General features: G+C 71.6%; 44 protein-coding genes and 2 pseudogenes. 19 read left to right on the forward strand and 27 right to left on the reverse strand.

Going from position 1 to position 45998, the window contains the following annotated elements; all coding sequences use genetic code 11:
• Positions 1 to 319 precede the first annotated feature (319 nt).
• Complete coding sequence (locus DJ82_RS11905; protein WP_094526590.1) at positions 320 to 790, forward strand: Rieske 2Fe-2S domain-containing protein; 471 nt, start codon at positions 320 to 322, stop codon at positions 788 to 790.
• A gap of 38 nt (positions 791 to 828) precedes the next feature.
• Here DJ82_RS11905 and DJ82_RS11910 read toward each other — a convergent pair whose 3' ends face one another.
• Positions 829 to 1275, reverse strand: coding sequence for a DUF5788 family protein (locus DJ82_RS11910; RefSeq protein ID WP_094558770.1), 447 nt, complete (start codon positions 1273 to 1275; stop codon positions 829 to 831).
• Positions 1276 to 1465: 190 nt separating this feature from the next.
• On the opposite strand from DJ82_RS11910, the gene DJ82_RS11915 reads away from it, so the two are divergent.
• Positions 1466 to 2257: a YkgJ family cysteine cluster protein gene (locus DJ82_RS11915; protein ID WP_094581891.1), complete on the forward strand. Its 792-nt coding sequence runs from the start codon at positions 1466 to 1468 to the stop codon at positions 2255 to 2257.
• Between the two features lie 28 nt (positions 2258 to 2285).
• Here the strand turns inward: DJ82_RS11915 and DJ82_RS11920 are convergent, their stop codons facing one another.
• From DJ82_RS11920 to DJ82_RS11930, 3 genes are all read right to left on the reverse strand, one after another.
• Complete coding sequence (locus DJ82_RS11920) at positions 2286 to 3191, reverse strand: dihydrodipicolinate synthase family protein (RefSeq protein ID WP_094581892.1); 906 nt, start codon at positions 3189 to 3191, stop codon at positions 2286 to 2288.
• A gap of 134 nt (positions 3192 to 3325) precedes the next feature.
• Positions 3326 to 4420: a polymer-forming cytoskeletal protein gene (locus tag DJ82_RS11925; RefSeq protein ID WP_094581893.1), complete on the reverse strand. Its 1095-nt coding sequence runs from the start codon at positions 4418 to 4420 to the stop codon at positions 3326 to 3328.
• 48 nt (positions 4421 to 4468) lie between these two features.
• Positions 4469 to 6043, reverse strand: a complete 1575-nt coding sequence (locus tag DJ82_RS11930; protein WP_094581894.1) for a cytochrome P450 — start codon at positions 6041 to 6043, stop codon at positions 4469 to 4471.
• Between the two features lie 93 nt (positions 6044 to 6136).
• Between DJ82_RS11930 and DJ82_RS11935 the strand changes: the two genes are divergently transcribed.
• From DJ82_RS11935 to DJ82_RS11945, 3 genes are all read left to right on the forward strand, one after another.
• Positions 6137 to 6787: a helix-turn-helix domain-containing protein gene (locus DJ82_RS11935; RefSeq protein WP_094558765.1), complete on the forward strand. Its 651-nt coding sequence runs from the start codon at positions 6137 to 6139 to the stop codon at positions 6785 to 6787.
• 99 nt (positions 6788 to 6886) lie between these two features.
• Positions 6887 to 7303, forward strand: a complete 417-nt coding sequence (locus DJ82_RS11940; RefSeq protein ID WP_094526583.1) for a TRAM domain-containing protein — start codon at positions 6887 to 6889, stop codon at positions 7301 to 7303.
• A 438-nt stretch (positions 7304 to 7741) separates the two neighbouring features.
• A complete protein-coding gene (locus DJ82_RS11945) occupies positions 7742 to 9577 on the forward strand; it encodes an AAA family ATPase (protein WP_241881508.1) in 1836 nt (611 codons plus the stop codon).
• A 1-nt stretch (position 9578) separates the two neighbouring features.
• On the opposite strand, the gene DJ82_RS11950 is transcribed toward DJ82_RS11945, so the two are convergent.
• A complete protein-coding gene (locus DJ82_RS11950) occupies positions 9579 to 9803 on the reverse strand; it encodes a hypothetical protein (protein ID WP_094526581.1) in 225 nt (74 codons plus the stop codon).
• 51 nt (positions 9804 to 9854) lie between these two features.
• A complete protein-coding gene (locus tag DJ82_RS11955) occupies positions 9855 to 10631 on the reverse strand; it encodes a bacteriorhodopsin (RefSeq protein ID WP_094526580.1) in 777 nt (258 codons plus the stop codon).
• Positions 10632 to 10878: 247 nt separating this feature from the next.
• Between DJ82_RS11955 and DJ82_RS11960 the strand changes: the two genes are divergently transcribed.
• On the forward strand, positions 10879 to 11256 hold the full coding sequence (locus DJ82_RS11960) for a hypothetical protein (RefSeq protein WP_094526579.1): 378 nt from the start codon (positions 10879 to 10881) through the stop codon (positions 11254 to 11256).
• A gap of 128 nt (positions 11257 to 11384) precedes the next feature.
• On the opposite strand, the gene DJ82_RS11965 is transcribed toward DJ82_RS11960, so the two are convergent.
• Together DJ82_RS11965 and DJ82_RS11970 are read right to left on the reverse strand one after the other, a co-directional pair.
• Positions 11385 to 12110 (reverse strand): class I SAM-dependent methyltransferase, encoded by a 726-nt coding sequence (locus tag DJ82_RS11965; RefSeq protein WP_094581895.1) that lies wholly within the window; start codon positions 12108 to 12110, stop codon positions 11385 to 11387.
• Positions 12111 to 12220: 110 nt separating this feature from the next.
• Positions 12221 to 12613, reverse strand: a complete 393-nt coding sequence (locus tag DJ82_RS11970; RefSeq protein WP_094526577.1) for a pyridoxamine 5'-phosphate oxidase family protein — start codon at positions 12611 to 12613, stop codon at positions 12221 to 12223.
• 151 nt (positions 12614 to 12764) lie between these two features.
• On the opposite strand from DJ82_RS11970, the gene DJ82_RS11975 reads away from it, so the two are divergent.
• The 4 genes from DJ82_RS11975 to DJ82_RS11990 all read left to right on the forward strand — a co-directional run bounded on the left by DJ82_RS11975 (position 12765) and on the right by DJ82_RS11990 (position 15387).
• The gene (locus DJ82_RS11975; protein WP_092921017.1) at positions 12765 to 13037 is read left to right on the forward strand and encodes a helix-turn-helix domain-containing protein; all 273 of its coding nucleotides are present in this window, start codon (positions 12765 to 12767) and stop codon (positions 13035 to 13037) included.
• Positions 13038 to 13120: 83 nt separating this feature from the next.
• A complete protein-coding gene (locus DJ82_RS11980; RefSeq protein WP_094581896.1) occupies positions 13121 to 14170 on the forward strand; it encodes a glycosyltransferase family 2 protein in 1050 nt (349 codons plus the stop codon).
• 98 nt (positions 14171 to 14268) lie between these two features.
• A complete protein-coding gene (gene hisF / locus DJ82_RS11985; protein WP_094581897.1) occupies positions 14269 to 15087 on the forward strand; it encodes an imidazole glycerol phosphate synthase subunit HisF in 819 nt (272 codons plus the stop codon).
• 117 nt (positions 15088 to 15204) lie between these two features.
• Complete coding sequence (locus tag DJ82_RS11990; protein ID WP_094523745.1) at positions 15205 to 15387, forward strand: hypothetical protein; 183 nt, start codon at positions 15205 to 15207, stop codon at positions 15385 to 15387.
• Between the two features lie 337 nt (positions 15388 to 15724).
• Here the strand turns inward: DJ82_RS11990 and DJ82_RS11995 are convergent, their stop codons facing one another.
• Positions 15725 to 17899: a glucan 1,4-alpha-glucosidase gene (locus tag DJ82_RS11995; protein ID WP_094581898.1), complete on the reverse strand. Its 2175-nt coding sequence runs from the start codon at positions 17897 to 17899 to the stop codon at positions 15725 to 15727.
• Positions 17900 to 18002: 103 nt separating this feature from the next.
• Here DJ82_RS11995 and DJ82_RS12005 point away from each other — a divergent pair.
• A pseudogene (locus tag DJ82_RS12005) lies at positions 18003 to 20395 on the forward strand (alpha-amylase family glycosyl hydrolase).
• Between the two features lie 81 nt (positions 20396 to 20476).
• A complete protein-coding gene (locus DJ82_RS12010; RefSeq protein ID WP_094581899.1) occupies positions 20477 to 21589 on the forward strand; it encodes a TrmB family transcriptional regulator sugar-binding domain-containing protein in 1113 nt (370 codons plus the stop codon).
• Positions 21590 to 21661: 72 nt separating this feature from the next.
• Here the strand turns inward: DJ82_RS12010 and DJ82_RS15740 are convergent, their stop codons facing one another.
• From DJ82_RS15740 to DJ82_RS12065, 11 genes and pseudogenes are all read right to left on the reverse strand, one after another.
• Positions 21662 to 22288 (reverse strand): hypothetical protein, encoded by a 627-nt coding sequence (locus DJ82_RS15740; protein ID WP_394338198.1) that lies wholly within the window; start codon positions 22286 to 22288, stop codon positions 21662 to 21664.
• A gap of 407 nt (positions 22289 to 22695) precedes the next feature.
• Entirely contained in the window at positions 22696 to 23499 is an 804-nt protein-coding gene (locus tag DJ82_RS12020; protein WP_094581900.1) for an FAD-binding protein, read from the reverse strand.
• A gap of 148 nt (positions 23500 to 23647) precedes the next feature.
• On the reverse strand, positions 23648 to 23824 hold the full coding sequence (locus tag DJ82_RS15030) for a hypothetical protein (protein ID WP_170938255.1): 177 nt from the start codon (positions 23822 to 23824) through the stop codon (positions 23648 to 23650).
• Positions 23825 to 25072 (reverse strand): ABC transporter substrate-binding protein, encoded by a 1248-nt coding sequence (locus DJ82_RS12025; RefSeq protein ID WP_094581901.1) that lies wholly within the window; start codon positions 25070 to 25072, stop codon positions 23825 to 23827. It lies immediately after the preceding gene.
• Positions 25073 to 25164: 92 nt separating this feature from the next.
• The gene (locus DJ82_RS12030) at positions 25165 to 26061 is read right to left on the reverse strand and encodes an ABC transporter ATP-binding protein (RefSeq protein WP_094557975.1); all 897 of its coding nucleotides are present in this window, start codon (positions 26059 to 26061) and stop codon (positions 25165 to 25167) included.
• On the reverse strand, positions 26062 to 27240 hold the full coding sequence (locus DJ82_RS12035) for an iron ABC transporter permease (protein WP_094581902.1): 1179 nt from the start codon (positions 27238 to 27240) through the stop codon (positions 26062 to 26064).
• Positions 27237 to 28240 (reverse strand): annotated as a pseudogene (locus DJ82_RS12040) (FAD-dependent oxidoreductase). Before DJ82_RS12040 ends, DJ82_RS12035 begins: the two are co-directional and overlap by 4 nt.
• Positions 28237 to 29502 carry an ABC transporter substrate-binding protein gene (locus DJ82_RS12045; RefSeq protein WP_094581903.1) on the reverse strand — a complete coding sequence of 422 codons (1266 nt, stop codon included), beginning with the start codon at positions 29500 to 29502 and terminating at the stop codon, positions 28237 to 28239. The pseudogene DJ82_RS12040 and the gene DJ82_RS12045 overlap by 4 nt, the downstream one beginning before the upstream one ends.
• 526 nt (positions 29503 to 30028) lie before the next feature.
• Entirely contained in the window at positions 30029 to 30463 is a 435-nt protein-coding gene (locus DJ82_RS15385) for a hypothetical protein (RefSeq protein WP_241881509.1), read from the reverse strand.
• Between the two features lie 206 nt (positions 30464 to 30669).
• Complete coding sequence (locus DJ82_RS12060) at positions 30670 to 31488, reverse strand: universal stress protein (protein ID WP_094557971.1); 819 nt, start codon at positions 31486 to 31488, stop codon at positions 30670 to 30672.
• A 123-nt stretch (positions 31489 to 31611) separates the two neighbouring features.
• Positions 31612 to 32526, reverse strand: a complete 915-nt coding sequence (locus DJ82_RS12065) for a serine/threonine-protein kinase RIO2 (RefSeq protein WP_094525824.1) — start codon at positions 32524 to 32526, stop codon at positions 31612 to 31614.
• 145 nt (positions 32527 to 32671) lie between these two features.
• Between DJ82_RS12065 and DJ82_RS12070 the strand changes: the two genes are divergently transcribed.
• The 5 genes from DJ82_RS12070 (at position 32672) to DJ82_RS12090 (ending at position 36832) form a co-directional block, all read left to right on the forward strand.
• Positions 32672 to 33634: a biotin/lipoate A/B protein ligase family protein gene (locus DJ82_RS12070; protein WP_094581904.1), complete on the forward strand. Its 963-nt coding sequence runs from the start codon at positions 32672 to 32674 to the stop codon at positions 33632 to 33634.
• 72 nt (positions 33635 to 33706) lie between these two features.
• Complete coding sequence (locus DJ82_RS12075) at positions 33707 to 34582, forward strand: deoxyribonuclease IV (RefSeq protein WP_094557969.1); 876 nt, start codon at positions 33707 to 33709, stop codon at positions 34580 to 34582.
• Between the two features lie 105 nt (positions 34583 to 34687).
• A complete protein-coding gene (locus DJ82_RS12080; RefSeq protein ID WP_094557968.1) occupies positions 34688 to 35158 on the forward strand; it encodes a hypothetical protein in 471 nt (156 codons plus the stop codon).
• A 66-nt stretch (positions 35159 to 35224) separates the two neighbouring features.
• The gene (locus tag DJ82_RS12085) at positions 35225 to 36040 is read left to right on the forward strand and encodes a class I SAM-dependent methyltransferase (RefSeq protein WP_094581905.1); all 816 of its coding nucleotides are present in this window, start codon (positions 35225 to 35227) and stop codon (positions 36038 to 36040) included.
• Between the two features lie 63 nt (positions 36041 to 36103).
• Positions 36104 to 36832 carry a 3-oxoacyl-ACP reductase family protein gene (locus tag DJ82_RS12090; RefSeq protein WP_094581906.1) on the forward strand — a complete coding sequence of 243 codons (729 nt, stop codon included), beginning with the start codon at positions 36104 to 36106 and terminating at the stop codon, positions 36830 to 36832.
• A gap of 4 nt (positions 36833 to 36836) precedes the next feature.
• Here DJ82_RS12090 and DJ82_RS12095 read toward each other — a convergent pair whose 3' ends face one another.
• The 5 genes from DJ82_RS12095 to DJ82_RS12115 all read right to left on the reverse strand — a co-directional run bounded on the left by DJ82_RS12095 (position 36837) and on the right by DJ82_RS12115 (position 42600).
• Positions 36837 to 37991: a pyridoxal phosphate-dependent aminotransferase gene (locus tag DJ82_RS12095; RefSeq protein WP_094526557.1), complete on the reverse strand. Its 1155-nt coding sequence runs from the start codon at positions 37989 to 37991 to the stop codon at positions 36837 to 36839.
• Between the two features lie 92 nt (positions 37992 to 38083).
• Positions 38084 to 38773 carry a hypothetical protein gene (locus DJ82_RS12100; RefSeq protein WP_094581907.1) on the reverse strand — a complete coding sequence of 230 codons (690 nt, stop codon included), beginning with the start codon at positions 38771 to 38773 and terminating at the stop codon, positions 38084 to 38086.
• Between the two features lie 71 nt (positions 38774 to 38844).
• Positions 38845 to 39369 carry a Mut7-C RNAse domain-containing protein gene (locus DJ82_RS12105; protein ID WP_094581908.1) on the reverse strand — a complete coding sequence of 175 codons (525 nt, stop codon included), beginning with the start codon at positions 39367 to 39369 and terminating at the stop codon, positions 38845 to 38847.
• Entirely contained in the window at positions 39369 to 41228 is a 1860-nt protein-coding gene (locus DJ82_RS12110) for a helix-hairpin-helix domain-containing protein (RefSeq protein ID WP_094581909.1), read from the reverse strand. The genes DJ82_RS12105 and DJ82_RS12110 overlap by 1 nt, the downstream gene beginning before the upstream one ends.
• A gap of 61 nt (positions 41229 to 41289) precedes the next feature.
• Positions 41290 to 42600: an MFS transporter gene (locus DJ82_RS12115; protein WP_094526554.1), complete on the reverse strand. Its 1311-nt coding sequence runs from the start codon at positions 42598 to 42600 to the stop codon at positions 41290 to 41292.
• Between the two features lie 136 nt (positions 42601 to 42736).
• Here DJ82_RS12115 and DJ82_RS12120 point away from each other — a divergent pair, with 136 nt between their 5' ends.
• Positions 42737 to 43180, forward strand: coding sequence for a DUF2237 family protein (locus DJ82_RS12120; RefSeq protein ID WP_094525813.1), 444 nt, complete (start codon positions 42737 to 42739; stop codon positions 43178 to 43180).
• Between the two features lie 14 nt (positions 43181 to 43194).
• On the opposite strand, the gene DJ82_RS12125 is transcribed toward DJ82_RS12120, so the two are convergent.
• Positions 43195 to 43629 carry a DoxX family protein gene (locus tag DJ82_RS12125; RefSeq protein ID WP_241881510.1) on the reverse strand — a complete coding sequence of 145 codons (435 nt, stop codon included), beginning with the start codon at positions 43627 to 43629 and terminating at the stop codon, positions 43195 to 43197.
• Positions 43626 to 44678, reverse strand: coding sequence for a sialidase family protein (locus DJ82_RS12130; protein WP_094557963.1), 1053 nt, complete (start codon positions 44676 to 44678; stop codon positions 43626 to 43628). The genes DJ82_RS12125 and DJ82_RS12130 overlap by 4 nt, the downstream gene beginning before the upstream one ends.
• A gap of 107 nt (positions 44679 to 44785) precedes the next feature.
• Here DJ82_RS12130 and DJ82_RS12135 point away from each other — a divergent pair, with 107 nt between their 5' ends.
• A complete protein-coding gene (locus tag DJ82_RS12135) occupies positions 44786 to 45793 on the forward strand; it encodes a TatD family hydrolase (RefSeq protein ID WP_094526552.1) in 1008 nt (335 codons plus the stop codon).
• Positions 45794 to 45998: the final 205 nt, after the last annotated feature.

The following is a 45998-nucleotide window of genomic DNA, read 5'->3' on the forward strand; positions in this document are numbered from 1 at the left end:
AAGGGGCAGCCGCGAGGGCGACGTAGGCGACGAAAGCACCGCAACGAGGGAGCGAGAGCGACCGAGTGAGGAGCGCAGCGAGCGTACGCCGCCCTCGCGGCTGGGGCTTTGGCTGTGTTCGTCGATGAGCTGCTGTCAACCACATACGACCGAGCGGCTGGGGCTTGGGAGGCGGTCATCGCGGCGTCACCGATTTATAAGCGAGCGGCTGGGGCTTCGGGGTGATTCTCCGCCGGTATCCGGTCGACGATATCCGAGGGTCCGGTCTGATCCCCGCCGGTATCACAGCGTTCAAACCCGCCCTATCCTTCCAACACCTATGAACGCGGACCGTCGAATCGCCGCCGTCGAGGAGGTTCCCGAGGACAGCACGCTGCTCGTGACGCTACAGCCCGTCGACCCCGAGAGTGTCGACGACGGCGAGGGCGACGTGGGCGAGTCAGAGGACGGCGCCCCCGAGGCGGAGGCGATCCTCACGCGGGCGACCGGCGAGGTGCGCGCGTTCCGCAACTACTGTCAGCACTGGACCGACGTGCGCATCGACAAGGACGACGGGGCCTTCGTGCGGAACGGCGAGGTGTTCTGTCAGAAGCACGGCGCCACCTTCGAGGCCGACGGCGGCTACTGCAACTTCGGCCCCTGCGAGGGCGCCGTGCTGGAGGGCGTCGACGTGACCGTCGACGGCGACGGCGTCTACCTCGCCGACGACGCCTACGAGTTCGTCAGGCTCGGCCACTCGCGCCGCGACGGCGACAGCGGCGACTCGCGGATCGACTTCACGGGGAACTGAGACGGGCGGATCACGTCCGTATCGGAGCACCTCCGGATTTAAAACCGCGTCCGACCGCTCGCCCCGCCAGCGTCGTCCCGACCGAGCGCCTTCTTCAGGAAGCTCATCCAGCGCTTGCGGTCGGCGGCCTTCTGGCGCTGCTCCTCCGTCTCCGGGTCGGGGGCGTCGAGCCCCTCTAACGCCTCCAGCGCGCGGTCGATCCCGATGATCGACGCCGCGAGCTCCTCGCCGCGCTCGTAGCTCACCTCGTTCTCCTCGATCGGTTCGAGCCGCGCCAACCGCTCCCGGCGGAGGTTCCGCTTCGCGCGCTCGACGCGGTCGCGCTCGCCCGGGGGGACCGAGTCGCGCCGCTTGATCTCGAAGACGAACGACCGCAGCTCGATCGGCTCCCCCTGGACCTCGATCTCCTCGGGGATGTCCGCGCCCACCGTCGCGGCCTCGCGGTTCACCCGTTCGAGGAGCCCCTTCCGTTCGTACTCCTTCACGGCCGTACGGTAGGCGGCGGTCGCACTTCGCTCCTTCGGCGCGGGCGGCGGCGGACAGCGGGCGGCGGCGGGCAGCGGACGGCGAGCGACGGCGGACAGCGGACGGCGGCGGCGAACCGCGCGTCCGGACGCCGCTCGTCGCACCGCGAGAAGGGACGACGTTAACCCGACCGCGCCGCTAGCGGTCCGCATGGAGCCGCTCGAAGCCGAGCTCTCGCGGGCCCGCGAGCTCGCCGTCGACGACCTCGCCGACGCCATCGAGGCGATCGGCTTCGAATGCACGCGCTGCGGCGGCTGCTGTACCGGCTACGCCCCCGACGAACCGGGCGGCGCGCCGGCCGGGGAGGGGGTCGGCGAAAGCGACGGGAGCGGCGAGAGCGACGCCGGGTGTCACGGCGGCGACGCCGACCCCGCAGACCGCGAGCCCCACACGGCCACCGTTTTCCCGGACGAGGTCCGCGAGGTCGCCGCCGCGGCCGAGGAGCGCTACGGCGAGTCGTACGACTGGCGCGACGTGGCCCGCCCGATGCCGTTCGGCCTCTCCGAGGGCGACGAGGGCGAACCGACTGGCGAGACGTTCGAGTGGGCGCTCGCGACCGACGACTGCGGCGACTGCACCTTCTACGAGGAGACGGACGGAACGGGCGCCTGCGCGGTCCACGACGACAGGCCGCTCATCTGTCGGACGTACCCGTTCAGCGTCGCGCTCGACGGGACGAGCCAGCCGATGGGCGAGGCGGTCGACGAGGCGGGGGTCGTCCGCGCCCACGAGTGCGAGGGGCTCGGCCGCGACATCTCCCGCGAGGACGCCGAGGCCCTCGCCGCGTCGCTCAAGGAGCGCGCGGTCCGCGAGTTAGCGGAGGCGATCGGCGTTCGCGACGGCTACGACCCGGAAGCCGCCGAGCGCGCCGACGGCGACGTCGTCGTCTTCGACTCGGAGGGACCGAAGGAGGCCGACGGGACGCCGGTCGACGGGGACTGAGCGAGCCCTCGCCGTCGCGGGCGGAGCCTCAGACGACGTCGAGCGCCGCGTCGACGTCGGCGGCGATCTCCTCGCGCGCCGGTTCGCCCGGGAGCGTGAGCGGCGGGCGCACGCGGGGGTCCGGGATGAACCCGCGGTGCGCGGCCGCGACCCTCGCGACGGGCGCGAACCCGTGGTCCCCGCACCGGTCGAACAGCGGCGCGATCGCCCGGCGGTGGAGCGCCAGCGCGCGGTCGTCGTCGCCGGCGCGGAGCGCCTCGCCGAGCGCGACGAACGCCTCCGGGATCACCTGCGAGAGCGCGTGGATCCCGCCGTCGACGCCGAGCGACGCGCTCGGGTACAGCAGGGCGTCGACGCCCTGAAAGACGGTGAACTCCTCGGGGGTTCGAGCGACGGCGACGTCGATCGCGGAGATATCCCCGCTCGTGTCCTTCAGCCCGACGACCGACTCGCGCTCGGCCACGGCGGCGAGGACGTCGGGGTCGATCGGCTCGCCGACCGTCGACGGGATGTCGTAGAGGAACAGCGGCAGGGGCGTCTCGTCGGCGACCGCGTCGAGGAACGCCCGCTGTCCCGCCGGCGCCGTCGAGTTGTGGTAGTACGGGAGCGTGACCAGCCCCGCGTCCGCGCCGGCCGCGTCGGCCGCCCGGAGCCGGTCGAGGGCGCCCGAGACGGTCGTGTCCGCCGCGCCCGCGATCACGGGGACCCGACCGTCGGCCGCCTCGACCGTCGTCTCGACGACCGTCCGGCGCTCCGCGTCGGTGAGGCTGGCGAACTCGCCGGTGGTCCCGCAGGGGACCATCCCGTCGAGCCCGGCGTCGACGAGGGCCCCGACGTGGCCCGCGAGCGCGTCGGCGTCGACGTCGCCGTCGGCGTCGAACGGGGTCACGATCGGGGGCGAGACGGCGCCGCGTCGGAACTCGATGTCGGGCATGCAGTCCGGTTCGGAAGGGTGCGAGAAAGGTCTTGGTGCCGCGACGGCGGTTGCCGGAAGCGAGCGCGACGGGGCAGGGTCGCGGTTCGCGACGCCGTAGCGTCGAGCCGGGACCTCGATCCCGAGCGCCGCGGTCAGTCCGCGCCGACGGGACCGCGGTCCGATGCGACTCCGCGGGCGCCGCGGTACCGGTCGCGCAGTCCGAGCGCGAGCGCGCCGAGTCCGAGCAGCAGCACGAGGAGGTCGACGAGGCCGCCGACCCACGGAACGAGGCCGATCGCGGCGATCCCGAGGACGCCGAGGAGGAGGGCGACCCACCGGTTCGGACGGCCGAGTCGGTTGAGGACCCACGACCCGAGGGCGTACCGACCGTACACGGAGCCGATCCAGATCGCGACGACGTACGCCGCGATCCCGACGAGCGCCAGCGGGATCCCGACGACCGTGACCGCCACGAGGACGAGGAGGATCGGCGTCCCGATCAGCGCGACCAGGCCGACGCCGCCGCTGCGGAGCGAGTCGCCGCCGACGCGGTCGGCGACGCCACGCGAGAAGCGGGGGAACGCGAGCAGGAGCACGGCGCCCAGCGCGAGGTTGACGGCGACGCCGTAGGCGGACCCGACCCACGACGGCGCGAGGTCGGAGCCGAACGCGACCCCGGTGTCGCCGCGGAGACTCGTGTCCTCGACGACGCCGCCGGCGACCGTCGCGTCCGGGCTCTCGGTGAACGTCTCGGCGTCGTACCGGAACTCGCCGCCGACGTCCGCGTTCGGGCCGAGCACGACCGAGTCGGCGGCCGCGCGAACGTCGCCGTCGACCGCGCCGTCGACCGTTATCGAGCCCGCACCGACGTCGAGCGATCCGCCGATCCGACCGGTGTCGGTCAGCTCGAACGAGCCGGCGCCAGTCTCGACGTTCCCGCCGACAGTCCCGTCGACCACGATCGTCCCGGCGGCGGCCTGGACGTTCCCGTCGACGCGGCCGGTCTCCGCGACGCGGATCGAACCGGCCGCTCCCGAGAGGTCGCCGTCGACGGTGCCGCGGACCACGACCGTCCCGGCGACGCCGTCGATCCCGTCGACCGTCTCCCCCTCGTCGACGACGATCGTTCCGGAGGCTCCCTGCACCGACTGGGCCGTCGCGAGCCCCGTCGCGAGCGGGAAGAGGAGCGCGACGACGGCGAGAGCGACGGCGATACGACGACGAAACGCGTTGGAGGACGGGTCCATGGCGGATGAATTATTTTTCAGTGACATATATCTGTCTGGTGAGTGGTGTCAAGAGTCAGTCGGTAGCCGCGACCGGCGGGGCCCGGTCCGAGTCCCGCGACGGACGTCCCGCTGTCCGTCGCCGCGCCCGGCCGATGCGCCCGGTCCGTCGAGCGCGCTGACGCGCAGTCGGACCGGATGCGTCGGCCGCGTGTTCGCGCTCGCCCGCAGCGACAGCTCCGTCGTCACGGGTTCGAGCCGCAGCCGGCGGAGCAGCGTCGCGGTCGCGAGTCGGAGTTCCTGTCTCGCGAACCGCATCCCGATACAGTGGCGCGGGCCGCCGCCGAACGGGAAGTACGCGTATTCGGGGCGGTCGCCGACCGCCGGGCCGGCGCCGTCGTCACCGCGAGCGGTCCCTGAGGCGTCGCCCTCGTCGCCGTCACTCCCGCCGCCGGCGGCCTCGTCACCGGTGGCCTCGTCGCCGTCGGTCTGCCGGAGCCACCGCTCGGGCCGGTACGTCTCTGGGTCGTCCCACCACCGCTCGTCGCGGTGAACCGCCCACGGCGAGAGCGTCAGCACGACGCCGGCCGGAACGCGGTAGCCGCCGAGGGTCACCGGCTCGGTCGGCTCGCGGAAGAAGGAGTGGACGGGCGGGTACAGCCGGAGCGCCTCGTCCACCGCCGCCGTCAGCGCCGGACACTCCCGGACGTCCGCGGGCGTCGGGTCGGCGTCGAGCGCCGAGACCTCCGCGCGGACCCGGGCTTGGAACTCGGGCCGGCGGGCGAGGCAGTAGAGCGTGTACGTCAGGCCGAGCGCGCTCGTCTCGTGGCCCGCGAACAGGAACGTCACCGCGTTGTCGACGAGCTGGTCGTCGTCGATGGCCCCGAGCTCGGCGGCCGCGACCAGCGTGCCGAGGAGGTCGTCCGCGGCGCCCGGGTTCGCGGGCGGGCCGGCGGCGCGGCGTTCGGCGACGAGGTCGCGGATCGTCGCCCGGAGCGCACGGATTCGCCGCCGGTACCGCCGGTTCGTCGGGGTCGGGATCCACTCCGGGAGGAAGGAGGCGATCCGGCCCGTGTCGAACCGCTCCGTGACGCTCTCGGCGGCCGCCCGGACGGTGTCGCGCTCGCGCTCGACGTCGCTTCCGAGCAGGCTCTCGGCGAGGACGGCGAACGCGTAGTCGGTCGCGGCGGCGTGGACGTCGACGACGTCGCCGTCGTCCCACGAGGCCGCCGTTCGGCGGGCGTGCTCGACCATCGCGTCGCCGTACGCGGCCACCCGCTCGCGGAAGAACGCCGACCGCATCGCCGTTCGCTGCTCGCGCCACGCGTCTCCCTCGGCGAGGAACAGCCCGTCGCCGAGGAGCCCGCCGAGCCGCTCGCGGGGCATCTCGCCCTTCTCGAACCGGTCGTGCTCCTCGACGAGGATCGCCGCGATCGCGTCGGGGTCGGTCACGAGGTAACTCTCCGTGCCGAACACGTCGTAGCGGACGATCCCGCCGTGCTCGGACGACCGCCGTTCGTAGAACCCGAGCGCGTCGCTCGCGAGTTCGTGGACGTTTCCGAACAGCGGAATCCCGCCGGGGTCCGGCGGTCGCGGCGCGTCGCGCGGAGCGGTGACTCCGTCTCCGTCGGTCGTCTCGCTCATACGGATCGATCGGCGCCGCGAAGCGCTGAGGGTTCGCACGGACGCGTCCGGGTATTTTTAACTGATAGGCGGTCGGTCGTCGGGACGATTCCCATGCGATACGTGCACGTGGATATCACGTTCCCGCCGTCGGTCCGGCATCCGATGCACGGGTTCCTCGACGAGGGCGACGGCTGGCGGACCGAGATGCTCACGTGGCGGCGGCTCCCGGACGAGACCTTCGTCACGCTGTTCCGCGTCGTCGCTCCCCGCGAGCCGTACCTCGACCGGCTGCGGTCGATCGACGCCATCGACCGGTTCGAGACGGCCCCGGGCGACGACGCGTTCTATCTCAAGGCGTACGAGCGACTCGGCGGGCCGCTGGAGGCGTTCCTCGGGGCGTTCGCCGGCACCGATTTCGTCTCCGTGCCGCCCGTGGTGTACCGCTCGGAGGGACGCATGTCGTTCGGGGTGATCGGCCCGCCCGACCAGCTCCGGGACGTGCTCGCGACCGTTCCGGACCCGATCGACGTCGATATCGACCGGATCGGCTCGTACGGCGGCGGTCGGCGGCTGGCCGGCGTCGAACTCACGGAGCGCCAGCGGGAGGCCCTCCGCGCCGCGCGCCGCGTCGGGTACTACGACGTGCCGCGAACGGGATCGGTGGCCGACGTCGCCGAGGCGGTCGGCTGCTCCTCGTCGACGGCGGGGGCGCACCTCCGGAAGGCGGAGGCGGCGCTGGTCGAGGCGCTCCTCGACGGCTGATCCCAGTCCATGGGGACGCTCCGCGAGCGTCGGCGCCGCGTCTACCGGATCGGCGGTACAACTATACTGGTCCGTCGCCACGTACGGGTGGAGTCTACTATGGAGATCTCAGAGAAGCTCCTCTGTCTGTTCAGCGCCGACGTGCGCGAGGCGGACGGCCAGTACGTCGTCGACGTCCCGCGCCGCGAGATCGAGACCGGGTCGCTGGAACCGGGCGAGACGTATCGGGTCGCGCTTATTTCCCGCTCGGAGGCCGAGACGGGCGACGAGACCGACGGCGGCGCCGACGTCTCCGCGTCCCGTGCCGACGACGGGCCTCAACCCCCGGTCGAACCGGGCGAGATGCGGTACGTCGAGATCGAGGACCTCGGCAAGCAGGGCGACGGCATCGCCCGGGTCGAGCGCGGCTACGTGATCATCGTTCCCGACACGGAGGTCGGCGAGCGCGTGAAGATCGAGATCACGGAGGTCAAGTCCAACTTCGCTGTCGGCGAGGTCGTCGAGGAGGCCGCGTAGCGGCGACGCGAACCGAGCGCGAACCGAGCGCGAATCGAACCCGGACCGAACCCGGACCGAGCGGGCATAATTCGAGCCGGGACGGGGTCCGGACCGTCGTGGCTTCTATCCTGAACCGTCGTGGCTTCTATGTGCGACCCGCGTTTACCTCGAAACATGGAGTCGACGAGCGCCGACGACGAGCGGACCCCTCGACGACCATGCCGCACATGAGCGTTCGACTGCCGGTCGCGGACGCCCCCGAGTCTGTCGGGGACCGCCGCGCCGGCTTCTCTGCCACCGTGTTGACTGAGCTGGGCGTCGAGCCCGGCGACCCCGTGAGCGTTCGGGGCGGTCGGACGACGGTCGCCGTCGCGGGCGCGCGTCGACGGCGACCCCGGCGGGGGCTGTCTCCCCGGGTCGATCCGCCGGAACGCGGGCGCCGAGGTCGGCGACACGGTGACGGTCGAGCCGGTCGACGCCGTCGCGGCGTCCGCGGTCACTCTCCGCCTCGACGAGCGGATGGACCTCACCCGCGCGGGGGCCGCCCTCCGGCGGCGCCTCGACGGGACGGCCGTCTCGGTCGACGACGAGGTGGAGGCGACGCTGCTGGGCGGCGCGCTGAACCTGACGTTCGTCGTCGAGGACGTGGCGCCGTCCTCGCCCGGGATCGCGAGCGAGGAGACCGAGATCGAGGTCGAGACGGGCGAGGGGACGGCGGCGGTCGTCAGCGAGCCCTCGGTGTCCGCGACCGACAGCGTCGTGCCCGCCGAGACGTTCCGGGAGCTCCGCGAGGCCGCCGCGACCCGACTCGACGGGCGGGAGTCGTTCGCGGCGGCCGGCCGGCCGACGACGCTCGGGCTCCTCCTCCGCGGGCCGCGGGGCGCCGGGAAGACGACGCTCGTCGAGGCGGTCGCGGCCGCGGTCGACGCGACCCTCGTCAGGGCCTCTGCCGCGCGGCTCCGCGGCGAGGGCGCGGGCGACCGCGAGCGTCGCCTCGACCGCGTCGTCGAGGCCGCGAGCGACGCCGACCGAGCGGTGGTGCTCTTAGACGACCTCGAGGTCCTCGGCGACGACGGCGCCGCCGCGACGCTCGGCGACCGCCTCCGCGAGACGCTCGACGAACTGCGGGCCGCGGACGGGACGGTCGCGATCGGGGTGACCACTGACGCCGAGCGCGTCCCGGAGGCGCTGCGACGCGGCGGGCGGTTCGACCGCGAGGTCGACCTCGCGCCGCTGAGCGTCGCGGACCGACGGGAGGCCTTAGAGAGCGTCGCGCGGGACGTGCCGCTCGCGATGGACGTCGACTTCGCGGAGACGGCGACCCGGATCAACGGGTTCGTCCTCGCCGACGTGACGGTGCTGGTCGACGTGGCGCTGGAGCGGGCGATCCGCCGGGACGGCCGAACCGCGGTCCGCCAGTCCGACGTCGACCACGCGATGGACGTGGTCGAGCCCAGCGGGCTTCGGGATGTCGCGGTCGAGTTTCCCTCGGTCGCGTGGGACGACGTCGGCGGGCTCGAGGCGGCCAAACGCGAGATCGTGCGGGCGGTCTACTGGCCGCTCGAGTACGCCGACCGCTTCGAGCGAGCCGGTATCGAGCCGCCGTCGGGCGTGTTGTTGTACGGCCCGCCGGGGACCGGGAAGACGCTCCTCGCGCGGGCCGCGGCCAGCCTCAGCGACGCGAACTTCATCTCGGTGAACGGGCCGGAGCTGTTGGACCGATACGTCGGGGCCAGCGAGCAGGCCGTCAGGGACCTGTTCGCCACGGCTCGGGAGAACGCGCCGGCGGTCGTCTTCTTCGACGAGGTCGACGCGATCTCCCCGAAGCGACGGAGCGACGACACCGGCGCCGGCGAGCGCGTGGTGTCCCAGCTGTTGACCGAACTGGACGGGCTGGAACCGCTGACGGACGTCGTCTTCGTCGCGGCGACGAACCGGCCGGACATGATAGACGAGGCGCTGTTGCGCCCCGGCCGGATCGAGAAGACCGTCGAGACGCCGCTTCCCGACGAGCCGGCGCGGCGGGAGATCCTCCGGATCCACGCCCGTGACACCCCGACGGCCGAGATGGTCGACTTCGACGCGCTGGCGGAGCGGACGGCGGGGTACAGCGGCGGCGACCTCGCCGCGCTGGTCCGCGAGGCCGCGATGCTCGCCATCGAGGACACGATCACCGACGACGGGAGAAACGGGGATCTCACCGTCGACGCGGATCACTTCGAACGTGCGTTGGCCGAAACGACGCCGTCGGTGGGGGACGCTCCCGATCGGGACGGCGCGTTCCAGCGGTGAGTTACGCCCGTTCCTCGTGTAAGTTGAGGACGAAGTAGGCGATCCCGAGTGCCGTGACTAACTCCACCGCGGAGATCAGCCAGAACGCCGTGGAGAACTCCAACCCCTGGTTCTGGAGCGTCGGCAACGCGAACAACGCGCCGGCGGCGACGACGAAGCAGACGACGATACCGACGACTGATCGAACGTTCAATACGGCAACCGATTCATCGATGTCGTCTGACATTAGTGATAAAAAGACTCACAGCGAGTCGGGTAGTTACCGGTCGATACGGCCTTAATCGGCGGCAGACGGCTCTCCGGCCGACGGCTCCGGCGCTTCGGTGTCGCCCATGATGGCGCGACTGCGCAGGAGGATGAGCCCGAAGCCGACCTTCGCGCTCACGTCGAGGATCATGAAGCCGAGCGTCTCGACGCCGAGACCCACGATGCCGGCCCCTTCGGTTCCGACGAGCCACAGGATCGGGTACGCGGTCCAAAGGACCAACGTCAACACGGTCAACGTGTTGAACGTGCTCTCCACCTCAGCCGAGCGCGCCTTCGCCGCGCTGCGGAGGCTCGTGGCGAGGTAGTACAGCACGAAGATCATCGCGATCGTGCTGATGAGCCAGAACGAGTACCGCGCAAGCATCGTCTGTGAGAGAGCACCGACGAGGCCGGTGACGATCATCAGCGCGTCGACGCCGATGAGCGTCCCGATCGTCACGCGGTCGACCTTCGCGAGGAGCGCGAGGTCGAGCAACAGCAGCGGCGTGGTGAACAGCCAGTCAGCGTACCGCGCGTAGTAGATGTCGAGCGTCCCCCGGCCGACGACTTCGACCTCGGTCAACCCGATACCGAAGAACATCGACAGGTACGCCGCCGACGCGATCCCCGGCACGAGGATCGTGATCGCGTAGTACTCACGCGCCTCTTTGTTCGTGACTCCCCAGCCTTTCGCGATGAAGTAGAACGTCCCGAGGAGCATAAATATCGTCCCGATACCCAGCCACAGCGTTTCGGGCCGACCATCGCCGAGGAGGTCGAACCCTGCTTGAAGTACTGTCGGATCCATACGCAACTACACGTATCACCCATAAAACAATCAACTTCGACACAGCATAGTAAGGTACGCGCTCCGGCCGGGTCTGAGCGAGAATATATATTACTATTTTGAATTAGAAAGAAACACCGATCAGGCGGGGTTTCCCGGATTCGGCGCCGCGAGCGTCGGCGGTCTCGGCGGGTTGTCCGCCGGCGCCGGCGGGACGGACCTTACTAGTGACCCAAAATGAAACCAGTCTGGCGACCGTACTACCCGTATGGCGAACGACGAGGCCGAGACGGAGACCGAAACGACGGACGAGACCGATGAAACGACGGAGCGCGAGACGGAGGCGGAGACGACGGCCATCGACGTGGAGGCGCTCGACACGTACGAGGACCGCGTGGAGGAGCTCTCGTCCGCGCTGGAGGAACGGGAAGAGACGATCGAGGAGCTCGAGTCCGTGGTCGAAGCGCAGTCCGAACAGATCGAGACGCTGGAGGATCGGTTCCTCGATCTGTCCGCCCGCGTCGCGGACGGGCGGAACCTCGGCGTCTGTCCGGAGTGTAACGGGCCGACGGAGAAGAAGGAGCGGCTGTTCCGGAGCGACACGATCGAGTGCCTGCGGTGCGGCGAAGTCATCCACACGTACTGAGCCGCGCAGTCCGGTTTCGCGCCCGCGGGCACGGGCGACTCGTTCAAGCGAGGCGGTGCCGAGAGGCGACTCAGTCGTCCCCGTCGGCAGAGAGGCGACTCAGTCGTCCCCGTCGGCAGAGACGCGACTCAGTCGTCCCCGTCAGCCGAGACGCGGGCGTCCCAGTAGGAGACGGACGCCACGTAGTCGCCCGGGATCGTGTTGCCGACGAGCTCGTCGACGACCCGGAAGGGCCTCGCGACGGGGCCGGGAAGCTCGCGGTAGAAGCCGTACGGCAGCACGAAGTCGTGCTCCTCGCCGGCGAGCGTGAGGCCCGCCGCGCGGAGCATATCGACGACCTGTCGCTCGGAGTAGAGCCGGGAGCCCATCGGGAGCAGCCAGGTGTACAGCGTCCGGAGGCTACGACGGTTGAACGTGTCGAAGAACACCTGATCGGCGCTGACGCGGCGTAGCTCGCGGGCGAACGGAACCGGGTCGTCCATCAGGTGGAAGAAGCGCATCGCGACCACCGTGTCGAAGTGGTCGTCCGGAAACGGGAGCCGCGAGGCGTCGCCGCGAACGAACTCCACGGTGTCCGACAGTCCCCCCTCGACCGCCTTCTCGCGGCCCTGTTCGAGCATCTCCCGGGAGATGTCTATCCCGACGATGTCGGCGCCCCGGTCGGCGATCATCGTCGTGAACCGACCGGTGCCGCAGGCGACCTCCAGCACGCGGTGCCCATCCTCGATCGGCCCGAGCGCCGAGAGGACGGCCTCCTTCTCGCGTCGGTCGATGAGCTCCCCGCCGCCAGAGAACCGGACGTCCTCGTACTCCTCCGCGACCTCGTCGGCCTGGTACCAGTCCTGTCCCTTCACGTTGTCAGTACTGCACGCCCGACCGACAAAACCGTACTGGATGCGGTCGGGGACGGCGTCGGCATCCGCCGGTCGCGGCGGGGTCGGCGCTCGCCGGCTCCGATCGGCCGCTATCCGCTCGTCGAGACGGCGTCGGCCGAGATCTTGAGTATCACCCGCGGCCCCGACTCCTCACCGTGGTGGGGGTACTCGTCGACGTCGAAGTACCGCCGGGCGAGCTCGTCGATGTGTTCTTTCGCTCCCTCCTCGGTCAGCTCCGCCTCGCCGCGGACCGAGACGTAGCGGTACGGGTCGTCCGGATCGAGCACGCTGACTCCGACCTTCGGGTTTCGCCTGACGTTCCGCTCCTTCCGCCGCCCGCGGGCCGTGTTCACGAGGACGTACTCGCGGTCCTCGTGGTCGACCCACACCGGCGTGACGTGCGGGAATCCGTCGGGAGTCACCGTCGCGAGGTGGGCGTACGACTCGCGCTCGAAGATGTCGACGTGAGACTCGGGAATCACGGAGACGCGTACGGCGGGAAGCGGGGAAAATACCCCGATCGATCAGGATAATCGCTCGCCTGAGACGTGATATTAACACATTATATTATCCCAATCGGATTCCCCAATATGTAGCTAACCTTTACCAATAGGCAAAGGATTCAGATATAGCATGAGTACCAGTCCAGCGGAGACCGCCGACCAAGACCGCCTGTCCGAGAGCGAGTACCGCGATCGCCTGCGCGAACTACCCCCTAGCGCCAAGCTCGTCGCGAAGGTACTGGAGGGCGACTCGCCGCTCTCGCAGGGCGGGCTTGCCGAGGAGTCGCTTCTGCCCGACCGGACCGTCCGCTACGCGCTCAACCGCTTGGAGGAGGAGGGGCTCGTCGACTCCCGCTACAGCTTCAAGGACGCGCGCAAGCAGGTCTACTACCTGACTGTCTGAGGCCGCCGCGCGACGGGCGGAGCGAGTCGACCGTCGACTTCGCACGGAGTTCTTTTTAATCCCTCGTCCCGATACCTGACCGTATGGACCTCTCGGTCGTCGTACCGACGCTCAACGGGCGGGACCGGCTGGGCGCCTGCCTCGACGCGCTGGCGACGCACGCCCCCGAGGCGGAGGTAATCGTCGCCAACGGCCCCTCCGCGGACGGGACGACCGGGATGGTGCGCGACCGCGACGACGTCGACGTGCTCGTGGAGATCTCGGACCGAACCGTCAACGTCGCGCGCAACGCGGGGATCGAGGTCGCGACCGGCGACGCGGTGGCGCTGGTCGACTTCGACAACCGGATCGGTGAGGAGTGGCCCGGCGCCGTCCGAGCCGGCCTCGCCGACGCCGCCGCGGTGACGGGACCGGTGACGCCGGCGGAGCCGTCCCGACGGCCAGAGGCCGGCGCCGACGGAGAGCGGGTTAGCGCCGACGGAGAGCGGGTTAGCGCCGACGGAGAGCGGGTTAGCGCCGACGAGGAGACCGGCGACGGAAGCGGGGACGACGCCGCGGACGAACCCCCCGTGGGGCCCGAGCGCCGGACGATCGCGGGCCGCGACGTGACCTACTTCGCGGGCGGGAACGTCGCCTTCCGGCGGGAGACGCTCCGGGACATCGACGGCTTCGACGAGTACCTCCGGACCGGCGGCGCGCGCGACGCGGCCCACCGGCTGGCCCGGATGGGCCACGAGATCGCGTGGCGCGAGGCGCTCGGCGTGACCAAGGAGCTGCCGAGTCCGACCGCGGCCGACGGGGGTCGCAGCGCCCACGAGTGGGGATGGAAGTACCGGGCGCTCGCGTACCGGCTCCTGAAAAACTACGGCGTCCGGCCGACGGTGATGGCGCGGGTCGGGTCGCACGCCGCGACGGACGCGGTCGACGCGGCCGCCGACGTGGTCCGCGGCGAGTCGACGCCCTCCCGGTGGGCCGCGAACGGACGCGACGTGCTCGTCGGCCTCGCCAGCGGGGGTTCGGACGGGCTCGTCGCCCGGGGCCGCGACCGGAGCCCGGCCCGAAACCCGAACGGCATCTCGGAGCGCGCCGACCGCGCCGTGGCGAAGTACGACCGGCGAGAGCGAGAGGAGTGACGGGCGGGTGGAGGGGCGGCGGACGGCGGACGGCAGACGGCCGATTCCGGCCGTCCCCGCGCCTTTTAACCTCCGCCGTCGTCTACGGCCGGTAACGAATGGGACTCACGAAGCGGATCATCCCCTGTATCGACGTCGACCTCGACGACGACGGGGACGCGGCGGTGTACACGGGCGTCAACTTCGAGAACTTGGAGTACACCGGCGATCCGGTCGAGTTGGCGAAGAAGTACAACGCCGCCGGCGCCGACGAGTTCGTCTTCCTCGACATCACCGCGAGCGCGGAGGGCCGCGAGACGATGCTCGACGTGGTGAACGCGGTCGCCGACGAGTGTTTCATCCCGCTCACGGTCGGCGGCGGGATCCGCACGAAGGCGGACATCAAAGAGACGCTGCGCGCGGGCGCGGACAAGGTGTCTATCACGACGGGCGCGCTCGAACGCCCCGAGCTCATCGAGGAGGGCGCCGCGGCATTCGGCAGTCAGTGTATCGTCATCTCGGTCGACGCGCGCCGCCGACGCGACGACGCCGGCGAGCACTTCTACGAGGACGACGACGGCGAGACGGTGTGGTTCGAGTGCACGAAGAAGGGCGGCCGCGAGGGCACCGGGATCGACGCCGTCTCGTGGGCGAAAGAGGCCGAGGAGCGCGGCGCCGGCGAGCTGTTCGTCAACTCCATCGACATGGACGGGACGAAGGACGGCTACGACGTCCCGCTGATGACGGCCGTCTGCGACGCCGTTTCCACCCCGGTCATCGCCTCCTCCGGCTGCGGCGGTCCAGAGGACATGTACGAGGTGTTCACCGAGGCGAACGCCGACGCGGGGCTCGCGGCCTCCATCTTCCACTTCGGCGACTACTCCATCGAGGAGACGAAGGAGTACCTCGACGAGCGCGGCGTTCCCGTCCGGTTGTAGCCGAACGGCCGTCGTTCTTACTCGGAACAGAATAATTACCATTCACAACTGTCGTGATTTCCAATAGTTGTGATCGAAATCAACAGTTATTATGCGATGCCGAGCGAATCGTGACGTATGTCCACGTCATCGACGCGTGTCCGTGCCGAGCGCCCGGAGCTCGTCTGCCGACGGACCGACGACGGCTCTGGAGACGGGGAGGTGACGTTCTTCGAACGCGACCGCGATCCCGACGAGCGGACGACCAGGTGGATCACGGTCCGAGAGGCGGACTGCGTGCCGCGCGACGAGTGGCGGTAGAGGATCCGGACCGGCGCCGGCCTCCTCGTCGGCGTCGGTGCGGCGCTCACGGCGTGCTGTCGACGCGCGTTCGGCATCGGGCGAGACCGGTCGATCTCCCCCTTTTTTACCGCGAACCTGCAGAACCTCGGAATCGCGCTGCCGATCTCGCTGCCGTTCGCCGACCCGCTGGTCACCGTCTCGATAATCGTCTACTACGTCGTCCAGCAGATCGGCGGTGCCGCGCTCGCGGACGCGACGTGAGGCCCTGACGCGGTTCGGGCCGGGTCGTCTCGCGGGCGCTCCTGGCTTGCACCGCCGACCGCCCCCGATCGGTTCGCGCCGTCGACCGCCCCGGTCAGTCGTCGGCCGCGACGGCGTCGGTCGTCAGCAGGTCGCGGTCGTCGAGCAGCGCGACGGTCGCCAGTCGGATGGCGTGCGGCCAGCCGAGCGGGGTCGCGCTGTCCGGCGTCCCGTCGTCGAAGAACTGCTCGGGGAGGTAACTGGTCGACTCGCACAGCGAGCCGCCGGGCGAGACGCGCGCGAGGAGATCGCGGGCGCGCTCGGCCATCCGGTCGGCCCGCGGGTCCTCGTGCGCTTCGAGCAGGGCCGCGAGCTCCGCGCAGGCGTTCGCGCCCCACGCCGTCGAGACGGTCCACACCTTCTCCGAGAGCTGGCCGGCCTGCCGCCACGCGTCGCCCTCGTACCGGATCAGTCCGGCGATCTCGTCGCTCTCGTGCGCGAGCCCGTCGACGACGGTCTCAACGTGCGAGACGAGCCGGTCGAGCCGCTCCTCGTCGACGGCGCCGGCCGCCCCGTCGCTGCCGTCGGCCCCCCCGAGCGCGTCGAACGACCGGTGCGCGCTCGCCAGCGACAGCGTCGAGGAGTCGAGCCGGTCGTCGATCGCCCCCTCGGGCGTCTCGCGGAGCGCGTAACAGCCGCGCTCGGGGACCCAGAGGTCGTCGAGCGCCTCGTACACGCGAATCGCCTGCCCCCTGGCGTGGCCGGCGAGGTCGTCGGGGAGGGCGGCGGGGTCGAGGTCGCCACCGGACGCCCCCGCGTCGCCGTCGGGGGTACCGGCGGCGTCCGAGTCGGCGCCGAGCGCGTCGGCGTCGAGCCCGTCGCCGTGGAGCGCCAACTCGCTGTACGCCTCCAGGAACGTCGCCGCGGTGTGGGCGAACCGCCCGGCGCTGTCCTCCCACGCGTTCTGACAGACGACGGGTCGACCGTCGTCCTCGAGCGTCTCGTCGAGGCCGGCGAGCGCGGCGACGAGGGTCGCGTCGAGGTCGGGGACGGCCACACCGCTCTCTCGCGCCTGCGCGAGGTACGCGATCACGCTGCCGGTCTGGTCGGCCTGGTAGTCGACGTCGGGGCCGTCCTCGATCCGGGCGTTCGCCCACCCGGGCGCGAGGGAGCCGTTCCGCGGCCAGACGCGGTGGGGCCACGAGCCGTCCGGGCGCTGGGTGGCGACGTACATCGCGGCCGAGCGGGCGTGCCAGTCGTCGAGCCCGAGCCCGAGCCGGTCGTCGGCGCCGAGCAGGAACGTCGAGATCTCCGCGTCGTCGCGGAACCACGTGTAGCCGTAGCCCCCGGAGGTCGCGTAGAACGGGTCGAAGTCGGGACCGGCGATCCGGAGCCCGGAGTCGGCAGAGAGCAGCGAGAGCACGCGGAGGTCGGCGACGAGCGACTCGCGGGCCGGCGCCGACGCGGGGACGGAGGGCGTCGTCTCGTCCGCGGCCGCGGCGAGGGCGTCGGCCGAGTCGAGGTCGGCGAACAGCTCGTCGATCCGGGCGCGGGCCGCCTCTCGCGTCGTCTCCGCGCGGTCGGTCAGGAGCGACGCGACGGCGGCGACGCCGCCCTCGAAGGGGGCCTCGGCGATCACCTCGCCGGAGAGCCGCTCCTCCTCGTAGCGGTCGCCGTCGCGGTCGCGGGGGAGGTCGGTCGGCGCGTCTTCGAGGAGCTCCGGGAACGTCGCCGGGAGCTGGCCGCGGAGGTCGCGGAACCCCGTGTCGCTCGCGAGGAAGTCGTGCTCGTCGGCGTGGTACACCTCGACCGCGTCGTCGTACCGGAGCTGGCCGACGCGGTCGTCGCGGCCGTCGGGAGCGAACCGGGCGTAGACGACGAGCGAGAGGGCGTCGGGGTCGACGTTCGCGTGCCCGTCCTCGCCGACGTCGACCGTCGCGCGCGTGAGGTGCGCGTCGCCGATCGTGACGTCGCGGCGGGTCACGGTGGCGGCGTCCGCCTCGTGGACGGTCTCGATCAGGGTCGCGTCACCGACGTACCGCTGTTCGGTGGGCGTCTCGTCGAGCCAGACGATCTCGTCGCCGATCGCGAGACCGATCCGCGAGCGGACCAGCCCGGTCCGTCCCGTCAGCGGGTAGCCGAAATCGCGGAGCTCCCCGTCCTCGTCGACGTGGACCAGCCGCCCCTCGCCGCCGGTGAACCGTCCGGTGACGGTCCGCCGTTCGCCGGGAAACCGGGTGGCGTGTCCGGTGTTGCGCTTGTAGACGTCGAGCGCGTCGCGGAGTTGCATTACGCGGGTAAACGCCCCCTCCGCGTATGAAGTTTTGGTGTAATTATTATTCATATGTTCGAGAAACGGAAACCCTCAAGCCGGGAGGCGCCCGGGTACCGGCATGCACGAGCCCGGGCCTCCGCGGACGACGAGCGTCGGCGAATCGGTCGAGCTGGCGCCTCGATCCCCGGATCCGGACGGTACGTACGAGTGGACGGTCCGCGACGCGCCCGCCGACAGCGCCGTCGGCGAGGGACCGATAGGGAGCGGCGGCGGATCCGGGAAGGGCGACGAATCCGGGGTGGGCGACGGGTCCGAGGAGGGAACCGGACGCGGAGAGGGTGACCGACCGGAAGACGAACCCGAGGGGACACCACCGGTCCTCGTCTCCGGGGCGACGAGCCGATCGGACGCCCCGGTCCTCCGCCTCCGGCCGGACGCGCCGGGGACCTACGTCCTGACGCTCGACGCGCCCGACGGGACGCACCGCCAGCGCGTGCGCGCCTTCCCGGACGAGCGCCGGGAGACCGAGCTCCGCGTCGCGGCCGCGGACCTCCCGGTCGACGACGACGCCGTCGACCGCGTCTCGCTGATGTGGGCGCACAACGAGCGCCTCCTCGCCCGCGACCGGCCCGAGCGCGACGGCGACGACTGGGTCCTCGAGACCCGGGTGCCGCCGGGGCGCCACCGGTTCAGCTTCGTCGCCAACGACGACCCCGGAAACGAGCACGGCGACGTCGTCGAGGTCCCGGGACCCGGACGCCCCCGGCTCTCGGCTCGACGGGCGGTCGAGGACCGTAGCGACGCCGAATCCGGGTGGTCCTGCCTGGACGGCCGACGTCGAGGCGCCGCCCGCGGCCGGCGGGGCGAAGGGGGCCGGGCGAGTCGACGCCGCGACCGCGGCGTCGGCGTCAGTTCCTCGTCGACGGACCGGACGCCGCCCCGGAGACGGTCACGCGGATCGAGTCGTTGGCGGACGGGGCTACCCTCGCCGTCCCGCTCGGAGCGGTCCCCGACGACGCCCTCGACGGCGGCGGCCTCCGCGTCCACGCGGTCCCGCGCGCGGAGCGGTACGGGGCGGCCGAGACGGTGCGCATCGAGCGCGGGAACGGCGACGAGAGACGGACGGCGGAAGGAGGCGGCGTCGACGAAGGACCGACGGCCGACGGCGTCGCCGGTGGCGGCGCGCCGGTCGCGGTCACCGACCCTCACGCCGCCCCGGAGTGGGCCGACGCGCCGACGATATACGAGGCGTTCGTCAGGTCGTTCGCGGGCGACACCCTCCCGACGACGTTCCGCGAGATCGAGCGCCGGGTGCCGTATCTGGAGAGCCTGCGCGTCGACGCGCTGTGGCTGACGCCCGTGCTCGCCTCGCCGACCGAGCACGGCTACCACGTCACCGACTACTACGAGACGGCGAGCGACCTCGGCTCGCTCGAGGCGTTCGAGTCGCTCGTGGAGACCTGCCACGACGCCGGGATCCGGGTAGTCTTCGACCTCGTGATCAACCACACCTCCCGCGACCACCCCGCGTTCCAGATGCACGCCGCCGGCGTCGACGCGTACGCCGACCACTACCGCCGGGCCGACGGCGCCTTCGACGTGACCGGGACCGACTGGGCGGAGCTCGCCCCCGGGGACATGCCGGAGTACTACTTCAACTGGCGGCGGATCCCCAACCTCAACTTCGACAGTCCGGCCGTCCGGGCGTGGCTGCTGGACGTAGTCGACGAGTGGGCCGCCGTCGTCGACGGCTTCCGCGCCGACGTGGCGTGGGGGGTCCCGCACGGGTTCTGGAAGGAGGTCGCCGACCGCGTCCCCGACGACGTCCTCCTGCTCGACGAGACGCTCCCGCACGACCCCTTCTACGGCGAGGGGGAGTTCGACCTCCACTACGACACCTCCCTCTACGGGATCCTCCGCGACGTCGGCGCGGGCGAGGCCCCCGCGAGCGCGGTCGGCGACGCGTTCGACCGCGCCGCGTGGCTCGGCTTCGACGATCCGAGCGCGCAGATGCGCTACGTCGAGAACCACGACGAGGACCGCTACCTCGCCGAGTACGGCCGAGACGCCCTGAAGGCCGCCGCCGCGACCGTCTTCACGCTCCCCGGCGCGCCGATGATCTACGCCGGGCAGGAGCGCGGCAACGAGACGTACCGCGGCCCCGTCCGCTGGCACGACGGCGACAACGACCTCACCGACTTCCACCGCGACCTGGCCGCGCTCCGCGAGCGCGAGCCGCTCCTCCGCGAGGGCGCCGTCGACTTCAGCGGCCCCGCGACGGACGTGCGCGTCGTCGACGGCGACCCGGAGCGGGTGACCGCGTACGCCCGGACGGCGGTCGGCGATAACGAGGGCGCCGACGAGGCGGACGGCGACGCCCTCCTCGTCGTCGTCAACTTCGCGACCGAGCCGGCGACGGTCGCGGTGCCGGAGGGAGTCGAGACCGACCTGTTCGCCGACCGCGCGGTCGGGAACGAGGTCGCCGTCGACGCCGTGGCCGTCCTCAGATAGGGTCCCGTCTCCCCGGTCGCGGTATCCGCGTCCGTCGCGTCGTCCGACCCTTATAAGTGGTCGCCTCGCCCTCTGTTGCGTATGGACGACCGGACGCTGAACGATCTCCTCCGCCGATTCGGGCTCTCGGACAAGGAGATCGACACGTATCTGAGTCTCTTGGAGCACGGCGAGGCGAAGGCGAGCACCATCGCGGACGCCGCCGGCGTGTCGAAGCGCTACGTCTACAGCGTGAGCGAGTCGCTCGCGGACCGCGGGTTCGTAGAGGTGAACGACCACGTCGTGCCGACGACGATCCGCGCGAACCCGCCCGACGAGGTGATAAACCGGCTCCGCTCGGACGTCGACGCGATCCGACCCGGACTGGAGGAGCGCTTCTCGCGGGTGGAGCGGCGGGCCGAGCAGTTCGAGGTGATCAAGTCCCGCGTCACGGTCATCAAGCGGATCCGGTCGCTGCTCGACGGGGCGGAGTCGGAGGTCGCGCTGTCGGTCACGGCCAAGCACCTCCCGGAGGTCCGGGAGTCGCTCGCGGAGGCGGTCGACCGGGGCGTGCTCGTGCTCCTCGTCGTCTCCGACGCCGAGGGGACGTCGGTCGGAGACGCCGGCAGCGACGCGGTCGACCTCGAGGGCGTCGCCAGCGTCGTTCGGACGTGGAGCGAGGCGATGCCCACGCTCCTCACCGTGGACTCGGCGGGCGGCGTCGTCGCCCCGCCCGAGCTGCTCCGGCGGTCCGACACCGACCGGCAGGCGATCCACTTCTCGCAGGAACAGCTCGCGCCCGTCATCGTCGGCTCCTTCCTCGGGAACTACTGGCCGGCCGCGACCGAGGCCGCGACCGCGCCGCCGGCGCCGCTCCCGGCGGAGTACGAGAACTTCCGGCACACGGTGTTACAGGCGACCCTGCGGCTCCGCGCCGGCGAGACGCCGCGCGTAACCGTCGGCGGGCGGCGGACGGAGAGCGACGAGGCCGTCGAGCTCGTGGGACGCGTCGTCGAGGCGAAACAGGGGATGGTCGAGCCGACGAACAACGAGTTCCCGGTCCAGCACTCGCTCGTCGTGGAGACCGACGACGGCACCGTCACCGTCGGCGGGAAGGGCGCGTTCGTCGAGGACGTCGAGGCCGACCTCGTGCGGATAGAGGCGGACGAGGCCGGCGAGGCGGACGCGTCCGGCGGCACCGCCGACGCCGAATAGGTCGACGCCGAATAGGTCGACGCCGAATAGGTCGACGCCGAATAGGCCGACGCCGCGCGGGCCGACGCCGACCTACTCGCGGATCGGCGCGCTCGTCAGCCCCGACGGCTCGTCGCCGGACGCGGTGTCGATCCCGAGCCGCCAGCCCCCCTCCACGGCGTCGACGCGGACCGCCCGCGGGGGCGACCGGTCGCCGTGTCGGCACAGTTCGAGAGCGACCGGAAGCGTCGGGAACCGCCCGTCCCGGGGGGTCAGCGCGTAGTCGGACACGTGGACGACCACCGACTCGGCCGGCGGCTCGTCGCCGCCCGAGTCGGCCGCGTAGCTCCCGACGACCCCCGCTCCGGCGAGGCGCTCGAACGCCCCCGCGACCGGGTCCGCGTCGGGCGCGACGGGGAGCCGCGACGCGGCGTCGGCCAGCACCGCGGCCTGTTCGGTCGGCTCGAGGCCGCGGCGGAGCTCGAACGCCATCGCTTCGAGGAGCCGGAGACAGAGGCCGTCCGGGTCCGACCGCTCCTCCGCGAACGCGAAGTAGGCGTCCATGACCGCCGACTCGACCGCGTCGTGGTCGCCCGCCGAGAGGGCCTCGAACACCGCCGCCGCCGCGTCGTGGCAGAACCCGACGAGGTCGCGGCTCGGCGCGGGATTCGGTTCGGGGTCGCGGCTCGAATCGGGGTTCGGTCCGGGGTCGCGGCCCACGGCGGGTCGGAGAGCGACCAGTCCGCCGCCTCGGTCGCCGAGAACCGCCGCACGTCGTGCGCGTCGCCGGCGGACCGACCGCTTCCGGCGTCGCCGTCGGCGCTCCCGTCGCAGACGCCGCGGTCGACGCCCTCGTCGCCCGCGTACTCCTGCCGGACGATCACGTCGTAGTACGGGACCTGCGGGTCGTACCGGCGGAGCGCGTCGCGGTACTGCTCGGTGGCGCGCGCGGCGGCGCGCGCGGCGGCCCGGCTCTCGAACCGGAGCCCGGCCGCGGGGACCGGTCTGTCGCCGTAGCGGGCGCAGACGAGCGAGTACTCGCCGGTCTCCGACGAGAGCGCCTCGATATGGTCGCTGATAGCCGCCAGCGTCGTCCCGATCACGTCGCGGTCACGCTCCGCATCCGGTCACTCCTCCAGGCTCGGGTGGGTCTCTTGCGGGTCGGGATGCGGTTCCGCGAACCGCTCGCGGGTCGCGTCCAGCGAGGCGGCCTCGCGTTCGCGGCCACCGTCGGCGCCGATCTCCTCGCAGCCCGGGGGCACCTCGCGGCCCCGGTCGGTGAAGTACCCCTCCGGCGTCACCCAGTCGTGGTAGAAGGGCGCGTCGTCGTCCTCCAACAGCGTGACCGCGACCTCGGCGCCGTGGCCGGCGCACACCGCGGCCTGATGGGGCTTCTCCGCGAGCCGCCCCGCCGCGTACAGCCCGTCGACGCCGGTCCGGCCGCGCTCGTCGACGTCGACGTACGCCTTCCCGCGCTCGATGATCCCGACGCCGTCGACGCCGTCGAGGTAGCCGACCGCGTTCTTCGTGGCCGCGACGACGTACCGCGTCCGGATCCGGTCGTCGCCGTCGGTGGCGACGGCGAACCGGGCGTCGTCGCTCGGGGCGCCGTCGCTCGGGACGGCGCCGTCACCGCCGGAATCGGCGTCGCCGGAGTCGATCGCGGCGACCCGCGTCACCCGCGCGTCGAGTCGGTCCGCGCCGGCGGCCTCGGCCTGCTCGCCGAGGAGGTCGAGCAGTCGGCGGGCGTTGACTCCGAGCGGGAACCCGGGGAAGTTCTCCAGGTGGGCGTTCCGCCGGAGGATCGACGCGCCGCCGTCGACGACGAGCGTGTCGAGCCCCTGACGCGCCGTGAACACGGCCGCCGAGAGCCCGGCGACGCCGCCGCCGACGACGACCACGTCGCGCGGGGGGGTCGACCCGTCGGTCATCGGTCGACCACCCGTCGGTTCCGTCGGGAACGGTCCGCCGCCCGTAGCTGATTCGGCTCCATACCCGTCGACACGGGCGAGGCGAGGTAGGATCTTCGGTCCCGCGGGTCTGACGCGATGCGCTGTCGAGCGGCCGGCCTCGCCCCGCTCATCGCCGAACCCGGACCGGGTTGGCGGCGGCGATGAACGGCTCGTCCCGGTCGGTCGCCGCGAACGCGAGGTCGCCGCACGCGCCGCGTTCGACCCGCCACGTCGGCAGCGCCGGGACGTCGTAGTCGGTCGGGTCGCCGTAGGTCGCCGCCACGGTCCACTCGCGGGCGCGCATCTACAGGTCCCCCTTGATCGCGTCCGCGACGCGCTTCCGGTCGAACAGCCGCTCGTTCTCGGGGATCGCCGGATACGGACCCTCCTCGTACCGCGGCCACGCGCCGAACGCGTCGGGGTAGAGCTGCTTCGCCGTCATCTCCAGCTGGAACAGATTCAGTATCGGGCCCTGATACCGGGCGCCCTGCGGGTGGATGCGGTCGTTCCGGACCGCCGCGATCTCCGAGCCGACGGCGACCTCCTCGAAGGCGGTCCGTCGCCCGGCCATGTCCGTCCCCGGCTCCATCCCGCCGAGGTAGAGGATGACGTCGGGATCGGCCTCGAGCATCGTCTCGAAGTCGACGACCGTGCCGCACTCGACGCTCCCCTCGAACGCGTCGCGCGGGCCGAGCGGGCGCGTGTGCGACGTGAGGAAGCCGGGGTTGCTCAGCGTGTACGCGTAGATGCTCTCGATGTCGGCGGCGGCGATCATGATCGCGGTCGGGCGCTCCTCCTCGGGCGGCAGCCCCTCTTCGATCGTCGACAGAAGCCCCTCGCGGACCTCCGCGAGCGCCTCGTAGCGCTCGCGCTCCCGGAACGCGTCGGCGACGATCTCGAACTGCTCCCACAGGCCGTAGTACTGGTAGCCGTCGGCCCACTCGTCCGTCGGCTCCTGGTGGCGGTCGCTGAGGGAGTTGCCGAACCACGGCGAGACGTTCTCGGCGACCTCGTCGACGTCCGCGCGGTCCCAGGCGTCCTGTCGGGTGATCCACGCCGGGTCCGCGAGGTGGACGTCGCTGTCGAGCTCGTACAGCTTCTCCTTGTCCGGCTTCCACGAGGAGTAGCGCCCGGACCAGTCGAGCGAGACGCCCGGGAGCCGCTCGACGAACTGGTTCCACAGCCCGTCGTAGTAGTCGGGCGCGTGCAGCGCGGTGACGTCGTTCCCCCGGCCGAGCGCGAACGCCATGTCCGCGTGGTGGGTGAGCCGCGTGAACACCGTCTCCGGCGGCGACTCGAACGTCACCTCGCCCATCGGCGAGATCGACGCCATGTAGCTCTCGGCGGTGTCGCCGGACCCGTCAGAATCGTCGCCGTCGGCCGAGCCGTCGTCGGCGCCGTTGCCGTCGGCCGAGCCGTCGTCGGCGCCGTCGCCCTCCCCGTCGCCACCGCCGGTGCAGCCGGCGAGCAGACCGCCGAGCGCGACGGTACCGCCGTACTTCGCGAACGCTCTGCGGGTCGGATCCCCGTGTACCGCGTCGTCTCTGGACATGTTTTTAGGCTAGCCTAAAGATGTTTAACCACTTCGGTTTTTAGGTCGGACTAAAATATATTGCCACGTCGTCGTCGGCCGGACGCGTCGGGTTACTCCGACCCCTCGTGCCTGGCGCGCAACGGGGTGACGCGGGGGCCGTTCTCGGTCTGCACCACGTCGGTGTCGACGCGGAACACGTCAGCGAGCAGCTCCTCGGTGACGACCTCTCCCGGGGCGCCGCGGGCCCGTATCTCGCCGTCCTTGAGCGCGACCATCCGGTCGGCGAGCCGCGCGGCCTGCTCGATGTCGTGGAGCACGACGACGACCGTCACGTCGCTCTCGTCGCGCAGCGTCTCGATGATCTCCATCACCTCCATCTGGTGGTGTAAGTCGAGGAACGTCGTCGGCTCGTCGAGGAGGAGCACGTCGGTGTCCTGCGCGAGGACCATCGCGATCCACGCGAGCTGCTTCTGCCCGCCGCTGAGGCTCCCGACCTCGCGGTCCCTGAGGTGGCCGCAGCCCGCCAGCTCGATGGCGCGGTCGACCGCGCGAGCGTCCGCCTCGGTCGTCCGCTCGAAGAAGCCGCGGTGCGGGTACCGACCGTGATGGACGAGGTCCTCGACGGTGATGCTGTCCGGCGACGTGCTCTCCTGTGACAGCAGCCCGAGCTTCCGGGCGAGCGCCTTCGTGTCCATCGAGTGAACGTCGCGTCCGTCCAGGAGCACGGAGCCGTCCTCGGGCGCGAGCTGGTTCGCCAACCCCTTCAGCAGGGTGCTCTTGCCCGACCCGTTCGGACCGACGAGGGCGGTGACCGCGCCCGGCTCGGCCGCGATCGACGCGCCGTCGACGACCGGTTCCGGAGCGGTCGGGTACCCCAACACGAGCCCCTCGGCGTCGAGGTCGCTCGCGTCGGTGGCGCCCGCCGCGCGCTCGCCGGTCGTTCGGTTCGGCGCGTTCGCGCCGCTCAGTTCGTCCGAATCCGTCGCGTTCGTGCGTTCGATGGACATTCAGAGTTCACCCATGTTCTGCCGTCTCCGCATCAGGTACAGGAAGTACGGCCCGCCGACGAGCCCGGTGACGATCCCCACCGGGATCTGCGCGTCCGCGCCCGTCAGGACGCTCATCCCGAGCCGCGCGCCCACGTCGGCGGCGACCATCAGGGCGGGGCCGACGAACAGGCACCCGACGATCAGCCGCTTGTAATCGCTCCCGACGAGGTTCCGCACCATGTGCGGGACGATCAGCCCGACGAAGCTGACGATGCCGGCCACCGCGATGCTGGCGGCGGCCGCGAGCACCGCGACCCCCGACAGCGCGAACCGCACCCGCTCTATCGACATCCCGAGCGACTTCGCGGTCTGCTCGCCCAACAGGAGCAGGTTCAGCTGCCGCGATCCGGCGATCGAGAGCAGTACCGCGACGACCGTCCACGGGAGCGCCAGCCGCACCTGCGCCCAGTCCGTCCCGGTCAGCGAGCCGGTCGTCCACTGGATCGCCGACTGGACGACGCCGATGTCGTCGGCGAAGAAGAACAGCGCCGTCTGGAGGCTCCCGAAGACGGTCCCGACGATCACGCCCGCGAGCACGAGCCGGACGGGGCTCGTCCCGTTCTTCCACGCGATGGCGTACACGATCAGGAACGCGACGGCGCCGCCCAGCGCCGCGATCAGCGGGAGGAACGCAGAGAGCCCTCCGAACACGACCAGCGTCAGCAGGATCATCAGCCCGGCCCCGGAGGAGACGCCGAGGATGAACGGGCTCGCGAGCTCGTTCCTGGTGACCGCCTGGAAGATCGCGCCCGAGACGCCGAGGTTCATCCCGACGATGGCCCCGACGATCACCCGCGGTAGGCGGATGTTCCAGACGATCAGCGTGCCGTGCGACAGCTCCGGCAGCTCGCCCTGAAAGCCCGTGATCGCCCGCATCAGCTCCTCGCCGACGAGGAAGTTGAGCAGCCACCGCGGGTCGAGGAGGACCGCGGGGTCGAGGACGGCCCGCCACGCCTCGCCGACCGTCATCGAGTAGGCGCCGAAGCTCACCTGCACGAGGCCCGCGACGACGACCACCGCGAGGCTCCCGACCGCGACGCTCACGAGTTTCGGGTCGAGCAGCCAGCCGAAGCGGTCGGTCCCGGCCGACCGGCTCGTCGACGCCCCGCCGCGGACCGCGGACCGCTCGCCGCTCATCGCGCCCCCTGGTCGGCCGCCGCTCCGTCTCCCCCCGCTCCGTCGGCCGCCTCCCGCCCGCCGTTCAATTCGGTCGCGTGCGCCGCGATCGCCTCGTCGTCCATCGCGTCGAGCAGGGCGTCGGCGCCGTGGGCGTCGACGACCGCGGCCGGGTCGAGGTGCGCCGCGAGCGCGCGCCGCCCGGCGGCCGCCCGCGATTCGGCCTCGTCCGCGTCGACGTACGACGACAGCGAGGCGTCGATCGCGGCCTCGCGGACGCGGGCGAACCGGTCCGAGTCCGGGTCGAGGGCGTCGCGTGCTCCGCGTCGAACCACTCGGCCCACCGCTCGCGGTCGGTCCACTCGTCGCCGACCGCGGCCTCTCGACGCAGCCAGTCGACGCCCTCGGCCGCCGCGGGCCACCAGCCGTCGTCGATCCGCGCGTCGGCGACGACCCGCTTCCCGACGCGGGCGCCCCGGCCGGCCGCCGTGACGACCTGGCGGTCGGCCGCCGACGGCGACGCGACGTAGAGCCCGTCGACCGGCGTCGTCCCGTCGCGGTCGGCGTACTCGCGGTCGAAGCCCTCGTGGGTCTCGTCGCCGTGCTCGTGGACCGCGAACATCGCCTCGTCGTCGTCGAGCCCGCGGAGGTACTCGCCGCCGTACCGCGTCGCCGCGACCACGCGGCGGGCGGTGACCGGCTCGCCCTCCTGCGGCGTGACGCGGAGGCCGGCGGCGTCATCCCCGTCTCCGGCTCGGCGTTCGACGTCTTCGACGAGGTCCGAGACGACCGAACACCCCGCCCGCTCCGCGTGCGAGCGGAGCAGCTCCGCGAAGGTCTCGACGTCGACGCCGGCGGGGAATCCGGGGTAGTTCTCCAGGTGCGCACAGCGCGCGAGGGAGGACCGACCGCGGTCGAAGACCGCGACGTCGAGCCCCTCCCGCGCCGCGAACACCGCCGCCGAGCAGCCCGCCGGACCGCCGCCGACCACGACGACGTCGCGATCGACGGCGGCGCTCATTCCGCGCCTCCGGAGACGATCGCGGCGACCTCCTCGCGGTCGAACAGCCGTTCGGCCGGCGGAATCGGCGGGTAGTCGTCGCCGTGCTCGTAGCCGGGCCACTCGCCGAACCGACCCGGGAACAGCTGTTTCGCCGTCATCTCCAGCTGGAACAGGTTCATGATCGGCCCCTGCACCGGGGTTCCGGAGGGGTAGAAGCGGTCGTTCTCGATCGCGGAGAGCCGGCCGGCGACCGAGTGGTCGGCCAGCTCCTCGCGGACCGCGCCGACGTCGTAGTAGGAGGCGATCCCGTACTGGTGGAGAATGACGTCGGGGTCGACCTCCAGCAGCCGCTCGTGGTCGTAGGCCGTCTCGTAGGTGACCTCGTCCGCGGCGAAGGCGTCGGGGACGTCGAACGGACGGACGTGCGCGTTCGCGAAGCCCGGCCCGTCGGTCCGGGAGGGGTAGTAGGTCCCGTCCATGTAGATGAGGGCGGCGACCGTCGGGCGCTCCTCGGCCGGCGGGAGGTCGCTCCGGATCGTCTCGATCAGGTCCTCGCGGACCGCGTCGAGCGCGGCGAAGCGCTCCGTCTCGCGGAAGGCGGCGGCGACGCGCTCGCCGATCTCGGGGAGCGCGTAGTACTCGTAGTCGTCGCGACACGGCTCCGGGGGGTCCGAGTGCCGGCGGCTGTAGACGTTCCCGAACCACGGCGCGACGTTGTCGCGGACCTCGGCCACGTCGGCCGCGCTCCAGCCGTCGAAGGACGCGAACAGGCACGGGTCCGCGAGGTGGAGGTCGCTGTCGAGCTCGTAGAGGAGCTCGCGGTCGACGGAGATGCCGCCGGAGCCGGAGTTGAGCTGCGTGAGCCCCTCGGCGTCGAAGGAGACGCCGTCGAGGCGCGCGTAGTAGGCGTCCAACGTGTTCCCGCCCGCGTTCGCGTCGAAACCGAGCGAGTTCACCGCGCCGCCGTGACCGAGCGCGACCGCGAGGTCGGCGTACAGCAGGCTGTACACCATGACGCCCTCCGGGACCGCGTCGAACGCGACCTCGCCGGCCGGCGCCATCTCGGCCGTGTACGAGCCGTCCTCGCCGCCGGCACCGTCGCCGTCGGCCGAACCGCTCCCGTTCGAACCGCCGCTCGCCGAGCCGTCGTCTCCCCCGGCACCGCCCGGCGCCGGATCGGTCCCGGCGCACCCGGCGAGCAGTCCCGCGCCGGCGACGCCGCCGCAGTACCTGATCGCGTCGCGTCGCGTCGCGGGGGATCGGTCCGCGTCTGGTTCCATACGATTTAGGCCACCCTAAAGGATTAAATCGGTTTCGGATCTTAGGCTCGCCTAACACTTCGCCGAAACGGGAAGCCGGCGGCCGGAACCGGTCGGAACGGCCGGTCGAGCGCGCTTTGTCGGCGAGACGCTCGGCGGCCGGTCCGGCGCCTCGTCCACAGCGCTCGTCTGGATCGGCGCCTCGTCCCGGTGTCCGCGGATGTACACGGTCGACAGGTACCGCGGGGCGCCGGTCATCGTTCGCCCCCTCGGATCTCGCCGCCGACCTCGTTCGACGGGCGTTTGTCGGGTCCGTCGGCGCCACGATCGTCCTCCGGGGCGAAGAGCGCGGCGTACATCCACGCCCGAGCGCGTCGAAACCGAGCGCCGTCAGCGGCGTCTCGTCGAGGGCGACGACGCGCCCGGTGACCTCGTCGACGACGTCGGCGGCCTCGAACAGGTGCTCCGCCTCGCGGGCGAGCGCCTCCGCGACCGCGATGACTTCGTTCCGACGCGCGGTCGTCTCGCCGACGATCGTCCGCTTCAGCTAGGGGGTGGACGAGGCGTCGGTCGTCAGCGCGAGCGCCACCGCGACCGACTCGGTGAACTCCGAGCGGACCGTCTCCAGCAGCGACTCGGCGTCGGCGTCGTCGACGTCGGCGAGGCTGTGGGGCCGAGCCGTCTCGTGGAACGCACGTCGAACCTCCCGACAGCGAGCGTCGCCCGCGTATCGCCCCTCGCGAACGACCCAGTCGACGTAGTGGTCGGCGACGGCGGGCCAATAACGCGTGGCGACGTCGTCCCGGATCAGCGAGACGGCGGCGCGCGCGTCGTGGCCCGCGCTCACGACCGCCTGGTGGACCGTCTCGTTCGTCATCCATCCGGCCGCGTAGAGGCCGTCCACCGTGGCCCGTCCGGCCTCGCGGCCTACCGTTCCGGACTCGGCGCCGGCGATGTAATACTCGCCGCGTTCGAGTTCCATATCGGCACGTGCTATCCGTGTTCGGTTCCGATCCGAGATGACAAGGCTCCCCCTCGGGAGGCTGATCTCCGCGAGCGTATGTCCGGCTACCGGGGCGTCCTCGGCGACTTTGATCTGCTCGATACCGGATTGCTCAGACCAACAGTGTACAGCATTGCGCGCGATGATCGTGACTACTGTTGACGTGGGACGGCGCTCGACCGAGGTCAGCCGGTGATAGTGACCGGCCGCTCGGTCGAGAGCATGACGTCCTGCGTGATGCTCCCAATGAGTACCTCTTGGAGCCCCGACCGCTTACGCCCGCCCATGACGATGCTGTCGGCATCGCGTTCCGCCGCCACGTCGAGAATCTTCCGGGCCACCTCGCCCCCGATGGCGACGCGCTCGACGGGGATCCCCTCGTTCTCGAGGGTATCGGCCGCCTCGACTGCCGCGTTGATCTCCTCGAACGTGTGGGGAGGGGCCCCCTTGTAGTCCTGGTGACGGAACACGACGAGAACCGTCGCTTCAACGGTCTCCGCCGCCTCGGGCAGCCCCGCAACGTACGCCGCCTGATGATGGGCGCGTCCCGCGTCGGCGTCGACCGGTACCAGAACCTGTCGGATCCCCTCGCCGGGCACGCCCGTCTCGCTCGTGATGGTAACTGGCCGCTCGGCCGAGAGCATAACGTCCTGAACCGTGCTACCGAGCAGCACACGGGAGACGCCCGACCGCTTGCGTCCGCCCATAACGATCTCGTCGGCTTCGAGCCCCTCAGCGGAACGGACGATCTGGTCCGAGATACCGCCGTCGTCCACGGTTCGGGTCACGGAAACGCCCTCGCCCTCGAGAAGGTTGGCCGCCCCGACGGCCGCGTCGATGTCCGAGAACTCCACCGTGTCGGCGTCGTTGAACTCATCGGGAGGCACCACGAACAACACCGTCGCCTCGACATCGTCGGGGGCGTTCGGAAGCCGTGACACGTACTGTGCCTGGTGGAACGCGCGTTCCTCACTTCTGTCGACCGGAACGAGTACCCTGTACATCACATTTAATCATAGTGTTTATTAGACTATAATATCCACCAGTAGTTCCCACAAGACGATAACTCCAGAATTCGGAAACAGTAGACTGGACGGGGCGAACGATTTCGTATCGCGCTATGCGATTTACTCTGCCGCGAACGCGCGGACCGATTCGAACGAGCCGTCGGCGATAGCGCCGGCGATCCCCTCGATATCGGCGTCTCGAGGGACTTCGTGGGGGTACTTCCGGCTGAAGTACCGCAGGAGGTTCGCGACATCGCGTTCGAGGAACTCGCCGGCGTTCTCGTGGTCGACGGGGACCGCCTGCGGCCAGTCGAAGATCGTGACGCCGCTCTCCGCGACCGCGACGTTGTGTTCGGACATGTCGGCGTGGACCCAGCCGAGGTCGTAGGCGGTGACCAGCTCGCGGAGGACCAGATCGAGGACCGCGGAGGCCTGTTCGGGTTCGAGTCTCGCGCGCGAGAGTTCCGCGCCGTCGAACTTGTCCATCACGATGGCGTGGCGGTTGTGGTCGACGGGGCGGGGGACGCTCACGTCGGGGTACATCGCTTCCATCGCCTCGTACTCGCGCTCGGCCGCCTTGCGCGCGGTGTACATCCAAGAGACGTGGTCGCGGTCGGCGGTGTACTCGCGCTCGCGGTTCACCTCGCGGAAGTTGGTGTATCCCTCGCGGTGGTACTTCAGGGCGAGCGGCTTGAACGACTGGGCCTCGTACACGTCTCCTTCCTTGCCGAACCCCAGGGGCGAGCCCACGCCGTCGATGGTCTCGCGTTCGGAGAACGTGCGGAGCGCCAGGGCGTCGTACCCCTCGAACGTGAGTTGGTATCCCTCGTACTGGATCGTCTTCCGCTGGATCAGTTCGCGGTCGAGACACCGGTCGATCCGGTAGTCCACCTCCTCGCGCGTCAGGTCGGCGTAGTCGGGGATCTTGTCCCGGCGGACCCACTCCGAGAATCGCATCCCCTGCTCGACGCCCGAGAGGAGATAGAAGTCCTCGGGTTCGAGCTCCGCCATGTCGCCGGCGACGTTTCGGACCATACGCCCCCTACTCCGGGGATTCCTAAAAGGGACGCGCGTTCCGCGAGGCGGTGCGATAAATCTCATTCCGCGATAGCAAATCCCGTTTCGACCGGATCGTCGTCCGAACGCAACCGCTTTCGGGACGGCGGGCGGAGAGGCGCGCATGACCGCGCCGACGGGCGGCTGGCGGCTGATCCGAGAGGAGGCCCGTCCGGGGCCGATGCAGATGGCGCTCGACGAGGTGGCGGCGGAGACGGCGGCGGCGGGCGGCCCCGCGACGGTCCGCACGTACCGATGGGAGCCGAGCTGTCTCACGCTCGGCTACCGGCAGGACCCGGAGACGGTCGACTGGGCGTTCTGCGAGCGCGAGGGGATCGACGTGACCCGCCGACAGACCGGCGGCGGCGGGATCTACCACGACGGGCGCGGGGACGTCGCGTACTCGATCGCGGTGCCGGCCGCCGACGTGCCCGGCGAACTGCTCGACTGTTACCACCTCCTCTGCGAGCCGGTCCTCGACGCGTTCGACCGCATCGAGATCGACGCGGGCTACGTCGAGGAGTCGGTGCCGGAGCTGTACCGCCCCGCCTGCTACCTCCGGGAGCTTCACCCCGCGCACGACGTGGTGGCGGGCGGTTCGGCGGAGCCGGAGGCCGACGGCGCGACGGAGGCTGGCGGCGCGGCCGGCGACGGCGACGAGGGCGCGACGGACCGCCGGAAGATAGCCGGCAACGCCCAGTACCGCAAGCGCGACGCCGTGATCCAGCACGGCTCGCTGACGTTCGCCGTCGACGCGGAGCGTCACCTCGGGGTCTTCTCCGATCCGCCGGTCACGCCCGAGGAGTTCCGCGAGCGCGTCGTCGGGATGGACGAGTTGGCCGACGCCGACCGGGCGGACGCCGCGGCGGCCGTCGAAGACGCGCTCGTCGCGTGGGTGACGGGCGGAGACGGCGACGAGGGCGGTGGCGACGAGGCGGACGGCGAGAACGGCCGGGCCGACGCGGTCGCGCTCGACCGCGACGGCTCGTGGTCGAGCGCGGAGCTCGCGCGGGCGGAGGAGCTCGTCGAGGAGAAGTACCGCGACGACGGCTGGGTCCGGACCCGACCGGGAAACGACGGCGCGTAGTCGCCGGAACGGGAGGGGAACCGGACCAACCGGTTCCGAAGGGGCTTTTTCAATCGCCCCCGTTGTAGCGGTATGAGTCTCAAGGTCGGCGCGCACGTCTCGATCTCCGGTTCGCGGGCGTCGAACGATCCCGAAACGCCGCCGTACGGGAACATCGCCAACGCGGTGTTCAGACAGAAGCAGTTCGGCGGCAACTGCGGACAGATATTCACGCACTCCCCGCAGGTGTGGCAGGACCCGGACATCAGCGACGAGGAGGCCGCGCAGTTCCGCGAGGGGACCGAACGCGACCTGGTCGGGCCGTGGGTGATCCACACCTCCTACCTCGTCAACCTCTGTACGCCGAAGGAGGGGCTCCGCGAGAAGTCGCTCGACTCCATGCAGAAGGAGGTCGACGCGGCCGCGAAGCTGAACATTCCGTACGTCAACGTTCACCTCGGCGCGCACACGGGGGCCGGCGTGGAGGGCGGCCTCGACAACGCCGCGAGCGTCATCGACGACGTCGACGTCCCCGACGGCGTCACGATCCTCATCGAGAGTGACGCGGGCGCCGGGACGAAGCTCGGCGACGAGTTCGAACACCTCGCGGGGATCATCGACCGCACCGAGACGGACATCGACGTCTGCGTCGACACGGCCCACGCGTTCGCGGCGGGCTACGACCTCTCGACGCCCGAGGCGGTCGACGAGACCGTCGCCGAGTTCGACGACGCCGTCGGGTTGGAACACCTGGAGTACATCCACCTCAACGACTCGAAGCACGCCTGCGGCACCAACAAGGACGAGCACGCCCACATCGGCGAGGGCCACATCGGCGAGGCCGGGATGGAGCGGATCGTCAACCACCCGGACCTGACGGACGTGCCGCTGGCGCTGGAGACGCCGACCGAGAACGGGAAGAGCTTCGCGTGGAACATCGAGCGCGTCCGCGAACTGCGCGCGGAGTGAGCCCGGGGCGGCCGGGCCGTCGCGGGAGCGAAGGGGAGGAAACCCCCGAATTTAGTTACAATTGTCCGACGCGCCTTTATGTGGTCGGAGCCGAGATCCACGGATATGACCACCACTGAGGCGCTCCTCATCGGTCGTCGTCGCCGCTTGGCCCTCACGATGGTCGGCGGATTCGCCGGTCTGGTGGCGCTCTCGCTGGCGGTCGCGGTCGTCGCCGAGCGTGCGGGTCTCCCGACCGCGGCGGCGCTGACCGACCGGCTCGTCCCGCTGTTGGCGTTCTACGCGCCGGCGCCGATCGCGGCCGTCGGCGGGTACGCGCGCTGCGGCGGCCCGGCGTGTCTCGCGGTGGGCGCGGTGCCCGCGGTCGTCTTCGCCGCGCTCGTGGTCGTCGGGACCGTCTTCGGCGTCCCGGGCGTGGGCCCCGGCGACTCCCCGATCGGCGGGGTGACGATGGCCTTCGCCGCGGTCGGGCTGACCGGCGCGTTCGTCGGCTACTGCGCCGGCGTCACCGCCGCGCTGCTCTCGGACCTCGTCGGGTTCGGGAGCGGCGGCGACAGCGAGGGCGACGAAGACTGAGAGTCGGAGCGCGCCCGGGCGCTCGGCTTCCCCACGTTTAATTCGTCCCGCGTCGAACGCGGTGCCGTGCGACGCTTCTCCGCGGAGTACCTCGAACACACCCGGCAGGGGATGTGGGCCGACGACCGGGCGGCCCTCGCGGACCTCGGGTTGGCGAGCCGCCGCCGCGTCGTCGACGTCGGCTGCGGCACCGGCGAACTGACGCGCGTCCTCGACGCGGAGGCGAGGCCGGACGCGACCGTGATCGGCGTCGACGCCGACACGGACCTCCTCGCGGTCGCCCGCGAGGAGACGGGACTCCCGTACGTCGCCGGCGACGCGACCCGGCTCCCGCTCCCGGACGGCGCCGTCGACCTCGCCGTCTGTCAGGCCCTCCTCATCAACCTCCCCGAGCCGGTCGCCGCGGTCCGGGACCTCGCCCGCGTCTCCTCGGACCTCGTCGCCGCGATCGAGCCGGACAACGGCGACGTGACGGTCAGTTCGACGGTCGCCGCCGAGGAGCGACTGGAGCGGGAGGCCCGCGAGGCGTACCTCGAGGGCGTCGACACCGACGTCGCCCTCGGCGACCGCGTGCGGGAGGCGTTCGCGGCGGCGGGCGTCGGGGACCTCCGGACGCATCGGTACGTCCACGAGAAGCGGACGGCGCCGCCGTACGCGGAGTCCGCGCTGTCGTCCGCCGCGCGGAAGGCCTCCGGCGCCGGGCTCGCCGACCACCGCGAGGAGCTGGTGGCCGCGACCTCCGTGGCCGCCTACGACGACCTCCGCCGGCGCTGGCGCGAGATGGGCCGCGAGGTGGTCGACGCGATCGGCGCCGGCGAGTACGAGCGCGTCGAGCGCGTCCCGTTCGACGTGACCGTGGGGCGGGTCGATACCGGGGACTGACGGACGCGGCGTTCCGCCGCCGCGTCCGGAAGGTCGAAGTCGACGGGGCGCGATCCGAGCGACATGCCGGCCGCACTCGTGACGGGTTCCTCCAGGGGTATCGGGCGATCGATCGCGCTTCGGTTCGCGGACGACGGCTACGACGTCGCGGTCAACTACCGCACCAGCGACGAGGCCGCCGCGGCCGTCGCCGACGCGGTCCGCGACCGGGGGCAAGCGGCGGTCGCCGTGGGCGCCGACGTCTCGGACCCCGACGCGGCGGCCCACCTCGTGGAGACCGCCGCCGACGCCCTCGGCGGGGTCGACCACGTCGTCAACAACGCCGGGATCGACCAGCACGTGTACACCGCGGACCTCGATCCCGACGACTTCGACCGGGTCATGGACGTCAACGTCAACTCCGCGTTCAACGTCACGAAGGCGGCGCTCCCGCACCTCCGGGAGTCGGAGGACGGCCCGTCGGTGACGAACGTCTCCTCCATCCTCGCGCACACCGGCGCGCCGGTCGAGTGCCACTACGCCGCCTCGAAGGGGGCACTCCTCTCGCTCACCCGGAGCCACGCCGGCGACTTCGCGCCCGAGATACGGGTGAACGCGATCGCCCCCGGCCAGGTGGAGACGGACATGACGGGCGACCGGACGCCCGAGGAGAAGCGCGAGGAGCTGGCCGCGATCCCCGTCGACCGGTACGGCCAGCCCGAGGACATCGCCGACGCGGCCGCCTACCTCCGGGACGCGGGATTCGTCACGGGCGAGACGCTGAACGTGAACGGCGGGGAGCTGATGCGGTAGGCGGTCAGTACTCCGCCAGTCCCGCCTCGATCCGGTCGAACCCCTCCTCCAGCCGGTCGACGGAGTTCGCGAACGAGAGGCGGAGCCGCCCGGGGGCCGTGTCGCCGAAGCCGTCGCCCGGCGCGAGCACGACGCCGTGCTCCCGCAGGAGGTACTTCGCGACGTCGATCGCGGGCGCGTCGATGCCGGGGTCGAGGAAGGCGTAGAACGCGCCCTCGGGGCGGGGGGCCGAGAGCCCGTCGATGGCGTCGACGCGGTCGACGACGAGGTCGCGACGCTCCTCGAACGCCCGGTACATCTCCTCGAACGGCTCCTGCGGGCCGGTCAAGGCGGCGATCGCGGCGTGTTGCGCGACGCTCGACGCGCAGGCCGTGGTCGACTCGCGGACCGTCGCGACCGCGTCTATCATCTCCCGGTCGCCCGCGAGCCAGCCGAGCCGCCACCCGGTCATCGCGTACCGCTTCGAGCAGGAGCCGACCGTCAGCACGTGGTCCGGGTGGCCGGTGTACGCGGCGATCCCCTGGGCGGGCCCGTCGTAGGTGAGCCCGAGGTACACCTCGTCGGCGATCACGTACGCGTCGTGGTCGGCCGCCGCCTCGACGACCGCACGGCACTCGTCGCGGTCGAAGACGCGGCCGGTCGGGTTCGAGGGCGTCGTGAGCACGACCGCCGCGGTGTCGTCGCTCATCGCGTCGATCACGCGGTCCGCGTCGAGGGCGAACCCCGTCTCCGCGGGCATGGGGACCTCGCGGAAGCGCCCGTCCGCGAGCGTCGCCTGCGTCTTGTAATTAGGCCACGTCGGGCCCGGGACGAGCAGCTCCTCGCCGGGCGAGACCGCCGCGAGGACCGCCAGGTGGAGCGCCTCCATCCCGCCGACGGTGACGACGACCTCGTCCGGGTCGTGCTCGACGCCGTACTCGGCGGCGAGCGTGTCGCTGATGGCCCGCCGACACGCGGGGAGCCCCGCGTTTGAGGTGTAGTGGGTCGCGCCGTCGCGGGCGGCGCTCGCGGCGGCGTCGATCACGTGCGCTGGCGTGTCGAAATCGGGTTCGCCGACCTCCAACCGGACGAGGTCGCCGCCGTGACGCTGTGCGAGGTCGAACATCACCCGGATCCGCGAGCGTTCCGCGCGCCGGACGCGGTCGGTGGGCGTTGGCATACCGTCCACACGGCGAACCGAGCAAAAAACCGTCGGGTGGCGGCCAAACGCGGCCCGAGCGGAGGCGGAGCGGCGCCGTCGGCGTCCGCCGCCTACACCATGTCGCCGCGCACCGACGACCCCTCCTGCTCGGCCCGGCGCCGCTTGAGCACGTCCGCCGCCTCGCGGGCCACGTCCTCGTCGGCGCCGAGCATCCCGAGCGCGGCCGGGAGCGTCGGCATCGCGAGCGAGCCCGCCCGCAGGCGGTCGAAGGCCTCCGCGTCGCGGGTGCCGTCGACCCACAGGCAGACCCCGCGCGGGTCGAGCACCTCCTCGTACGCGTCGCGGGCCAGCGCCCCCTTCAGGCGCTGGCGCACGTTGTCCTCGAAGCTCGCGTTACACACCTCTAGGTGGATCGGCTCGCTGTCGCCGGACTGCGTCCGGCTGCCAGAGGGACTACGTCCCTCGCTGTCGCCGACGAGTTCGGCCGCGAGGCACTTCTCGGGGGCGGCGTACCCGTTGTCGCTCGCGCGCACGCGGTCCGGGTGCGCCTCGGCCCACTCGGCCCGCACGGAGGTGCCGATCCCCTTCACGCCGTACTCGGCCTCGAACGCCGCCGCCGCGTCGGCGTCGCCGCCCATGATCACGTCCTTGGTGAGGTAGACGTCGAGGCGCTCGACGGGGTCGAGGCCGAGCGCGACATCGCCGAACGCCCACACCTCGCGGACGGGGACCGGCATCGTCTCGTTCTCGACTCGGTCGACGAGGGTCGCCAGCCGGTCGACCGCCTGTTCGCGGTTCATTGGCGGACCGTTGGCGGCACGCGGCCAAACCGGTTACGCTCGGGGGCGCCGGGCGTCCCGCGGGTCGCGGTTCAGAGGTCGTCGAGCCGCGCCGCGACCGACTCCCAGTGGCCGCCCTTCCAGAACCAGCGCCCGCAGTCGCGACAGCGCCACGCGGGGCGGGGGTCGGTGTCGGTGGCTGAATCGGAGTCGGCCGCGGGCGACGCGCCCACGTCGTCGGGGACGTACTCGGGCCGGTCGTCGGGGTCGACATCGATGCCCTCCGGGCCGACCCGCTCGACCGGGCCGTTACAGGCCCCACAGCGGGTCGGCTCCGCGGCGAGTGCCACCGGAAGCCCGGCCGCCGCGACCTCGCGGAGCTGGTCGAGCACGTCGCGCTCGGTCAGGAGGACCGCCCCGTGGTCGCGGTCGGCGGCGCGCGCCGCGAGTTCCCGATCGCGGGTGACGAGGAGTCGGTCCTCGTCGGCCGCGAGCGACAGGAGCCGGTCGTCGGCCTCGACCCCGCGGTCGAGCGCGTACGCCGCGTCGTACCCGCACATCCGGAGGTAGGTCGCGAGCTTGCCGCACATCGTGTCGACGAGGACGCGGGGCGCCATCAGCCGTCGAGGAACTCCCAAAGGCCGTCGACCGGGCGCGCGTTGATCACGTCGGCGGTCTCGGCCCAGCCGCGCCGGGCGGTGTGCACGCCGTACCGGGCGTTGTCCAGCTCGCGGGGCGAGTGGGCGTCGGTGTTCACGGCGATCGCGGCGCCCGCGTCGACCGCGGCGCGCACGGCGTCGCCGTCTGCGTCGAGGCGGGCGGGGTTCGCGTTCACCTCGATCGCGGTGCCGGCGTCAGCGGCGGCCGAGACGACGGCAGCCAGGTCGGGCGAGATCCCCGGGCGGCTGTTGATGATGCGGCCGGTCGGGTGGCCGAGGACGTCGACGTGGGGGTGTTCGACCGCGCGGACCAGTCGCTCCGTGGCGGCGTCGCCGTCCTGCCCGAGCGCGGAGTGCGGCGAGGCGACGACCAGGTCGAGGTCGGCGAGCGTCGCGTCGTCGGTGGTGATCGCCCCCTCCGCGTCGATGTTCGCCTCGATGCCGTGGAACACCGCGATCCGGGCGTCGTCGCCGGCGCCCGCTCCGTCGTCGGCGCTCGCGTCGTCGACCTCGCGGCCCATCACGGCGCCGTCGACCTCGCTCACCGCGTCTTCGACCGCCGCGGCCTGCTCCGCGATGTCGGCCTCGTCGAGGCCGGTGTTCCCGAAGATCCCCGGTCCGGCGGCGTGGTCGGAGACGACGTGGTAGCCGTAGCCGCGCTCCGATGCCGCTTCGATCATCTCCGCGATCGAGAAGCCGCCGTCCGACCAGTCGGTGTGGGTGTGGAGGTCGCCGCGCAGTTCAACCGTCTCGACGAGGTCCGGGAGCTCGCCCGCCGCGGCCGCCGCGACCTCGCCGTTGTCCTCCCGGAGCTCCGGCGGGACGAACGCCATGTCGAGCGCCTCGTACACCCCCGCCTCGCTCTCGCCGGCGACGCGCTCGCCGACGCGCCGGGAATCGGACTCGGCCCCGTCGTCGCTCGCGTCGTCTGCGTCGGCCCCGTCGTCGACGTCGCTCACGTCGAACAGCCCGTACTCGTTGAGCTTCAGGTCGCGGTCGATGGCGCGGTTGCGCACCGCGACGTTGTGGGCCCGAGACCCCGTGAAGTACTGGAGCGCGGCGCCGAACTCGTCCGGGTCGACGATCCGGAGGTCGACCCGGGTCCCGCTCGCGCGGACGCTCGCCTTCCCGGAGCCCGCCTCGATCGTCGCGTCCGCCTCCGACCAGCCGGTGAGCGCCTCGACGATCGGCTCGCGCGCGTCGCTGGCGACGAGGAGGTCGATGTCGCCGATGGTGTCCTTCCAGCGCCGGATCGAGCCGCACACCTCGGCGGCGTCGACGGCGTCGACGTCGGTCAGGTACGAGAGCGCCGCGTCGGCGACGGGCCGGGCGTCGCCGAGCCGGGTCCGTTTCCGCGCCTCGCGGGCGAACGGGATGTTCGCTAAGATGTTCTCCTCGGTCTTCGCGCCGAAGCCGGAGACCTCCCGGATCTCGCCCGCCTCCGCGGCCGCCTCCAGCTCGTCGAGGGTGGTCACCTCGAGCGCCTCGTAGAGGCTTCCGACCGTCTTCGGGCCGACTCCCTCCACGGCGGTGAGCCCCGCCATGTCGGCCGGGAGCTCCTCGCGCAGGGCCTCCAGCTCCTCGATCTCGCCGGTCTCGAAGTACTCGACGATCTTCGACGCGATCGCGTCGCCGACGCGGTCGATCTCGGCGACCGCCTGTTCCCCCTCGCCCGCTAGGTTCTCGATCGGGGCGGTGTGCTCGCGGACGTTCTCGGCGGCGCGGCGGTACGCGGTCGGCTTGTACTCGACGCCGGCCGCCTCGAGCAGGTCGGCGAACTCCTCCAAGAGGGCGGCGACCTCGTCGTTCCGGCTCATTGAGTCGGGGTTCGGCCGGGCGCTCCTTATACTGACCGGCGCGGCGGACCCCCCGATCCGGTCAGCCCGCGGTGCGGTCGACCGGCGGCGCGGCCGTGTACCGTCGGACGAGGGCCACCAGCGCCGCGCCGAGGAGGACCAGTCCGCCGGCGACGCCGAAGGCGACGGCGTAGCTCAGGGCGGCGAGCCACCCGCCGGCGACGCTCCCGACCCCGCCGGCGAGGGCGCCGAGCGCGGCGTAGGTGCCGAGCGCCTCCCCGCGGATCGACAGCGGGGACAGCCGGGCGACGAGCGTCCCCGCGGTCACCGCGATCACCGCCCACGTCACCCCGATCACTGCGAAGACGGCCGCGGCGACGCCGAACCCGAGCGCGGCCGCGCCCCACGCCGCGCCGACGAGCGCGACCGCGGGGAGGGCGACCGCGCGCGTCGAGAGCGACGCGAGCTGGAGGAGCGCGGCGTCGCGGTCGGCGGTCAGCTCTCCCGCGGCGCCGAAGAAGGCCGCGGCGGCGAGGCCGTTTATCAGGTACAGCGCGAACACGCCGTCGGAGCCGAAGCCGACCGCGGTGAGGAACGCCGGCAGCGGCGCGAAGAACACCGCGAACCCCGCGAACGCGAAGAAGACGGCGAGGAAGTACAGCGCGAGCGCCGGGGTGAATCGCTCGACGAACCGGCGCGGGTGGAGCCCGCGGAAGTCGGCCCGACCGACGGTGACGGGGAACGCGGCGGTCCGGACGCTGAAGCGGTCGGCCGCGCGGATGGCGCGCCTGAGGCGCGTCCCCGACGCCCGTCGGTCGCCGCCGGGGCCCGGGTCCGCGGGCAGCGTGCGGACGCCGAGGGCGAGCCCGAGCACCGCGAAGGCCGCGAACGGGACGAACAGCCACCGGATCACGGTCTCGGCGGGGAGGAGTCGCCCGCCGACGCCCGTCCAGACCGCCCCGAGCAGCAGCCCGAGCGCCCAGCCGACGCCCTGGTACTGGTTCAACAGGGCGATCCGCTCGCTCCAGGCGCTCTCCGGGACGTCGGCGACCGCGAGCAGCGTCAGGACGGGCGTCGCCGCCGCGAACGCGAACCAGATCGCGCCGTTCGCGACGATCACCGGCGTCACCCGGTCCGTGAGCGGGATGACCCCGATTCCGACCGCGACGAGCGCCAGCATCGCGAGCACGATCGGGCGGCGTTTGCCGGTCCGATCGGCGATCCGACCGGCGCCGAGCGCGGCCGGGACCCCGACGACGGCGGCGACCGCGGCGAGCACGCCGAGCACGAACGGTCCCCCGCCGAGCTCGACGACGTACAGCGGGACGACGAGCGAGGCGCCTCCGAACGCGACCGACCCGAGCCCCCAGCCGTACAGCCAGCGTTCGGCCATGCTACCGGATGAGGCGGAAGTCGCATAGTCGCACCGATCCGAGGGGGCGCTCGACGGCGCGCTCGACGCTGCGGTGTCCGGAGAGCGGCGGTCGCCCGGCGCCACCGATAAGTCGCGCGGGCACCGAACGACACGCGTGTCCACCGACGAGACCGACGGGAGCGAGGGCGACCGCAACGTGTTCGGCGGCGAGCTGGCGCCCTGCGGCCGCGAGCCGACGACGGGGTACCTCCGCGACGGCTACTGCCGCGACGTCGACGGCGACGTCGGCGAGCACACCCTCTGTGCGGTCGTGACGGCGGAGTTCCTGACGTACAGCCGGGAGCGCGGCAACGACCTGATCACGCCGCGGCCGGAGTTCGACTTCCCCGGGCTGGAGCCGGGCGACCGGTGGTGCCTCTGCGTCGGCCGGTGGGTCGAGGCGGCCGACGCGGGGGTCGCGCCCCCGGTCGTGTTGGAGGCGACCGACGAGTCCGTGCTCCGGGCCGTCGACCCCGACCGGCTCCGGGAGCACGAGTTCGACCCGGAGGCGTTCGATCCCGATGAATTCGATCCGGAATCGCCCGGCGCGGACGAGTAACGCCGAAGCGGCGGCTACTCGTCGGCGCTCTCGGCGGCCGCGTCGAGGAGCATCACCGCGCCGCCGAGGAGCGCGACGTTCTTCAGGAAGTTGATCTTGTTGCCGTGCCGCTCCTTCCCCTCCATCGCCCAGAAGTCGTGGATCGAGGGGGTGGTGCCGAGGAAGAAGACGATCAGCGCGCCGGCGGACGCGCGCGGGAACTTCCAGAAGACGACGCCGAGGTTGGCGACGAACAGCATCCCGGTGACGAACGGGACGAGCACGTCGGGCATCGGGACGCCCTTCTCCTCGGCGACCGAGACCCGCTTCTCGTTGTTCTTGAACCCGTCGACGGCCATGTACGCGAGGATGCCGCCGTAGAGGGCGCGGCCGATCGCCGACGGGGGATCGGAGGCGGACCCCACCGTCGGCGCCGCGTCGTCGGCCGAGGCCGCGTCGTCGTCGCTCACGCCGACACCACCTCGATGCGGCTGACGTTCGCGTCGACGCGCCCGACCGTCTCGTAGGCGCCGTCGTCGCCGCGACGCATGATCCGGCCCTCGACGTCGTCGCGCTGATCGGGCACGTCGAACAGCCCGGAGCCGCAGATCACGTCACCGTCGTGCACGGCCCACGTCTCGACGATCTCGTGGGGCTCGCCCGGGAACGGGACGCGCTCGAAGTCGCGGCCGAAGTTCGTCGACTCGAACAGCGCGACCTCGTGGTCGTCGTTCACCCACGCCGGCGGCGCCTCCTCGCCGCCGCAGAAGAAGACGGTGCCGTCGTGGACGAACACCCGCCGGACGTACGAGAAGTCGTTCCCGGCGTCGATCCGGCTCCACGACTCGCCCGCGTCGGTCGTTCGCCAGAGCCCGCCCTCGCCGACCGCGTGGCCGAGCCCGAGGTTCTCCAGGTCGTGGTCGAGGTAGCCGGTCGTCGCGAGCCACACGTCCTCCGAGATCGGGAGGATCTGGTGGACGTCGTCGACGATCGTGTCGCGCCGGTCCGTCCACGTCTGCCCGGCGTCGTCGCTGAGGTGGATCCCGCCGGCCTCGACGCCCGCGATCAGCCGCTCCGGTCGCCCCGGGACGGCCTCCAGCGCCCGGAGCCTGGCGTAGTGGGGGTCGATCGGCGACTCCCAGTGGCCGCGCGAGGGCAGGTCGCGGAACCCCTTCAGCTCCGTCCACGTCTCCCCGTCGTCGACCGAGCGGAAGATGTACGGGTCGTTCGTCCCGGCGTACAGCGCCCCGTCGGCGGTCGCGAGGATCGACCACACCTCGCTCTGGCCGGCGTGCCAGAAGCGGTCGCCGAGGGGAACCTCCAGGTCCTCCCACGTCCGTCCCCCGTCGCGGGAGCGGTACGCCCCGGTCGAGGACGCGACGAAGACGCCCGCCGCGTGGTCCCACGACTTCACCGCGGTGACGACCTCGCAGTCGAGGACCCGCTCGGCCTCGTCGCGCTCGAAGGGCACGTCGTCGACTCGATAGAGCCCGTCGTCCGTCCCGATCAACAGTGTCATACACGGCTACGTGCGTCGGACGCGTACTAAAGTTTTTACCAAGCTGTAAAACGCTAAGTGGCCGGGGGTGAAAGTGGAGAGCAGCGGGCATCCCGATTCCACACGCCATGACCACACCCCACCCGACCAAGCGGCCGACGGACGCGGCGCACCTCGACGACGACATCGACCCCCCGCGGGAGCTGCTCACCCTCCCGTGGATCGACGTCCACAACCACGCCCACACGCTCTCGTGGGACGACCGCGAGCGCTACGCGCTCTCCGGGTGTCGGTCCATGCTCATGGTCGCGTCCGGCTACCACTGGGCCCCATACAAGCCGGTCGCGGCCGACGACATCCGCTTCCTCTGGGACGACGCGATCAATCGCCGCGCGGCCATCGAGCGGAACCACTTCTTCGAGGCGAAGCTGGGGCTCGGCGTCCACACCGGCGTCCGCATCGAGGACCCCGACGAGCTGTTGGCGGCGATGGACGACTACTGCGCGCTCGACGAGGTCGTCGCGGTCGGCGAGACCGGCGTCGTCCCCGCCGGCCACGTCGAGGGGTGGGCGCTCGACGAGCAGCAGGCGGTCGTCGGGGCGCAGATGGAGCTCGCGCGCGACCACGGCCTCCCCGTGATCCTCCACACGCCGAACACGTCGACGGACGCGAAGCGGCCCTACCGCGACGGGCTGGGCGTGACGCCCGGCTACGAGAAGAACGCGGGGCTCGGCACCGACCCCGTCCTCGACGGCGAGAACCCCGCGCTCGACGCGGTCCGGCTGGACGTGGAGGCGATGCGCGACGCCGGCCTCGACGACGAGCGCGTCGTCGCCTCGCACGCCGACCGCAACAACACCGCGTACCTGATGGAACAGACCGACTGCTACCTGAGCTACACCATCGGTCACTCGTGGCTGGTCGGCGTCGACGCCGCCGACGTCGCCGACGCCATCGACGAGTACGGCCCCGACCGGATCATGGTCGACACCGACTGCGCGAACGTCCTCCGGACCGACCCGTACGCCCTCAAGCGCGCGATATTCGAGCTGTACCGGTACGGGATCGACGTCGACGACATCCGGAAAGTCGTGCTGGAGAATCCCCGGGAGGTCTTCGGATTCGAGCAGGAGTAGACACCGATATATGATATTTAAATAACGGAACGCGACCGCGACGATTATTTAAGATACGATGCGGTGGCGCGCGCCTGCGAGCGGCCGCCCTCGGCGGCCGCGAGTCAGCGCGTGCGAGGGACGCGGTGAGCGCTCGGAGAGCGCGAACCGCGAGGTTGGGGAGGCGTGAGGATGCGGTGCAGTCGGGCGGGACTCAAAGGGGCAG

This window comes from Halorubrum sp. Ib24 (genome assembly GCF_002252745.1).
Taxonomy (GTDB): domain Archaea; phylum Halobacteriota; class Halobacteria; order Halobacteriales; family Haloferacaceae; genus Halorubrum.

Bases quoted from the DNA above. Each gene is read 5' to 3' on its own strand.
- DJ82_RS12080 (WP_094557968.1), top strand. From the start codon at position 34,688: ATGACCACCACTGAGGCGCTCCTCATCGGTCGTCGTCGCCGCTTGGCC.
- DJ82_RS12020 (WP_094581900.1), bottom strand. From the start codon at position 23,499: ATGACCGACGGGTCGACCCCCCCGCGCGACGTGGTCGTCGTCGGCGGC.
- DJ82_RS11955 (WP_094526580.1), bottom strand. From the start codon at position 10,631: ATGGATCCGACAGTACTTCAAGCAGGGTTCGACCTCCTCGGCGATGGT.
- DJ82_RS11925 (WP_094581893.1), bottom strand. From the start codon at position 4,420: ATGGACCCGTCCTCCAACGCGTTTCGTCGTCGTATCGCCGTCGCTCTC.
- DJ82_RS11960 (WP_094526579.1), top strand. From the start codon at position 10,879: ATGGCGAACGACGAGGCCGAGACGGAGACCGAAACGACGGACGAGACC.
- DJ82_RS12060 (WP_094557971.1), bottom strand. From the start codon at position 31,488: ATGTACAGGGTACTCGTTCCGGTCGACAGAAGTGAGGAACGCGCGTTC.
- DJ82_RS12115 (WP_094526554.1), bottom strand. From the start codon at position 42,600: ATGGCCGAACGCTGGCTGTACGGCTGGGGGCTCGGGTCGGTCGCGTTC.
- DJ82_RS12010 (WP_094581899.1), top strand. From the start codon at position 20,477: ATGGACGACCGGACGCTGAACGATCTCCTCCGCCGATTCGGGCTCTCG.
- DJ82_RS12035 (WP_094581902.1), bottom strand. From the start codon at position 27,240: ATGAGCGGCGAGCGGTCCGCGGTCCGCGGCGGGGCGTCGACGAGCCGG.
- DJ82_RS11990 (WP_094523745.1), top strand. From the start codon at position 15,205: ATGTCCACGTCATCGACGCGTGTCCGTGCCGAGCGCCCGGAGCTCGTC.
- hisF (WP_094581897.1), top strand. From the start codon at position 14,269: ATGGGACTCACGAAGCGGATCATCCCCTGTATCGACGTCGACCTCGAC.
- DJ82_RS12095 (WP_094526557.1), bottom strand. From the start codon at position 37,991: ATGCCAACGCCCACCGACCGCGTCCGGCGCGCGGAACGCTCGCGGATC.
- DJ82_RS12130 (WP_094557963.1), bottom strand. From the start codon at position 44,678: ATGACACTGTTGATCGGGACGGACGACGGGCTCTATCGAGTCGACGAC.
- DJ82_RS11915 (WP_094581891.1), top strand. From the start codon at position 1,466: ATGGAGCCGCTCGAAGCCGAGCTCTCGCGGGCCCGCGAGCTCGCCGTC.
- DJ82_RS11940 (WP_094526583.1), top strand. From the start codon at position 6,887: ATGGAGATCTCAGAGAAGCTCCTCTGTCTGTTCAGCGCCGACGTGCGC.
- DJ82_RS11905 (WP_094526590.1), top strand. From the start codon at position 320: ATGAACGCGGACCGTCGAATCGCCGCCGTCGAGGAGGTTCCCGAGGAC.
- DJ82_RS11930 (WP_094581894.1), bottom strand. From the start codon at position 6,043: ATGAGCGAGACGACCGACGGAGACGGAGTCACCGCTCCGCGCGACGCG.
- DJ82_RS12135 (WP_094526552.1), top strand. From the start codon at position 44,786: ATGACCACACCCCACCCGACCAAGCGGCCGACGGACGCGGCGCACCTC.
- DJ82_RS11920 (WP_094581892.1), bottom strand. From the start codon at position 3,191: ATGCCCGACATCGAGTTCCGACGCGGCGCCGTCTCGCCCCCGATCGTG.
- DJ82_RS12090 (WP_094581906.1), top strand. From the start codon at position 36,104: ATGCCGGCCGCACTCGTGACGGGTTCCTCCAGGGGTATCGGGCGATCG.
- DJ82_RS12075 (WP_094557969.1), top strand. From the start codon at position 33,707: ATGAGTCTCAAGGTCGGCGCGCACGTCTCGATCTCCGGTTCGCGGGCG.
- DJ82_RS15385 (WP_241881509.1), bottom strand. From the start codon at position 30,463: ATGGAACTCGAACGCGGCGAGTATTACATCGCCGGCGCCGAGTCCGGA.
- DJ82_RS12045 (WP_094581903.1), bottom strand. From the start codon at position 29,502: ATGGAACCAGACGCGGACCGATCCCCCGCGACGCGACGCGACGCGATC.
- DJ82_RS12025 (WP_094581901.1), bottom strand. From the start codon at position 25,072: ATGTCCAGAGACGACGCGGTACACGGGGATCCGACCCGCAGAGCGTTC.
- DJ82_RS11980 (WP_094581896.1), top strand. From the start codon at position 13,121: ATGGACCTCTCGGTCGTCGTACCGACGCTCAACGGGCGGGACCGGCTG.
- DJ82_RS11975 (WP_092921017.1), top strand. From the start codon at position 12,765: ATGAGTACCAGTCCAGCGGAGACCGCCGACCAAGACCGCCTGTCCGAG.
- DJ82_RS12100 (WP_094581907.1), bottom strand. From the start codon at position 38,773: ATGAACCGCGAACAGGCGGTCGACCGGCTGGCGACCCTCGTCGACCGA.
- DJ82_RS12070 (WP_094581904.1), top strand. From the start codon at position 32,672: ATGACCGCGCCGACGGGCGGCTGGCGGCTGATCCGAGAGGAGGCCCGT.
- DJ82_RS11935 (WP_094558765.1), top strand. From the start codon at position 6,137: ATGCGATACGTGCACGTGGATATCACGTTCCCGCCGTCGGTCCGGCAT.
- DJ82_RS15030 (WP_170938255.1), bottom strand. From the start codon at position 23,824: ATGCGCGCCCGCGAGTGGACCGTGGCGGCGACCTACGGCGACCCGACC.
- DJ82_RS11950 (WP_094526581.1), bottom strand. From the start codon at position 9,803: ATGTCAGACGACATCGATGAATCGGTTGCCGTATTGAACGTTCGATCA.
- DJ82_RS12065 (WP_094525824.1), bottom strand. From the start codon at position 32,526: ATGGTCCGAAACGTCGCCGGCGACATGGCGGAGCTCGAACCCGAGGAC.
- DJ82_RS12110 (WP_094581909.1), bottom strand. From the start codon at position 41,228: ATGAGCCGGAACGACGAGGTCGCCGCCCTCTTGGAGGAGTTCGCCGAC.
- DJ82_RS12030 (WP_094557975.1), bottom strand. From the start codon at position 26,061: ATGTCCATCGAACGCACGAACGCGACGGATTCGGACGAACTGAGCGGC.
- DJ82_RS12105 (WP_094581908.1), bottom strand. From the start codon at position 39,369: ATGGCGCCCCGCGTCCTCGTCGACACGATGTGCGGCAAGCTCGCGACC.
- DJ82_RS11995 (WP_094581898.1), bottom strand. From the start codon at position 17,899: ATGCAACTCCGCGACGCGCTCGACGTCTACAAGCGCAACACCGGACAC.